A 57,671-nucleotide genomic window follows, 5' to 3' on the forward strand; every position below is an offset into this window, starting at 1 on the left:
CCCCCCCCCCCCCTTGCGTCCGGGCGCCTCACAAAGGGACAATTGCCCCATCCTCATCTTTCGTTAGAAAGGACCTCTATGCTCATCAGCGAAGCGATCCAGCGCATCAAGGACTACTGCGGCGGCTACGACATGATGGGCGACCGCCCCATCGACGAGGCCACCACGCGCGACAAGGTGCTCTACGGCAACGTTGACCAAGAATGCACGGGTATCGTTACCTGCATCTGGGCAACGACCGACGTCATCCGGCAGGCGCAGGAGCTCGGCGCCAACCTCATCATCCCGCACGAGGCGCTTTTCTGGAACCACGGGGACCATCAGGACGTGGTGGCGGAAAACGCCACATTCCAAGCAAAGCGCAACCTTTTGAACACCTGGGGCGGCGCGGTGTGGCGCTGCCACGACTACATTCACTCCGGCGCGCCGCTGGACGCAGACGGAGCGCTCGCAGACGGCATCTTCTACGGCTTTGCCTGGAAGATGGGCTGGCTCGAGGCGCGCACGGGCGACATCGCGCACAGCATGGACTTTGAGATTCCCGAGACGACCGGCCAGGAGCTCGCCCACGACATTGTGGAGAGGCTCGGCCTTGCGGGCGTGCGCCTGGTGGGCGACCCCAACGCACGCGTGCGGCGCGTGCAGATTCCCATGCACGTCATGGGCGGCCCGCAAGACACGGCGCTCGCCAACGCCACAGACGCCGAGGGCGGGCCTGACTGCCTGCTCGGCATGGAGTTTATCGATTTCACGACCTGTGAGTACATCCGCGACGCCGCCCAGCTCGGGCGCAATAAGTGCGCCATCGTGCTCGGCCACTTCAACCTAGAGGAGCCGGGTATGGAGCACATGGCAACGTGGATCCCTGATGCACTCGGCGCCGACGCCCCGCAGGTGAGCTACGTGTCCGACGGCGATACGTACCACTATGTGACCCCCGCGGAGAAGTAACCGCTCCAGCCTCGCGAAGCCCTGCCAATTCACGCCAGTTCCTCCGCCCCGAGGCGGCGCACCGTACACAACCGCACGGCGCGCCGCCTCGTTTGGTAGTCCGCAATAAAATCGGCGATAATACAGACTATGAAAACGCTGGGGATTCATATCACGGGCATCGTGCAGGGCGTGGGCTTTAGGCCGTTCGTCTACCGCGAGGCGGTCGTGCGCGGTCTTTCGGGCTGGGTGCTCAACGCCGGCGACGGCGTGCATATCGAGGCGCAGGGTGCAGAAGACGCCCTGCGCTCGTTTGTTCACGCGATGCGCTCGGCTGCACCAGCGGCGGCGCGCGTTGAGCAGATCGCTGTCGAGGAGCGCGAAGGACCCTCCGCCGCATTGGTGGCCGGGGCCTTTCGCATCATCGCCTCCGATGCCGCGACCGAGCACACCACGCTCGTCTCGCCCGACATCGCCACCTGCCCCGACTGCCTGCGCGAGCTCTTTGACCCCGCCGACCGGCGCTACCACTACCCCTTCATCAACTGCACCAACTGCGGACCGCGCTACACCATCATCAGGCAGCTCCCCTACGATCGCGCGCAGACGTCGATGGCGGATTTCCCCCTGTGCCCGGCGTGCGCCGCCGAATACGCCGACCCGCTCGACCGGCGCTTCCACGCGCAGCCCAACGCCTGCTTTGCCTGCGGGCCGCACCTCACGTGGCGCTCGCACGGCGATGCTGAGACGCTTATAGGAATCGACCTGGCCGCCAGCGACGACATCATCGAGCGGTGCGCCGAGCGTATCGCCCAAGGCGGCATCGTTGCCATCAAGGGGCTCGGCGGCTTCCATCTCGCGTGCAACGCCGCCGACGAGCGCGCCGTTGCGGAGCTGCGCCGCCGCAAGCGCCGCAGCAACAAGCCGCTTGCCATCATGGTGCGCGACCTTGCGGCCGCCGAGGCGCTCTGCCATGTTGATGGCACCGAGCGCGAGCTGCTCATCGGCACCATCCGCCCCATCGTACTGCTGCGGCGGCGCACAGAGGCCGCGCCGAGCAGCGCACCATGCAACACGGCCACGCTCTGTCCGCAGGTGGCAGGCGACCTTCCCGAACTTGGCGTCATGCTCCCCTACACACCGCTCCAGCACCTTCTGCTCGCCGCCTGCGCGGACCGCGGCGTCCGCTCGCTCGTCATGACGAGCGGCAACGTGAGCGAAGAGCCCATCGAGACCGACGACGCGCTCGCATGGCACCACCTGGTCGAGGGCGGTCTTGCCGACGCACTCCTCGGCAACGACCGCGCCATCCTCTCCCGCTTTGACGACTCCGTGGTGCGCGTGGTGGACGGATCGATTCAGATGGTACGCCGCGCCCGCGGCTACGCCCCGCGGCCCATCGAGCTGCCACCGGTAACGACGGCCCACGGAGCTGATGATGCGGGCACCACAATCCGCAACGCAGCCGGCACCCCTCACGCGCCGCACGACAGGGCGCCCCTTCCCGCCATCCTCTCCTGCGGGCCCGAACAGAAGGCGACGCTCGCCCTCACACGCGAACATGCAGACGGAACGGCCGAGTGCCTCGTCTCGCAGCATATCGGCGACCTTGAGAACGCCGAGACCTTTGACGCCTGGCAGGCGTGCCGCGCGCGCATGCAGGGGCTCTTTGACATCGCGCCGGCGGCGCTTGCCTGCGACCGTCACCCCGGCTATCTCTCCGGCCAGTGGGCGCGCGCCGAAGCGGAGACACACGGCCTGCCGCTGATTGAGGTCCAGCACCACCACGCCCACATCGCAAGCGTCATCGCCGAGGCGGCGGCGCGCGGCGAGGTTGCACCCGATGCGCACGTCATAGGCATCGCGCTCGATGGAACGGGCGCGGGCGACGACGGCACCGTTTGGGGCGGGGAGATTCTCGTCGCAAACCTTACCGGCTTCACGCGCGTCGCGCACCTGCGAACGTGGCGCCTCCCCGGCGGCGGCGCCGCGGTGCGCGACGCCCGACGCTGCGCCTACGGCCTGCTTGACGCCTACGGGCTGCTCGACCATCCCGGCGCGCAACCCCTGCTCGTCACCATGACCGAGCAAGAGCGCTCGGTCACGTCGACCATGGTGGAGCGCGGCATCAACAGCCCGCTCACGAGCAGCATGGGGCGCCTCCTCGATGCGGTCGCCACCCTACTCGGCATCTGCACGCGAGCGACCTACGAGGGCGAGCCCGCCATCGAGCTCGAGGCTGCCGCGTCGCGCTGGGCCGCACGCAACGGCTTCACTTCAGCAACGCAGGTGGCACCCCAAGTGTCCACGCGCGGCGTCGGCACGCTCGGCGACGGCGCAGCGGAGGACCCCGCACCGGACACTTCTGCCCCGCAGATCATCGACTTCTCAAATCTGCTTGCCGCGCTGCTCGACGGCATCGAGCGTGGCGACGACCCGGGCATGCTCGCTCGCACGGCCCACGATGCCGTTGCGCGCACCATAGCGCGTGCTGCCGCGACCATCGCCCAGCGCGAAGGGCTCTCGCACGTCGCGCTCTCGGGCGGCTGCTTCATGAACCGCCTGCTGCTCACGCTCATCAAGCGCAACCTCGAGGCGAACGGTCTCACCGTCCTCGCCCCGCGCGAGACCCCCGTCAACGACGGCTGCATCGCCTACGGCCAGGCCGCCATCGCCCGAGCCCTCCTCGCCCGGTAACGCCGGCCTGCCTGCCAGCGCCCGGCCGTGTACACGGTTGCTCAAACGCTACCGGCGCGGTACCATCCATCCCAGTCCAACCGCGGCACCAAAGCCGCATGCAGAAGCGTCCGCTGCGCTTCAAAAAGGAGGAGCTATGTGCCTCGCCGTTCCCGGCAAGATTCTCGAGATGCGCGATGATGCGCAGGCGACCGTCGACATGATGGGCGCCACGCGCAGCGTCTCGGTACGCCTCACGCCCGACGCCAAGGTCGGCGACTTTGTGCTCGTGCATGCCGGCTTTGCCATCGAGGTCATCGACGCCGAGCAGGCGCGCGAGACCATCGAGGTCCTGCGTGACCTCGAGGAGCTTGAGGCCGAGGAGCTCGCCGGCACGGGCGCCATGACCGCCGCTGCGCCCGCCGGCGCGGAGGCCTAGGCGATGGATGCCCTCGACCCCTCCGCCTTTCGCGACCCGCACCTCGTCCGCGCGCTTCTCGACCATATCCGCGAGACCTTGGGCGACCGCGAGATCAACCTTATGGAGGTCTGCGGCACCCACACCGTGAGCATCGGGCGCTACGGCTTCCGCTCCATCCTGCCCGCGGGGCTGCATCTGCTCTCCGGCCCGGGGTGCCCGGTCTGCGTGACCGCCAACGCCGACATCGACCGCGCCGTCGCGCTCGCGCGAGTGCCGGGCGCCATCATCGCCACCTTCGGCGATATGATCCGCGTGCCCGGCTCCACCTCTTCGCTCGCCGACGAGAAGGCCGCCGGCGCGGACGTACGCGTGGTCTACTCGCCGCTCGACGCCGTGGAGCTTGCGGCGGCAAACCCCGAGCGCGAGGTCATCTTCATGGGTGTGGGCTTTGAGACCACCGCGCCCGCCATCGCGGCGTGCATCCTCGAAGCGGCCGCCCGCGAGCTTGCCAACTTCTCCGTCTTTAGCGTGCACAAGACCACGCCGGCGGCGCTCCTCGCCATCGCGAGCGACCCCGAGACCGCCATCGACGGCTTCATCCTCCCCGGCCACGTCTCCACCATCACGGGGCTCGCCCCGTATCGCTTTTTGGTGAACGAGTTCTCCATCCCAGGCGTTGTCACCGGGTTCGAGCCGGTCGACGTGCTCGAGGGCATCGCCCGGCTCGTCGAGCTCGTCGTCGCCGGGGCCCCCGCCATCGAGAACGCCTACCGGCGCGGCGTCGCCGACGAGGGCAACGCGGTCGCGCGGCGTCTGGTCGAGCAGGTATTCGAACCCTGCGACGCCCCGTGGCGCGGCCTCGGGTGCCTGCCGCACTCCGGCCTCGCCATCCGCGACGCCTTCGCCCGCTTTGACGCCGCACGGCGCTTCCCCGTCGACGTCGAGCCCACACGGGAGCCCGCCGGCTGCCGTTGCGGCGATGTGCTCCGCGGCGTCATCGCGCCCAACGCGTGCCCGCTCTTTGGACGCGCGTGCACGCCGGAAAACCCCGTCGGCCCCTGTATGGTCTCGAGCGAGGGCAGCTGCGCGGCGTATTATAGATTCCGCGACTAGCGCTTGGCGGCAAGCCCCTCCCCTGCGACGGCGATGTCCTCGCCGGGGGCGCGGGGCAAAACCGCCTGCAGGCAACAGGCCAACGCAATGAGAGGAGTGCTCATGCTCAAGTCAAAAGGCCCCTTGGTCTGGATCATCTTGTCGGCCATCATCCTCATCATCGCCCTCGTGCTCTACCTCACCACGGGCAGCACGGAGTGGAGCGGGCACTGGGAGTTTACGTTCTAGCCCGCCCTCGGCAAGCACACGATGCGGCGCACGCCGCAAGAAAGGGGAAGCGCGTGAGCGAATCCGCCGAAACGGTCCTGCTCGGCCACGGGTCGGGCGGGCAGATGATGAAGCGCATTATCGACGACGTCTTCTACGAGGCCTTTGGCACCCCCGAGCTCCTCGCCGGCAACGACGCCGGCGTCGCGGCGCTGGCGCCCACGGGCCGCGTCGCGCTGTCGACCGATAGCTTTGTGGTGACCCCGCACTTCTTCCCCGGCGGCGACATCGGCCGCCTCGCTGTGTGCGGCACCGTCAACGACGTCGCCACCTCCGGGGCGCGCGTGCGCTACCTTTCCTGCGGCTTCATTTTGGAGGAGGGCTTCCCGCTTGCCGACCTGCGGCGCATCTGCGCGAGCATGGCGGAGGCCGCGCGCGAGGCCGGGGTCTCCATCATCACGGGCGACACCAAGGTCGTGGAGCGCGGCGGCGCCGACGGCTTGTACATCAACACCGCCGGCGTGGGCGAGGTACCCCCAGGCGTCGAGCTCTCCGGCGCCGCATGCCGCCCCGGCGACGTGATCCTTTTGTCCGGCACGCTCGGCGACCACGGCATCGCCATCATGAGCCAGCGCGAGGGCCTGGGCTTTGGCACCACCATCCAAAGCGACGCCGCACCCTTAAACCACCTCATCTCTGCCGTCCTTGCGGCGGCGCCGCACACGCGTTGCTTCCGCGACCCCACGCGCGGCGGCCTGGCGAGCACCCTGAACGAGTTCGCCCAAGCGAGCAACGTCTCCATCGAGATCGATGAGGAGGCCGTCCCCGTGGCGGATGCCGTGCGCGGCGCGTGTGAGATGCTCGGCTACGACGTCTTTCAGGTGGCAAACGAGGGCAAGATGGTGGCCGTCGTACCGGCCGAAGAGGCCGACGCCGCCCTTGCCGCCATGCGCGACGCGCCCTATGGCGCCCGCGCCGCCCGCATCGGCCGCGTGAGCGAGCCGCACGAGGGCGCCCACGCCCAGGTGCGCGTTCGCACCGCCTGGGGCTCGACCCGCGTACTCGACATGCTCGTGGGCGAGCAGCTCCCCCGCATCTGCTAAGACGAACCCGGCACCCGCCGGGGAAGGGACCTTGGACCCGCGTCTCCGCGCGCGCCGCCCGCATATTCCCGTGTGCGAAGATGCCACTTTCAATCCGTCTCGGGACCGCGAAAGTGGCATCTTCGCACACGGGAACAAACGGGCCCGGCAAAAGGCCGCGCAATGCACCCGAGAAGAAGGCCAGCCACCGATTGCAACCAAAGGATCGCCATGCCGTACACTACCGTTATATTCGATCTCGACGGAACGCTGCTCGATACGCTCGACGACCTCGCCGCCGCCGGCAACCACGCGTGCGCCGCGCACGGTTGGCCCACGTTCACGCGCGACCAGTACCGCTACAAGGTGGGCAACGGGCAGCCCAAGCTCATCGAGCGCCTCATCCCCGCCGAGTTCGCTGGTGACGGGCGGGTATTTGAGGAAACCATTCACGCGTTTCGCGCCTATTACGATGCGCACAAAGAGGACCACACGGCGCCCTACCCCGGCGTGCCCGAGCTGCTCGACACGCTCCGCGGCGCCGGCATCCGCCTCGCCGTGCTCACCAACAAAGACCACCCCGCCGCCGCACCGCTCGTGGCGCGCTATTTTGGCGAGCGCTTCGACCTCGTGCAGGGTCGCATCGACGCGTTTCCGCCCAAACCGGCGGCACCCATCACGCGGTACGTGCTCGATCAGCTCGACGCCGACCCGTCCCGCACGCTCTACGTAGGCGACAGCAACGTAGATGTCGCAACCGGGCACAATGCGGGACTCGCCGCAGCGGGTGTCGCCTGGGGCTTTCGGGGGCGCGCCGAGCTCGAGCAGGCAGGTGCCGAGTATGTGGTCGACACCCCGGCGGAGCTCGCCGCGCTTATCTTGTAGCGCGCGGCTACGCGCTCAGGCGCCAGCTGGCAAAAGCGCAGATCAGGCCGATGGCAAGCACCGCGAGGGCACCCGATATGTCCACGAGCACGCCGCCGACGCCGCGGCGCTCGCGCCACTCGGTGAGCTCGCCGTGCGTCTTGCCCCACATGCGCCACAAGATGAGGGCAAAGCCCGCAAGACCCACCACGTTCTGCAGGAAGGCCTCGGCGCAGAGAAGGCCGATGAGGTTGCCCACGGCATAACCGCCGTCGCCGTCAGCGTAATGGCGGTATGCGAAGCGCAAGATCCACGCCGCCAGCGGCTGCGCCATGGCAGCGATGAAGCTCACCACAAACCCGGGGTCGGCGCGCATGGCCTCCTCGAGACCCGTGCCGGAAAACGAGGAGTACCCCAAGAGGGCGAACGGGAAGATGACGAGCACGACCTGCACCGTGGTGACGATGCGCTTCGTCAGGCGCTCGCGCGGCGTGTCGAGGTTGCGCGCACTCCGCTTAGCGGCCAGCGCGCGTTCCGACCGGGCGGCCTCGCGCGCCTCAAGCTCTTCGGGCGTGCGCTCGCGGCGGGCGGCAGCCTTCTGCGCCGGCGTCATCTTCTTCTTGCTCATGGCAACCCCTTTGGCTCCTAACTTGTTCGTACATGTTGAGTATACCGTAAAACTGCAGGTTACTCGCGAGATTTTTCAGGCTTCCGGCGAGAGGCTCTCACGCACCGGAGCCACGGCGACGCCATCATAGTTCCGGCAGGTCGAAGAGCCCGCAAAAAAAGCCCCGGCAGTCCTGGAGGCAGGTTCCGGCGGCCGCGTCGCGCCTCCCGGCGCGGCACGGCCGAAAACCCACACCCCCAGAACCAGCCGGGGCCCAGGAGGGGCGTCGGGCACCCCTCCCTACGCGCTTCTGGCGACCCAGCGCTTAGTGCAGCTCGGGCCAGTAGCCCTTGTTGGCCTCGATGAGGTCATCGAGGATGAGCTTGGCGACCTTGGCGGAGGGCACCGTCTTGGAGAGGGTGAGGGCCTGCCACAGCTTCTGGTAGCTCCCCTCGACCCACGCCTGTACGACGAGCTTCTCGACGGAGACCTGCTGCTCCATCATGCCCTTCTGGAACTGCGGGATCGTGCCCTGGCAGATGCGCTCGTAGCCGTTCTTGCCCACGATGCAGGGCACCTCGACCATGGCGGTCGGGTCGAAGTTGAACACCGCGCCCTCGTTGGGGACGATGAGCAGGAAGCGCTCCATGGTGTTCTCGGCGAGCGCGCAGGCGAGGTCCACGATGTAGGTGGCGTGCGCGTCGGCCTCAAAGCCGCAGCCCTTCGCGGTGCCGGCGTCGATGATGCGCTGGCACTCACCGAAGACCTTCTTCTCGCGACCGTCCATGACCTCGTTGGCACGGGTGTACTCGGGGTTGGAGGTCTCGACCACGTAGTCGGGATAGAGGTAGTACTTGAGATAGGTGTTGGGGATGGTATCCGGATCGACGGCGTACACGTCCTTCGCCTTCTCAAACGTATGGATCCAGCTCTCCTCCACGTGCTGGGCGTGCTCGCCCGTAAGCTCGATGCCGTCCATGTAGCCGTTCTTGGCCATGTGGCGCTTGATCTCCGGCATGAGGTCGTTGCCGTCCTTGTCAAAGATCTTGCTCCACCAGCCGAAGTGGTTGAGGCCGTAGTAGCTGTACTGCAGCTCGCGACGGTCGCGCACGCCGCACATGTAGGCCATCTTGTCCATCAGGTCGACGGGCATGTCGCAGATGTTGATGATCTTGCTGTTGGGGCGGAGCACCCGGCAGGCCTCGGCGACGATGGCGGCCGGGTTGGAGTAGTTGAGCATCCAAGCGTCGGGCGAGTACTTCTCCATGTAGTCGAGGATCTCGATGACGCCGCCGATGGAGCGCATGCCGTAGGCGATGCCGCCGGGGCCGCAGGTCTCCTGGCCGAGGACGCCGTACTTCAGCGGGATCTTCTCGTCCTTCTCGCGCATGGCGTAGAGGCCCACGCGGATGTGGGCGAGCACGAAGTCGGTGCCGGTGAAGGCGGTCTCGGGATCGGTGGTGTAGCTGAACTCGATCTCCGGCGCGTTCTCGCGGAAGTAGATCTCGCAGGCGCGGGCCACGATCTCCTGGCGCTCGGCAAAGTTGTCGTAGAACGTGATCTTGTTCACGGGGAAGCGGTCGCGCTCCTCCAGCAGCATGAGGGCGATGCCGGGGGTGAAGGTGGAACCACCACCCGCGATCGTCACAGCGTACGAAGCCTTACCCATGGTTTCCTCCTAACACGGTGCCGCACCTTGCAGGCCCGCTGCGACCTGCGGCATGGCCGCAGCGGGATGGTACCTAGCGATCGGCGCGCTCAGCTGAGGCCGGGGCTCGCGCCAGAGGCTCCGGCAGGCGACTTACTTGAGCAGCTGCTCAAAGGCGTCGCGAACCTTGGGAACCGACAGGCCGACGATGACCTGCATGTTCTTGCCGTTCTTGGCGATGCCGTGCGCACCGATGGCGCGGAAGTTAGCATCGTCGGCAACGAGCGTCTCGTCCTTGACGTTCACGCGCAGACGCGTGGCGCAGTTGGTGACGTCGACGACGTTCTCGGTGCCACCCAGAAGATCGAGGATGTTCTGCGCAAAGATCGCGCGCTCCTCAGCCTTGCTGCCTGCGACCTCCTTGGAGGCGGCGGCGCCACCCTGGGCGGCCTTGTAGTCGGCCTTTGACTTGAGGGAGACCTCGACGTCATCGTCCTCGCGACCAGGGGTCTTGAAGTCGAACTTCAGGATGAGGAAGCGGAAGACCACGACCCAGATGGCGCTGAACACAAGACCGATGCCGATGGAGAGCAGGTACTGGCCGGCATACACGGTGCCGAGCGGCAGGAAGTCCCACGAAGCCATGGAAATGAGGCCGCCGTCGAAGATACCCACCGTGCCCACGAGGTTCTGCACCATGCAGAGCGTGGCGCCGAGAATCGAGTGGACGACAAAGAGCTGAGGCGCGATGAACAGGAACGTGAAGTCGAGGGGCTCGGTGATGCCGCAGAGCATGGCAGTGAGACCGACCGGGATGAGGAGGGTCTTGGTCTCCTTGCGGCGCTCGGGCTTAGCCGTGAGGTAGAAGGCGATGCAGACGCCGAGCGAACCGAAGACCTTCGTCCAGCCGGGGCAGGTGTAGGCAGCCCACGGAGCAACCTCGGCGAGCGGCTCGCCAGAAGCGGCGAGCGTCGGCAGGATGGTGGCCCACTGCGGGTAGATGCCGCCGGAGACGGCCGCATCCGCATAGTAGAACGGCGAGTAGATGAAGTGATGGAGGCCGGTGGGGATGAGGATGCGCTCGAGGAACGCGAAGACCCATACGCCCGCGGCGCCCGTGGACAGGATGAAGCCCTGGAAGAGCTGGATACCGTGCTGGATCGGCGGCCACACCGCGCACGCGATGATGGCGCAGGGCAGCATCACGAAGAACGACACGGCGTACACGAAGACCGATCCGCCGAAGACGCCGAGCCAATCGGGCAGCTCGGTGTCGAAGAACTTGTTGTGAAGCATCACGGAGATGCCGGAGATGATGAGCGCGCCCATCATGCCCATGTCGAGCGTCTTGATGCTCGCGATGGTGGCGAGTCCGGTGCCGCTGGCCGCCTCGACGGAGAAGTCCACGCCAAAGACGCCGCCCCACTGCGACAGGATGGTGTTAACGAAGTAGTTGAACGTGAGGTATGCCGCGAGCGCCTCCATGCAGGCGCGGGCCTGCTGATGCGTGGCGAGCGCGATGGGCAGTGACACGCAGAACAGAAGCGGCATCTGGTTGAAGAGCGTCCAGCCGCCCTGCAGCAGCACGTTCCAGCAGTCGTACCAGGGGTTGCCGGCAGTCGCCATGGCACCGAAGATCGCCTCGGTGGTAAAGAGCGTGCCCAGGCCGACCACGATGCCCGAGAAGGCAAAGAGAATGGCCGGGGTGTACATCGCACCACCGAACTTTTGGATTTTCTGCATCATGACAGAGAACCTCCCTTTCTCCCCGCGAGGACACCAACCGAAGCGCCCCCGCGCGGTGCAGGTCTGAATCCATAAGCAGAAGGCGCGACGCGCCGGCTCGCGCACCTCCCCCTCGGGCGCCATAATACTCCCTACTTGTCTAGACAATCTTATACCTGTCTAGACAAGCGATAAACGGTAGGAATTCACCGGTAAACGGTCGGACCTGTCCCCATCTACTTGGACACAGAACGGCTTCTTGCCTTTCTACCTGAGTTTTTATGCAAGTTAGCTCATATCTCGTAAGATGCACGGGACGCGGTCGCATCTAGATTCCACTCAACGACTTTCGTTGTTCTATCAAAGTTTGTATCTCATCTTGACTAGACAAGTTGAATTGCTTACTCTGTAGCTACTGCAATGCCCGACACCTCGATCGAGGCGCGGCACCCGAGTGCGGAGGGATCCCATGAAAAGCGCGATGTTCTACGGCAAGCACGATCTGCGCATCGAGGAGGCGCCCCGCCCCGCCGTCGGGGCGCACGACGTCCTCATCCAGGTCAAGGCGTGCGGCGTCTGCGGCACCGACGTCCACATCTACGAGGGCGACAAGGGCGCAGCCGACGTGACGCCGCCCACGATTCTGGGACACGAGTTCTCCGGCGTCGTGGCCGAGGTCGGCGCCGATGTCACCGCGTTCGCCCCCGGCGACCGCGTCTGCATCGACCCCAACCACCCCTGCGGCTGCTGCGAGCCCTGCCGCGACGGCATCAACCATTACTGCGAGCATATGACGGGCTACGGCACGACGGTCGACGGCGGCTTTGCCGAGTTCTGCGCGGTCGACGCGCAGCAGGTCTACAAGCTGGGCGACAACACGACGTTTGAGCAGGGCGCCATGACCGAACCGGTCGCCTGCTGCCTGCACGGCATCGACATGTGCAACATCCACCCCGGCAGCTCCGTCGTGGTTATCGGCGGAGGCATGATCGGCCTGCTCATGCTCCAGCTCGCCCGCATCTCCGGCGCCACCAAGGTGGCCCTCCTCGAGCCCGTCGCCGGAAAGCGCGCGGTGGCTGAGAAGTTGGGGGCAGACCTCACCGTCGACTCAATCAACGAGGACCCCGCCGCAAAGCTCGCCGAGGCGGGCTTTGGCAACATCGACGTCGTTATCGAGTGCGTCGGCAAGCCCGTCACCATCGAGCAGGCCATCCGGCTCGCCGGCCACAAGGCGACCGTCATGATGTTCGGCCTCACCAAACCGGACGAGACCATCACCGTCAAGCCCTTCGAGATCTTCCAGAAGGAGCTCGTCCTCACCTCGTCGTATATCAACCCCTACACGCAGCGCCGCGCGCTCGAGCTCATCGACTCGGGTCGCCTCGATGTTTCGAGCATGGTGCACGCCGTGGCAAGTCTGGAGGAGCTGCCCGATATCCTCGGCAAACCAGAACTGCGCGCCTTGGGCAAGTACATCATCTCGCCGGAGAAGTAGCGTCCGGCATCGCACAGGCGGCGCGGAGCCATCTCCCCGGTCATGCTCCGCGCCGCATCCGCCTTAAGCGCAGATCGCTATCTGGCATCCCCATCTGCCGTGCCCCGCCTCCGCGCGGGGCACCCCTTTATTGACGGGCCGCGAGCGACTCACTACCCTGTCACTTGTCTATACTTTTCACCCTCAGAAACGGACGTGACACCCGCTATGTCTAAATCCGTCTATCAAGATATCTATGCCGACATGCAGCAGGCCATCGAACACGGCGACTACCCCTATCAGTCGTATCTGCCCTCCGAGAACGAACTCAAGGAGCTCTACGGCTGCTCGCGCACGACGGTGCGCCGCGCGCTCGCGGCGCTTGCCGCCGAGGGGTACGTTCAGCCGCAGCAGGGGCGCGGTGTGCGCGTCATTCGCGATGTCACCAAGCAACCGCCCCGCGGCATGGACGGCCTCGAGACGTTCAAGGAGATCGCCGCGCGGCGCGGCTTTACCCTCGTCACCCGCGTGAGCGTATTCGAGATGCTAACCGCCGACGAGGCGCTCTCCTCCGTCACCGGGTTTCCCGTGGGCAGCGACCTCACGCGCGTGAAGCGCATCCGCTACGCCGACGGCGTGGGCGTCGGCAGCGACGACAGCTACTACCTGAGCTCGACCGTACCGGGCCTCACGCCGCAGATCGCCGAGGACTCCATCTACCGCTATCTGGAGGAGGACCTCAACATCAAAATCGGCTCAGGCACGCGCGACATCACCATCGAGGGCCCCACCAAAGACGACCTGCTGTGGCTCGATGTCGGCGACTTTGGCGCCGTCGCCGTCGTACGCGGCAAGACCTACCGCATCGACGGCACCCTCATGGAGTACACCGAGACCAAGCAGGTACCCTCCTTTTTCGCGGTGCACGAGACGGTCTTCCGCTCGAGCGCGCCGCGCGGTTAGGCCCGCTTCGCCGCCGGTCCGGTCTCGGGCAGCGGCAGACGATGCTCGCCCGGATGCTCGTTATCGCGGAACTTCCCCGTCATAGCCTCGACCTTGAGGCGGTAGACGGTCGTTGCCGGCACCGTCTTGGGGTTAAAGGGAAAATCGTCCTCGTGGTAGTGGCGCATAAGGATCTTGAGGCCTGCGACCTTCTGGTCGTCGGGCACGATCTCGATCGTGCCGCGGCCGATAACGCTGCGGTACCCCATGGTGCAACTCATGCGCTCGTCGTAGAAGATGAAGCGGTGGTCGCAGTCGACCTCAAACGACGCGCGGGGGTCTTGGGCGATGAGATCGAGCTTCTCGCCGCGGCGCGCGCTGTGAAAGTAGAGGTAGACCTCGTCGCCCTCTACGTCGACGCCAAAGTTGAGCGGCACGATATAGGGGACGCCCGCTGCCGGGTCGTTGAGCGCGATCCGGCAGACGTCGCAGTCGCGCAGGATGGCGAGCTGCTGCTCCCGATCGGTGATTTCGCGGTCCGCACGAATCATGGTTCGGCCTCCTTCTGGGATGATGGACAGTGGGGCACCGTCTCATACGCCGTCTATCATAGCAGGCGCCGGTCCGGACACCTCTAGCAGAGGGCGGGCGAACGCGCCGTGCGCGCCCGCCCGCCGATAGCGTAAGGATGGTGGCAGCTAGCCCCTTTTGGGGTCAGAACGCACCTGCTTAGTGCAGCTCAGGCCAGTAGCCCTTGTTGGCCTCGATGAGGTCGTCCAGGATGAGCTTGGCGACCTTGGCGGAGGGCACCGTCGCGGAGAGGCTGAGCGCCTGCCAGAGCTTCTGGTAGCTCCCCTCGACCCACGCCTGGACGACGAGCTTCTCGACGGAGACCTGCTGCTCGAGCATGCCCTTCTGCCACTGCGGAACCTGGCCCTGGCAGATCTTCTCGTAGCCGTTCTTGCCCACGATGCAGGGCACCTCGACCATGGCGGTCGGGTCGAAGTTCGACACGGCGCCGTCGTTGGGGACGATGAGCAGGAAGCGCTCCATGGTGTTCTCGGCGAGCGCGCAGGCGAGGTCCACGATGTAGGTGGCGTGCGCGTCGGCCTCGAAGCCGCAGCCCTCGGCGGTGCCCTTCTCAATCACCTCGCGGCACGCACCGAAGACGCGCTTCTCGCGGCCGTCCATAACCTCGTTGGCACGGGTGTACTCGGGGTTGGAGGTCTCCACCACGTAATCCGGGAAGACATAGTACTTGAGGTACGTGTTGGGGATGGTGTCGGGGTCAAGCGCGTAGACGTCCTTCGCCTTGCCGAAGGTGTGGATCCAGGACTCGTCGATGTGCTGCTCCTGGCCGGGCTCGTGGCTGATGCCATCGAGGTAACCGTTCTTGGCCATGTGGCGCTTGATCTCCGGCATGAGGTCGTTGCCGTCCTTGTCAAAGATCTTGGTGAACCAACCGTAGTGGTTGAGGCCGTAGTAGCTGTACTGGAGCTCGCGACGGTCCTTGATGCCGCACATCACGGCCATCTTGTCCATCAGGTCGATCGGCATGTCGCAGATGTTGATGATCTTGGAGTTGGGACGCAGCACGCGGCAGGCCTCGGCGACGATGGCGGCCGGGTTGGAGTAGTTGAGCATCCACGCGTCGGGGCTCCACTTCTCCATGTAGTCAAGGATCTCGATGACGCCGCCGATGGAGCGCATGCCGTAGGCGATGCCGCCAGGCCCGCAGGTCTCCTGGCCGAGGACGCCGTACTTCAGCGGGATCTTCTCGTCCTTCTCGCGCATGGCGTACTTACCGACGCGGATGTGGGCGAGCACGAAGTCGATGCCGGTGAAGGCGGTCTCCGGGTCCGTGGTGTAGCTGAACTCGATCTCCGGCGCGTTCTCGCGGAAGTAGATCTCGCAGGCGCGGGCCACGATCTCCTGGCGCTCAGCGTCGTTGTCGTAGAACGTGATCTTGTTCACGGGGAAGCGGTCGTGCTCCTCGAGGAGCATGAGGGCGATACCCGGGGTGAACGTCGATCCGCCGCCTGCGATGGTTACCGCATAGGACTTCTCTGCCATGGTGGATCCTCCTTAGAATCCCGGTCGCGGGGCTTGTGGCTGCGCGCGCACCGCTGCGACCACGGACGGTGCGGCGCGTATATGACACGGGCGGGGGTTGAGAGAGGGTGTACCCCTACCCGAGAATCGGCGCGAGGGCGCGGGCGCCGAGCTCGCGCCCTCACGAAAGGGGACAGATACTACATGAGTTTCTCGAACTCGTCACGGACCTTGGCGACCTTGAGGCCGATGATGATCTGGACGGACTTGCCGCGCTTCATGCAGCCGCTCGTGCCGATGGACTTGAAGTCGGCGTCGTCGGCGACCTTCGTTTCGTCCTTGACGTTCAGGCGCAGGCGAGTCACGCAGTTCGTCACGTCCACGATGTTGTCGGGGCCACCGACGAGCTCCATGCAGGCAGCGGCGGTAACGGCGTAGGGGTTCTCAGCCTCGGCGGCGTCGAGCGCAACCGCGCCGTCGCCCTGCTTGGCCGCACGGTACTCGGCCTTGCTGCGGAACTTGATCTCCTCGTCATCCTCGCGACCAGGGGTCTTGAAGTCGAACTTCAGGATGAGGAAGCGGAACACCACGAACCAGATGAAGGTGAAGACCAGGCCGACACCAAGACCCATGACGTAGGTCATCCAGTGGTTCGCCCACAGCGGGATGAGGTTCAGGCTGGCGATCTCGATGAGGCCACCGGCGAAGACACCCACAACTCCAACAGCGTTCATAGCAACCGCGAGCGTCGCTGCGAGGGCAGCGTGCACGATGAAGAGCGGAGGCGCGATGAAGAGGAACGTGAACTCGATGGGCTCCGTCACGCCGCAGAAGATGGCGGTCAGCGTGATGGGGATGAGCAGGCCAAGCAGCTCCTGGCGCTTCTCGGGCTTAGCTGTGAAGTAGAAGGCGAGCGCGATACCCGGGCAACCGAACATCTTGGACCAGGTGGTGCAGGTGAAGGCCGCGTACGGGGCAAGCTCGGTGAGGGGCTTGGTGGAAGCGGCGATCTCGGGCAGCTGCGTGGCGAAGGCCGCGTAGATGCCGCCGTTCACCACGGCGTTGTCATAGTAGAACGGGCTGTAGAGCAGGTGGTGCAGGCCGAACGGGATGAGGGCGCGCTCGAGGAACGCGAAGATCCACACACCGGGCAGGCCAACGGTCGAGACGAACACCTGGAAGGCGCGGATGCCGTCCTGGACGTGCGGCCAGACGAGGCAGGCGAGAAGCGCGGTCGGCAGCATGACGAAGAACGCGATCATGTAGACGAAGGTCGAGCCCGAGAACACGCCGAGCCACTCGGGCAGCTCCGTGTCGTAGAGCTTGTTGTGGAGCGCGATTACGATGCCGGAGATGGCAAGGGCGCCGATCATGCCCATGTCGAGCGTCTTGATGCTCGCGACCATGGCAAGGCCCGAGGTGCCACCGGTCTCGGCGCTGAAGTCTACGCCAAAGACGCCGCCCCACTGGGAGAGCATGGTGGACACGAAGTAATTGAAGGTGAGATAGGCGACGAGCACTTCCATGCAGCAACGGGCGTTCTGCTTATTGGCGAGGCCAATAGGAAGCGACACGGCGAACAGCAGCGGAAGCTGGTTGAAGACGGTCCAGCCGCCTTGCAGGATGACGTTCCACACGCCGTACCAGAGCGTGTCGGGCGCCGCGAGCGGGCCAAAGATTACCTCAGTGGTAAACAGCGTGCCGAGGCCGATGACCACGCCGGCGAATGCAAACAGCAGCACGGGCGTGAACATGGCTCCGCCGAATTTTTGGATTTTCTGCATCATGGCAGGTAATCCCCTTTCCCCGGTATGCACGACCCAGGCGATGCGTCGTGCATGCAAGCAGATTCTTGCACAAACGCACCGGCTGCGACGTGGCGCCCCGCGGACAGCAGCTTGTCCGTACAAGTTATGATGCCATAATGCCTGTCTTGTACGTACAAGTCAATCTTGTTCGTACATGTTTTTCACATCTCCGGCAAACGGCAGGTTTTCTCCGGCGAACGGCTTTCTACGGCTCCGCAGGGAATCCCGTGCGGGGGCAGCACGCCGAAGCAGCGTGCAAGACGAACGTTTCATCGCGGTTTACGCACCGCACACGTCATTTGACACCGCCCCGCCGTTGCTCCACACTCACTATAAGTTGTACGTACAGGAGGACCCCATGCCTAAAGCCGTCTTTATGGACATCTATCACGACCTGCGCGAGAACATCGAAGATGGCACGTATGGCTACCAGTCGTTCCTGCCCTCCGAGGCGGAGCTCACCCAGCTCTTCAACTGCTCGCGCAGCTCGATCCGCCGCGCGCTCGGCATGCTCGCCCAAGACGGATACGTGCAGGCGCAACAGGGCAAGGGCGTGCGCGTCATACGCAATCCCACCATCACCAACCCCGCGGGCTACAACGGCCTCGAGACCTTCAACGAGCTCGCGCGGCGCCGCGGCTTTGTAGGCGGCACGCAGGTCCTCGTCTGCGAGGAGCTCACCGCCGGCGACGCGCTCGCCGCGCAGACGGGCTTTGAGGTCGGCAGCCGCCTTGCCCACATCTTGAGGGCCCGCACGGCGGACGGCCGCGCCATCTCCACCGACGAGAGCTATTACCTCGCCAGCGAGGTGCCCGGCCTCACGCCCGAGATTGTGAAGAAGTCCGTGTACGAGTATCTCGAAGGGGTGCTCGGCATCAAAATCGCCACCAGCCGCCGCATCATCACCATCGAGGCAGCCACCGAAGCCGATGAGCGCAACATCGACCTCGACGGATTCAACGCGGTGGGTGTCATGCGGTCGCACACCTTTGACGCCGACGGCATCATGATCGAGTACACCGAATCGCGCCAGCGGCCCGGCTTCTTCTCCTACAACGAAACCGCTGTGCGCCCCGTGCGCTAACGGGGCCGCCGGAAAGGGCACGAGGACGAACCGACGCATCCGGAGCCTGCGCCCGCACGCTGGGGACAGGCGGGCGACGCGCCCGCACCGCGCAGCCGCCCGGTATAATAGCCCCACCCGCCCGTGCGGGCCAAGGCAACCGAGGAGCACATGATGGACCCCTTTGACATCGTCCTTATCGCCGCCATCGCCCTCGTGTGGGGGACGGTGCTGTCGAGCATCTGGTACACGCGGCAGGCCGCGCGCAGGGCGCGCGAGGAGCAGGGCCTCCGCGAGCAGGCGGCGCGCGAGCTTGAGGCACAGCGCGCCGAGATCGCCCAGCTGCGCGAGGGACTCGGCCTCTTGATGCAGCGCGCCACCACCGAGGCGGCGCTCGGCCAGCAGCGCTACGACGCCCTCGCGCACGCCGTCGCATCCTCGGGCGAGCGCGCCGACGGCGCCCGCCGCGAGACGACCCAGCAGCTCGACGAGAACCGTCGCGCCCTCGATACGCGGCTCGCGCAGATGACCGAGGCCGTTACCGGCCAGCTCACCGCCGTGCGCGGCAGTCTCGACCGGCAACTCGCCGACATTCGCACCGACACCAACACGCAGCTCGACCGGATGCGCACCACCGTGGACGAAAAGCTGCAAAAGACCCTGAACGACCGCATCACGCAGTCCTTCGCGTTAGTGAACGAGAGTCTCGACAAGGTGGGGCGCGGCCTGGGGGAGATGCAGAGCATCGCGGCCGACGTGGGCGGCCTCAAGCGCGTGCTCGCCGGCGTCAAGACACGCGGCATCTTGGGCGAGGTGCAGCTCGGCGCGATTCTTGCCGAGATGCTCGCCCCCGGGCAGTACGACCGCGACGTGGCGACCGTGCCGGGCAGTGCCAACCGCGTCGAGTTTGCCGTTAAGCTCCCCGGCGACGCGGGGGCGCCCGTCTACCTGCCCATCGATGCGAAGTTTCCCGCCGATACCTACGAGCGCCTGCGCTCGGCACTCGACGCCGGCGACGCGTCCGCCGCCGAGGCCGCCTGGAAGCAGCTCGAGCGGCGCCTCAAGGACGAGGCGAAAGACATCCGCGACAAGTACCTCGCTCCCCCGTCGACCACCACCTTCGGCATCCTCTTCCTCCCCTTCGAGGGGCTCTATGCCGAGGTCGCCGGTCGCCCCGGCCTGCTCGAGGAGCTGCAGCGCACCTATCGCGTCAACGTTGCGGGCCCGAGCACCATGGCGGCGCTCTTGAACAGCCTGCAGATGGGCTTCCAGACGGTGGCGATCCAGCAGCGGGCGAGCGAGATCCAGACGGTGCTCGCCGCCGTCAAGACGGAGTTCGGCACCTATCAGACCATGCTCCGCCAAGCGCAGAAGCAGCTCGGAACCGTGTCCCGCACCGTCGACACCCTCGTGGGGACGCGCTCGCGCGCCATGGAGCGCAAGCTGCGGAGCATCACCGAGCTCGACGACCCCACCGAGGCGGCGCGCATCTTAGGGGTTGCGGACGACGAACCCGCGGACGGCGCACCCGCCAGCAAGGAGAACTGACATGCCACGTGAGACCAATGCCGCAAAGCGCGCCCGCGCCATCGAGGTCTGCGAGCGCCTCAACCGCCGCTACGGACCGGTTGAGTGCTTTCTCGACCATGCCAGCCCCTTCCGGCTCGTCATCGCGGTCCTGCTCTCGGCGCAGACGACCGACGCACAGGTAAACAAGGTCACCCCGGAGCTGTTCCGACGCTGGCCCACGCCCGAGGCGCTCGCCCAGGCGACACCCGCAGAGGTGGGCGAGGTCATCCATTCCCTCGGTTTCTACAAGACCAAGGCGCGCCATGCCGTCGAGTGCGCCCAGATGCTCGTCGCCGATTACGGTGGCGAGGTGCCGGCAGACATGAAGGAGCTCGTGAAGCTGCCCGGCGTGGGGCGCAAGACGGCCAACATCGTCTTGAACGTCGGCTACGGCATCGTGGAGGGCATCGCGGTCGACACCCACGTCAATCGCATCGCCCATCGCTTGATGCTCTCACCCAAGACCCACGCCAAAGAACCGCTCAAAACCGAGCAGGACCTCCTTAAGATCTTGCCGCGCGAATATTGGAGCCAGGTCAACCACCAGTGGATCAGCTTTGGCCGCGAGATTTGCGACGCGCGCTCGCCCCGCTGCGACGTGTGCCCGCTGGCCGACCTCTGCCCGAGCGTCCGCGTGTAACGTCCCCGTCGCGTGCGATGCCCTGCGGACAGCGCCCGCAGGGCATCCTTCGCCCTACTTCCCAAAAGTGTCGAGCCATTCTGTCACCTGCGCCCCCAGCACGGCCACGTGCTCCTGCACGCGTGCGGCGAGGTCTGCCAGAAGCCCACCCAGCTCATCGGGAGAGGCTCCGTTATAGATGCAGGTAAGAAGGTAGCTCGCCACAAACAGGAACACGAGGGCGACGGGGACGAGAAGGATGATGGCAAGGGTGCGCAGCACGACCGCGAGCTTGCGCCGCCGCGTGCGCCGTCTGTCGTAGGCAAGCGCCTCTTGGTACTGCTCTTGCTCGAGAGAATACGAGCGGTCCGGGCGCGCCTGCGCGGACGCCTGTGATGCCGCGGATTTCGCGGCGCCGGATCGCACCGAACGGCGCGCGCCATCCACCTGCCGTCCCGCAGGGCCCGCCGGCGCTGATGCCTCGTTTTGCGCAACGCCGCCCGTCAATCCACCGGGCGCACCCTCAACCACAGGTTGACGGGGCGGTACAAACAACGGCTCGAGCGGCCCTCCCGCAGCGGCCGCCCGGCGCTGAGCGCGCATCTCGTCCGTCTCGATAAACAGGTCCATGACACAACCTCCTCATCAAGAGGAGTGCGGAGACGGAACCCTCAGCATGGACCCCTGAGGGCGCGTTGTCAAGAACCGGTCGGGCGGCGGACGATGGCTGCCGTGCGCGCACCGGCGCGCCGACGGCCCGATACCAATAAGGTCCCGCCCGGAACCTCGGTACCTGCCGCCGACGCTTGCGCGCGGGGTGAAACCGAGACCGGACGGGACCTCCTCAGCCAGTCGGTACTCAGACCTTAGTAGTTAACGACCTGCTCCTCGAAGTAGCTCTGCGGATGAGCGCAGACGGGGCACAGCTGCGGGGCGGTAGGGCCGACGTGCAGATGCCCGCAGTTCAGGCACTTCCACACCTTCACGCCCTCGCGATCGAAGACCTCGCCCTTCTCGACGCGCTCGGCGAGCTTGAGATAGCGCTCCTCGTGCGCCTTCTCGACGGCACCGACGCCACGGAACTTGGCGGCGATCTCCTTGAAGCCCTCCTCGTCGGCGGTCTTGGCGAACTCATCGTACATGGTGGTCCACTCGTAGTTCTCGCCCGCCGCGGCGTCCTTCAGGTTGTCGAGCGTGCCCGGAACCGCACCGCCGTGCAGGTACTTGAACCAGAGCTTCGCGTGCTCGGACTCGTTGAGCGCGGTCTCCATGAAGATGTTCTGGATCTGAACGTAGCCGTCCTTCTTGGCCTGCGAGGCATAGTAGCGATACTTGGTGTGCGCCTGCGACTCGCCGGCAAACGCGGTCTCGAGGTTCTTCTTTGTCTGGGAGTTCTCAAAGTCCATGGGTATCCCTTTCCCTTCTATGAGAACGATACGTCACGCGCAGGCGATGCGCGTATAGCAATGTATACCCAATAACCCCGCCCCACCTCTTATGATTTACGGTCCATAATTGCTACGTAGTTAGCCTCATTTAACGGATGGCCCCGAGAAACGCGCTCACGCACCCGGCATCGCCGGAGCGGATGCACCGGCGCGAAAGGTACCGGGCTCACGCGCCGTGTGCGAACGACATACGCTAGGCGATGGACCAGCGGCCATCTTGCGCGACGCAGAAACCCTCTTGGGCGAGCTTGGCAAGCAGCTCCTCCGCGAGCCCGCGCTCGACGGGACCGCGCCCCGCCTTGGCCTCAAACGCATCGAGCTCCGCCGTCACCTCGGCGGCGGTAAGCCCGCACGCGCCGTCCTCGCGCGCCGCAAGCAGCAGGCGCACCACCTCGGCGCGCTTCTGACGACGCGAGCCCTCAAACGGCTTCTGGCGCACGTGACCGGCGGAACGACGCGACGGGTTGGGGATGGTCTTCTTAAGATACGCGCCGTAATCGAGCAGCGCGTAGTACCAGTTGCGCGGCGTATCGTCAGCATCAAGCGGTGTGGCGAAGGGTGCGACATCATGTGCGGCACCTGGGGCGAGAGGCGCCCCCGCAGAATCCGGAGCGCTTGCCCCGCCATCCTCCCCCGCGGGCGCCGCGGGGCACGTCGCCTCGATAAGCGGAACGAGCTCGCGATCCGGAACGCCCGGCACATCGGGAAAGAAGTGATGCAAAAACACGGTGCGCACGTTGGTCTCGAGATAGACGCCCGGCAGGTCGAAGGCGAAGGCGCGAATCCCCTGCGCCGTTGCGGGCCCGATGCCCGGCAACGAGATGAGATCGGCCGTCGCGGACGGAAACACGCCGTCGAAGCGCTCCATCACCTGGCGCGCCGCCTCGTGCAGGGCGAGCGCGCGGCGGTTGTACCCCATGCCCTGCCACTGGGCGAGCACGTCGGCCACCGGCGCCTCGGAAAGCGCCGCGAGCGACGGGAAGCGCTCGAGCCAGCGCGGCAGGTGCACCTCTACGCGCGGCACCTGCGTCTGCTGGAGCATGACCTCAGAAAGCCAGATGATGTAGGGATCGCGCGTGCGCCGCCACATGAGGTCGCGATAGCGGGCAGTGCCCTCGGCACGCATCAGCTGACGAAACGACGAGACCTCCATCGCAGGCCCTAGCGCGTACCCTCGAGGTTCCAATGGGGGCCGCACCCCGCATATGCGCAAAAGGCATCGCGTTCGGCAAACTGCGCGTCCACCGCGGGGAACCGCCGATGATGGACGACATCGTCAAGCGTGACCGAATCGAGATAGTTGGCCACAAGCTCGGTTAGGCCAGTCCAGAGCGGATGATAGCAGCAGGTGTCCATGCGCTCGCAGCATCCGTCGGGCGCGGTGCAATCGTTGAAGTAGAGGGGGCCCTGCACCGCCTCGACCACCTGGCGAACGGTCACGTCGGCGGGATCGACCTTAAGGCGCATGCCGCCGTGGACGCCGCGCAGGCTCTCGATAATGCCGGCCTGCACCAAACCGTGCTGGATGGAGCGCGCGAAAGAATAGGGGACGCTAACCCGATCGGCTGCCGTGCGGACCGACAGGAGCGTACCCTCGTTCTCCACCAAGATGGAAAGGATGCGCAGCGCATAGTCCGTCTTTCTGGAAATATCCATGTCGCCCCCTCACACCGCCGCGCCCAAACGGTGGGCGCGACATCGCGCGCCCGTGTGAGCAGGCGCCTCGATAACCAAATTGATACGCGCTAGGTACTATACCATCGGGCGGCACGGGGCACGCATTCTGCATGGATTGTCCGCGGGGCGCATGCCCTGTCGCGGGGGGGGTCTGGGAAGCGCGTCGCAATAGCAAAAGACCCTGCCCGAAGGCAGGGTCTCAAGCAGTCAATGGCGGGAAGTACGGGGCTCGAACCCGCGACCTCCGACGTGACAGGCCGGCGCTCTAACCAAACTGAGCTAACTCCCCTCAGCAAATGCTGCGAGAGCTAGTATACACAGAAGCTGTTTGCGGGCGCAAGTACTTTTTTGAAAAACTTTTTGAGTCCGCGAACAGGCAGGCCGTGAGCCGTGGACGGCGCCCACAGGGCAGCCCCCTGCCGCCATCGACCAAGTCATCAGCGTTCCCTAAATCGACTCTTGCCGGACGCTCTCGAACTCCCCGGCACCTCAACGCCCCAACCGCACATTGCCGGGTTCATTGCCGCGCGTTTTGCCCGGGCCGCCGTGCATTTCTCGCGGCAATGAACCCGGCAATGAACCCGCGAATGTACGGTCGGCAGAACCGCAGGTGGCGGGCCGTACATTTCCCCTCGCAATGTACTCCCGGGTCCGTTTTCTCCTCTGCAGCGCATTTCCGGGTGCATTGCGCGCGATATTGCACCGAGGGGACGGCAAAAAGCCTTGCAATGTACACCGTACAGTTCGCGGTAATGTAGCACACGTGCTTGGTGGTGAGGCCGCGGGTAAGCGGCCGGCGCGCCCGCTAAGGGCGGGCGACGGGATGGCGAATCGCGAGACGGAGCGCTTACGCACAGGCGCAGCGCCACAAAGAGCGATACAAGGGGCGCAAGATAATCCCCTTGCGCCCGTATCCCCTAACGCCCTTATGCCCAGGCGCTCTCGAGCTTGATGATCTTGACGGACTGAACGGCGCCCTCGGCCACGTACATACGTGCCATGGTGGGCGTCGCCGAATCGCGCGGGCTGGTGGCAGAACCCGGGTTGATAACGAGGCACCGCCCCTGCTCGGCGATGCGCGCCCGATGCGTGTGGCCGCACACGCCCACGTCGATCGCGCCCACGGGCAGATCCTCGCGATAATGCGAGACGGCAAACGTCAGGCCCTCGTACTCAAACGTGTTGAGGCGCTTGAGCGCGGGCTCGTACTTGTAATAGTACGTATCGTTGTTGCCCAGCACGGCACGGATGGGAGCAATGGTCTGAAGCATCTCCCAATCCGCCTCGGACGTGATGTCGCCTGCATGAATGATAAGGTCGGCTCCCTCGAGCGACGCCAAAAGGGAGCGCGAGAGCCTCCCGTGCGTGTCGGAGATGATATCGATGCGCTTCATATCGCGTACATCCTTTACTCGGCTATCCGAGCTGGGAGTGTAGCATATCTCCTGGATGGTGACAGATTCCCCATGAGTGTCCCCGATGCCCAGCCAGCGGCGTATCGCGGCACCGAGCCCCATGGCGGTCTACAGGCTGAGCGCCTTTTTGAGCGGCACGACGCGCCGACGCGAGACGGGCACGCGCTCGTCGGTCCCCGTGATACCGAGCTGAATGGCACCCGAGGGCACCGTCTCGACGTCCTCGACGCAGGCGAGGTTGACGATATAGCGGCGATGCACGCGGAAGAACCCGAAGTCACCGAGCTTCGCCTCGAACTGGGCGAGCGATGTGGTCGAGAGGAAGCGGTCGTCGTCGGTAAAGATGCAGGAGTAGTCATCCTTCGCCATGATATAGCGAATCTGGTCGACGGGGATGAGCACCTTGCGGCCGCCCTTTTCCACCGGGATGCGCTCGATGCTCGATTTGGACTCGGGCTGCGGCTTCACATGACCGGCAACTTTGGCGAGGGCGTGCTCGAGGCGGTCCTCCTCCACGGGCTTCAGCAGATAGTCCACGGCGTCGACGTCAAACGCCTCGACGGCATGATCGCTGTAGGCGGTGACGAAGACGATGGCCGGCGGGTTCTTAAGCTTATGGAGGGCCTCGGCAAGCTGCAGACCGGAGGCGCTGGGCATAGAAATATCAAGAAAGACTACGTCAACGCGGTTCTCCATCAGCTTCTCAATGGCAGAGCGCACGCTCGAAGCCTCGATAATGGAGCTCGTCTTTCCCGTCTGCTCTAGCAGAAAACGCAACTCGGAACGGGCGGGGGCCTCATCATCGACAATCATGGCACGGAGCATTGACACGATCCCTTTCGACCTTTCTACCGACTGCCCCGGAGCATAAGCCCCGCGGGGCGCGCCCGCACGCAGCGGGCTTCCCATCGATACGTCCGCACCGACACGGACGTTTAGTTATTTTACCCTATCATCCCGCGCAAAGATGCTGTCGACCAAATCGAGATGCAATGTAACCGTCGTGCCCTCGCCGGGAGTCGAGGCGACGCGCGCAAATGAGTGCGGGCCGTAAAAACGATGGATGCGCTCGGAGATGTTGCGCATGGCAACGCCGGCGCCCCCGCCCTGCGGCGCCTGGGCGTCGGGCTTGGGCAGCGACGCGTCGAACAGGCGCGCCGCCGTCTCGTCATCCATACCCACGCCGTCATCTGCCACCTCGATGGAGAGGGCCTCGTCGCCGCTCGCGCGCACGCGCACCGCTATGTGAAGCGCCCCCTCGTCCGAGAGCGCGTGACGGACGGCGTTCTCCACGAGCGGTTGAATGATGAAGGCGGGCACCGGGGTATCGGCCACGTCATCATCCACCTCAAACGTCGCCTGAATGCGGTCCTCGCCAAAACGGGCCTGCTCGAACGTGAGGTACCGCTTGGTCTGCGCGACCTCGCGCGTGACGGGGATGAGCGAGCCTGAGTTGTCGAGCGTGGCACGGTAAAACGATGAGAACTCGCGCAGCAGCTCCCGGGCGCGCACGGGGTCGGTGCGCGTAAAGGAGGCGATGGTGTTGAGCGTGTTGAAGAGGAAGTGCGGGTTAATCTGCGCCTGCAGCGCGCGGACCTCGGCGCGGGCGGTGAGCTCCTTTTGGATCTCGAGCTCGTGGATGGCGAGCTGGGTGGAGAGAAGCTCCGAGAAGCCCGTCACGAGGGCATATTGCGTACGGTTGACGGCGCGCGGCGCGTTGAAATAGAACTTGAGGGCGCCGATGGTGCGCTCGCCCACCTTGAGGGGCGCGATGATGCCCGCGCGGATCAGCCGGGTGCGGCCGTTCTCCCCCGCGACCTCGAGCGGATGCATGAACGACTGGACGATGCCGTGCTTGATAACATAGCGCGTCGCCTTGGTGTGTATGGGCGAGCCGGCGGGGAAATCGTCGGCGAAATCGCCAACGCAGGCGAGCACGCGCTCGGTGTCGGTGATGGCGATGGTGCTCGCGCGCGTCTGCGGGATGAGGCGCTCGCAGATGGCCGACGCGCTCTCGGCGGTAAGACCGTCCTGCAGGGCCTCGAGCATCTCGGACGCCACCGAGAGCGTCTCCTCGGTATAGCGGGAGCGCAGCGTATCGGGATTGCGGCACAGGCGCGCGAACAGCACGAGGAACACGACGAACGCCACCGTGGCGACACCGGTGAGCGTGAACTCAACGTGCGTGGTAAACAGATAGAGCAGGATGACGGCGATGATGCACGCGCACACCACCGTACCCGCCCAGAGCGCGAAGTCGGTTGCACGCCGCCCCCGTGTCGTCGATGCCATCGGTTAATCCTCCATAAGCGCCGCAAGCTCGCGGTTGCTCCACAGTCCATCGACGATTGTAGGCCAGAATCGCCAGAAACGCAGGTACGCATCTTGGTGATCGCGGGCATACCGCTCCGCCTCGGCGCGGCCGCGGCGCAAGATGCTCAGGTAACCGAGGTGCTCGCGCGTTACGAGCATGCGGATGAGGGCGGTCTTGCGCACGCGCTCGTCAAGCTCGCCCGAGATCCACGGCCCTGGATAGGGCATGAGCGAGGCGGGGGTCACGGCGACGAGCTCGTTTTGATGGCTCGCGTGGACGAGCTTGGCGCGCTCGTAGTACCAGCGGTAGACGTCCTGCATAAAGCGCGGGGCCATCTCGCGCGACTCCGGCGGCAGGTGGCGCACGCTCCACTGATTGTCGAACCACATATCGAGACCAACCAGGCGCAGGTTAAACAGGTAGTCCAAGTCCTCGCCGCGGGTGATGAAGGGGTCGAAGGGCACCTGCGCGAAGGCGCGGGATGTGAGGGCGAGGCAGCCGCCACACACGTAGTTCGAGCGCGAGATGCGCGTGCTCGCGAGGGCGCGCTTCATCCATGCGTTGAACTCAGGGCGCTTGGTCCACCAGCGGTTGGCAAGGCCGGCGCGCGAGGTGTCGGCCAGAGGCGAGCCGGCGCGGTCGTAGAAGTAGCCCGTCTTGGCGAGGATGGGGAGCCCCTGACGCGTCTCGTGGCCGAGGGCGTAGAGGGCGCGGCGCATAAAGTCGGCACCGGTCACGACCTCATCATCGTCCAGGTAGATAACGGTGTCGCACCCCAGGATGCACGCGACGGCAAGTCCCATGTTGCGAATGGCGCCATAGCCGCGCAGGGACACGCACTCGCCCGTGCCCGCGGGCGCCAGCTCGCCCACGCGGTCGGCGATGCGCGCCGCCTCCACATTGGTGACGACGGTGACGGCCAGGCGGGGGTGCGCCCGGACGATCTCGTGCACGCGGCGGCTCACCTCGACGGTGGCCGAAAGCGGGCACACCACCAGAAGGATGATGCGGGGCAGGTCGCGCACCTTCTCGAGCGAGGCCAGGCAGCGCTCGAGCTCGGGCTGCGACGCACCCAGCTCGGTCGCATGGTCATACGCACCGGGAGCGTCGAGCGCATCGCTTGCGCTCGCCCAGTACGTCGGGATAATGATCGTGGCCCGCTGTGCCATCGTCTTCACGCTCCCACCCCAAGGCAGCGGCACCCGCGCTTGGCGCCGCGACCTACTTGGTCCCCGCATCGTCGCTTTAGGCAGGCGGATGCACAAAGGCGGGAGGCAAGCAGCGTTTGCCTAGCCTAGCAGCCGGAGCCGTGGGCACCCGTTGCGCCGGCGGACGCCGAGGCCGTGCCCGCGGCCTTTGCCTCGAAGGGCGAAAGGGCGCGAAAGTACGGGGCGCGCGCCAGAGAACGGGCGAGGGGGTACCCCAACACATACATGATAACCGCTTCGCCCGCAGCGGTCGCCACAAGACCAAAGAGGTACATGGGGAGATAGGCGCCGTCGAGCGAGATGGACGTGAAGGGGATGGTGTAGAAACCCGTGGCCGTGAGCAGCAGCGGCAGGTAGGCCGGCACGATGACCGCGTTGGCGATCACGGGGCCCAAAAGCGCCAGCGCCGGGTGGCGGCGGAGCTTCCAGGTAACGAGTGCGCCCGCGCATGTCGCCGCGGAGCCAAACACTACGTCAAGAAGTCCGAGCGCACCCGTGCCGGAAAGCGCGATATTGGCGACGTTGGCCAAAGCGCAGCCGAGCGTGAGGCCCGGCACCGCCGCCGGCGTGAAAAGCGCGAGCGCGCAGAGGGCCTCGGAGACGCGGAACTGCACGGGGCCCCACGCAAGGTTGCCCAAAAAGAGCATGGTCATGAGGGTGCACGCTGCGTAGACGGCAGCGATCATGCCCGTTTGGGCGATGTCATGTGATTTCACGTTGGATCACCTTCTGATGGTTGGAGGGCTTTACTGATGCCCCTCGGCCCTCCCCCATCGATTAGGCGAGCGCGTCTTCGCCCGGCGCCAAACCCCGCGCCTTAGGCGACACCCTTGATGCGGACGAGCCTCATGAGCATGACAAAGCCCACGACCAGCAAGATCCCGATGGAAAGCACTCCTAAAGAAGGATCGCCCGTGAGCGATGTCACCACCGATACTAGCAGAGTTCCCATAACGGATGCGTAGCGCCCAAAGATATCGAAGAATCCGTAGTATTCGTTGGCGCGCTCCTTAGGGATGAGCTTGCCAAAGTAGCTGCGCGAGAGGGCCTGGATACCGCCCTGGAACATGCCGACCAAAATGGCCAGAATCCAGAACTCGACAGCGGACTTTAGGAAGAACGCCGCAAAGAGCACGATCGCCACGTAGGCCGCCACCGCGATGATGATCATCTTGAGCGTGCCCTGCGTCTTGGCAAGGCGCCCGTAGATGATGGCCGAGGGGAAGGCGACAAACTGGGTGACGAGCAGCGCCAAGATGAGCTGTGTGGAGTCGATGCCGAGGGCGGTGCCGTACGTCGTCGCCATGGAGATGACGGTGTGGACGCCGTCGATATAGAAGAAGAAAGCGATCATGAAGATGAGGAGCGCGCGGTCGCCCGCGATGCGGCGCATGGTCGCAAAAAGCCCCGTGATGGTGCGCTTGACCTCGGAGGCAAAGGTCTCGCCCGGGGCGAGCTCCTTCGCATAGCGCTGGCGGTACGTGCGCACCAGCGGGATGGTGAAGAGCAGCCACCACACGCCCGTGATGACAAACGAGAGCCGCGTGCAGAGGAGCATGTCGAGCCCGAGCACGGCGGGGCCGCCCATGATGAGCGCGATGCAGACGATGAACGGCACGCAGGAGCCCACGTAGCCCCACGCGTAACCCGAGCTCGAGACGGCGTCCATGCGCTCGTCAGTCGTGACGTCGGGCAGCATCGCATCATAAAACGTCATAGACGAGTTGAGGCCGATGGTGCAGAGCACGTAGATGACCAGAAACGGCATGGCCGCCATGGGAAGCGCCTGCGCGAAGCAGAGCACCAGGCCCGTGAGGAAGAAGCCGAGGAAGAACTTGATCTTGTTGCCCGCAAAGTCGGCGAGCGACCCCAAGACGGGCATGAGAAGGGCAACCACGAGCGAGGCGATGGTCTGGGCATTGGCCCACGCGGTCACCAGCTCGGCGGAGTTGGCCGCCGTATTGATGGCATCGAAATAGATGGGAACCACCGAGGTGTTCAGCAAGACGAGGGCCGAGTTGCCCACGTCATACATTACCCAGTTGCGCTCCAGTGCCGTGTATTTCATGCGCGCCGCGCCTCCTCAACCCCAACCAATCAGATGGCACTATGGTACGGCAGGCGGCGCGGCAGCGCACGTCACGAAACGGTAAAGCTTGCGAGAGCGTCTACTCCTCGCGCTCAAACTCCTCATGCGCCTCGAGCACGCGGCCCGAGTAGTTGATATGACGCGTGATCTCGGTCGTGTCGACCCCCATGACAAAGCGCGAGGCCTCGTCTGCATAGGTATCGAGCGCCCGCTCGAACACCTCGGGGAAGCTCTCGTAGGAGACGACGCGCGTAAAGGGGTCCTCCCAGCGACGATGGTCGAGATTGCCCGCACCGGCCGGCGGCTCGGTGGTGACGCGGTGGGCAAGCGAGGCTATGAGCGAGTAATCTTTTACCAGGCCCTCGGCCGTACCCAGCACAAAGGAGAGGGGCGACCCCGCCGGCTCGATCACGCGGTAGGCGAGCTTCATATCTGCCACCGCGCCGCCGTACTCAGCGGCGCTCACGTGCATGTCGTACACGCTCGTCGCCACGAAGCTCATGAGCGCGCCGGCGACCTTGTTGATGCGCGCGGTGGTGATGAGCTCGCTCTCGGGCGGATAGGCCGCCGTGGTGGCGCCGTCACGTTTGAGCTGCAGCATGAGCACGTCGAGATCGCTCTCGATAATACCGTGGACCTGCGAGCCCGCGTTCTCGAGCGAGGGGTCGAGCTCTTGGATGCCCCACTGCTGCGCGTAGACAAAGGGATGCGCCGCGCGGTCGAGCACGTAGTGCGAGAGCAGGCCGAGCGCGAAAGCGCGGCCCACGCCCGCGTCGTGGCGTTGCAGGTGCTCCACACCCTCGCGCAGGGCGGCGAACTGCCGGCTTATGCGGCAGCGGTGCAGACGGCGGCCGAACTCCATCGAGCCCTTGACGTTGAGCGAGCGAACATGGAAGAAGTACGGATCGGGGCCCTGGTTGGCGATCAGAAAGGCGGCGCGCTCATCCTCGGAGGTGATGACGCCCGAGGGCAGGCGGTCGATGCTCTCCTCACCAAACAGGTGATGCGTTACGAGTGCGGGCATAGGGCGCTCCTATCGAGAGGCCGGGCGCGGCGCGGCGGCCGACGTCGGCAAATTGTGTACTGCCCTCCATTATGCCCAGAATCCCCTGAGAAGCCGGCATGTTTTTGGCGCGCGCTGCTACACTCTGGGTAACAGAAAGGTTGCCCTATGCCTGCAAACCGTCCACATCGTGCCTTTGACGGCGGCGCGCCTACGCCGCGCCCTACGCGCTGGCGCGCGCCGTACGGCTCTGCAGGCGATACCGGCAGGCGGTCTCCCCACGTAGCCCTCGCCTCACATCGCATGCGCGCCGTCTCGTCGGTAGAGGACCGGCCGGCGCGCCGCCCCACTACCGATGATGCGTATCACGAGCGCCCAAGCACCCCCGCCTCCCGCCGCGGCACACGGCGCGGTGCGCCCGCGTCTGCCGCAAACCGTCGGCGCCCAAGGCTGCAGCCGCAAGCCGCCGCCGGCCGCCTCTCTTGGCCCGTCGTCGCCGTCACCGTAGCGATTGTGGTGGTGGTCGGCGCGGGGGTCATCGCCGGCGTGCAGGCCATGGGCGCATGGCTTTTCCCGCCTGCGGAGCCCGAAACCGTGGCGCCCGCCGCAGACGAGAACACCGGCCAGAGCGCCGACGATACGGAGGACTCGACTACCGAAGACGAGGAAGCCGCCGCGACAGGGCCCGCCTCCACCCCGCGGAGCGCATGGCGGCAGGGCACGATCCCCGTCCTCTATCAGACCGACCCCGCCTGGGCCGATGAGCCCTACGCGGGCGGCACGATGGCCAAAAACGGCTGCGGCGTCACCTGCCTCGCGATGGTCTACATCGCGCTCACGGGCGACACCTCGCTCGGCCCGGTCGAAATGGCCGCCTATAGCGAGGAGAACGGATACGTGGAAGACAGCAGCACCTCGTGGCGCTTCATGCAAGACGGCGCCGCCTCGCTCGGCCTTACGGTGCGCACCCTGCCGAACGTGGCGGCAGACATCACGTCTGAGCTCGAGGCGGGCCACCCCATCATCGTCAACGTCGCGCCCGGCACGTTTACCGAGGTGGGCCACTATCTCGTCCTCACCGGCGTCGATACCGACGGGCGGGTGCGGATGCACAACCCTAACGCGCCGGAGGACAACGAGGTCTCGTGGGACCTCTCCGTCATCATGAACGACGCGCGCAACTACTGGGCGTACTCCGCATAACGGGCCGGAGGAGCGCCCCTCGCCTGCCGCGCGAAAGCCGCGTTAGAACGGCATGACCCCTTGGTAGAGCACGAGCCAGCACACGAGAAGCGACGCCGCCCACGCGACGGCAAAAGTGATGAGGGCGCCCCGGCAAAGGCCTCGGTCTGTGTCCACAAAAAAGCGCGTTCCCGCAAGCGCCGCGGCGATAAGCAGCGGCAGCGCGACCATGACGGTGATGTTGACGGGTGCGCCCGCGAGCGATGCGCGGTTGCAATCGTCCGCCCCATAGAGCACGACCTCGGAGAACGGCACCGAAGGCGCGCCCTGACCGCCCGCCGCCATGTCCATCGCCCGGATGTTGGCGACCACGCGCACGTTGTGGTCGTGGGCAATGAGGGCGGGCTCGCCGAGCTGGAGCGTCGGGGCGTGGTAGCGCTTGCCATCCGCATAGACGCGCGACGCATCTGGCTCGTGCCACACGGTCTGGCCGCGGCTTGCCACAAACCCGAGCCACGAGGGGTCGACGCCCGCTTTGTCGCAGATGCGTCCGACAGCATCGGAGAAGAGCTGGCCGAGCTCCATGTTAAGCGAGCTCAGCAGGCGCGCATCCGCTCCACCCGCCACCATGCCATCTACCTGCCCTTTTTTATGTCTCTCAAATCGTTGCGCGCGCAAGCCTCATCCTGCGGCTGACACCGAGCGAGAAGGCGCCCCTTCCTTGTTCAAACATGCGCGTTGCTTTATCTTCTGAAACATCGGACGCGCCCGCGCACCCCGCCGTTGCGCCGACACCCCGATGGCCCACCGGCGAAAACGAGATTGCGATTGGATGCACCATGCTTGATCTCTCTTCACCGCCGTCGAAGGTCCCGGGGAACATCTCTGGACCACATGGGACGCAAACCTCGCCCCCGTCCTCGCCTGGTTGCTCTCGTAACACAACGCAGCACAAACCTAGGCCTCAGCCTCAGGCTCCCCGCACTCTGTAAGTAGGCGTCGGCATCCTTCGCCAGACCCAGAATCTTCCCGTGTGCGAGAACGCCACTTTCAGGCCTCTTGGAAGGGGCGAAAGTGGCATGCGCGCACACGGGAACGATTGTAGGCCGCCGGCCATGCGCATTTTCGTCTTGTCGCCTTGCGCTTGCAGAAACAGAAAGGCCCCGGAGGGGTCTTCCGTGCAAGTTAGGTACTTGTGCGGAAGCCCTCCGGGGCCTCTAATCAGGCGCTATCGCCTGCTAGACGCAACGGCGTCTTGCCCTTAGACCTCTGCGTAGACGTCCTTGAGCTTGAGCAGGTGCTGGTAGCGCGCCATGGCCGCATCCTCGTTGGCCTTGAAGAGCGCGTCGACCTGCTCCTGCGGGAGCACACGGCTGAGCGAGGCGTAGCGGGCCTCGTTCATCAGGAACTCCTGGTAACCGCCCTTCGGCTCCTTGGAGTCGAGGGTGAACTTCTTGCCCACCTCGGCAGCCGGGTTGAAGCGGAAGAGGTTCCAGTACCCGCAGTCCACGGCCTTCTTCATCTCGGCCTGGCAGTTCTGCATGCCGCCCTTCTTGATGGAGTGCATCTCGCAGGGAGCGTAGCCGATGATGATGGACGGGCCGTCGTAGGCCTCGGCCTCCTGGATGGCCTTGAGCGTCTGCGCCGGGTTGGCACCCATGGCGACCTGGGCGACGTACACGTAGCCGTAGCTCATAGCGATCTCGGAGAGGCTCTTCTTCTTGGTGTGCTTGCCGGCAGCGGCGAACTGGGCCACCTGGCCGAGGTTCGAGGCCTTGGAGGCCTGGCCGCCGGTGTTGGAGTACACCTCGGTGTCGAAGACGAAGACGTTGACGTCATGGCCGGAAGCGAGGACGTGGTCCAGGCCGCCGAAGCCGATGTCGTACGCCCAGCCGTCGCCGCCGAAGATCCAGAAGGACTTCTTGGTGAGGAAGGACTTGTCGGCGAGGATCGCCTTGGCAGCGTCGCAGCCGCAGGCCTCGAGGGCCTCGATGTAGGCGGCAGCGGCGGTCTTGCTGGCGTCGGCGTCCTTGCGGGCGTCGATCCAGGCCTGACCGGCGGTCTTCACGGCCTCGGGCGTACCCTCGGCAGCGATGAGGGCCTCGGTCTCGGCGACGAGCTTGTCCTGAACGGCCTCGTAACCGAGAGCCATGCCCAGACCGTGCTCGGCGTTGTCCTCAAACAGCGAGTTGTTCCACGCCGGGCCGTGGCCGTTCTTGTCGACCGTGTAGGGCGAGCGGGCCGCGGGGTTGCCCCAAATGGAGGAGCAGCCGGTGGCGTTGGAGATGAACATGCGGTCGCCGCAGACCTGCGTGACGAGGCGCGCGTACGCGGTCTCGGCGCAGCCGGCGCAGGAGCCGGAGAACTCAAGTAGCGGCTGCTTGAACTGGCTGCCCTTGAGGTTCGAGGTCTCGAGGACCGGCTTGGGCTCGACGTTCTCGACGCAGTAGTCGAAGACGGCCTGCTCGGCAGCCTCCTGCTCCTGCGGGACCATCGTCAGGGCACCCTTCGGGCAGACCTTGGCGCAGTTGGTGCAGCCCATGCAGTCGAGCGGGCTGATGGCCATGGTGAACTTGAGACCGGTGTCCTTGGGGATCTTGATGTCGAGCGTGCGGAGGTTCTCCGGTGCGGCAGCGATCTCGTCCTCGGTGAGGCCGAACGGACGGATGGTCGCATGCGGGCAGACATAGGAGCACTGGTTGCACTGGATGCACTTGGTCTCGTCCCAGTGCGGCACCATAACGGCGACGCCGCGCTTCTCGTAGGCGGAAGCGCCCTGCTCGAACTGACCGTCCTCGTGGCCCTTGAACGCAGACACGGGGAGCTCGTCGCCCTCCATGCGGTTGATGGGCTCCATGATCTCGGTGACCTGCTTGATGAGCTCGGGGCGACCCTTGAGCTCAGCGGCGGGAGCGTCGTCGGCAGCGTCGGCCCACTCAGCCGGGACCTCGTGCTTCTCAAACGCGGTGGCGCCGGCGTCGATGGCCTTCCAGTTGGCCTCGACAACGTCCTGGCCCTTCTTGGCGTAGGACTTCTCGGCGGCGGCCTTCATGTACTTGATGGCGTCCTCCTGCGGAAGCACGCCGGCAAGGGTGAAGAACGCGGACTGGAGGATGGTGTTGGTGCGCTTGCCCATACCCACCTGGACCGCCAGGTCGATGGCGTTGATGGTGTAGAGCTGGATGTTGTTCTTGGCGATGTAGCGCTTCTCAGCCGCGGAGAGGTGCTCGGCGAGCTCGTCGAAGCTCCACTGGCAGTTGATCATGAGCGTACCGCCGGGCTTGACACCCTGAGCGATCTTGAAGTGCTTCGTGATGTAGCTCGGGTTGTGGCACGCCACGAAGTCGGCCTTGGTGACGTAGTACGGGCTCTTGATGGGGTTGTCGCCAAAGCGCAGGTGCGAGATGGTGACGCCGCCGGTCTTCTTGGAGTCGTACTGGAAGTAGGCCTGGACGTACTTGTCGGTGTGGTCGCCGATGATCTTGATCGAGTTCTTGTTGGCACCGACGGTACCGTCGCCGCCAAGACCCCAGAACTTGCACTCGATGGTGCCCGCAGCAGCGGTGTTGGGGGCATCCGGATCCATGGGCAGCGACAGGTTGGTGACGTCGTCCACAATGCCGATGGTGAACTCGCGCTTGGGCGCGTCGGACTTGAGCTCCTCGTAGACCGAGAACGCAGCCGCGGGCGGCTCGTCCTTGGAGCCGAGGCCGTAACGGCCGCCGGTCACGATGATGTCGGTCTTGCCCGCCTCGTAGAGGGAGGAGACGACGTCCTCGTAGAGCGGCTCGCCGAGGGAGCCGGCCTCCTTGGTGCGGTCGAGGACGGCGATCTTCTTGACCGTCTCGGGGAGAGCGGCGATGAAGTGCTCGAGCGACCAGGGGCGATACAGACGGACCTTGACGAGGCCGACCTTCTCGCCGTGAGCGTTGAGGTAGTCGATGACCTCCTCGAGGGTGTCCACGAAAGAGCCCATGCAGACGACCACGCGGTCGGCGTCGGGAGCGCCGTAGTAGTCGAACAGGTGATAGTTGGTGCCGAGCTTGGCGTTCACCTGGTTCATGTAGTCCTCAACGACCGCCGGCAGCTCGTTGTAGGCGGTGTTGCAGGCCTCGCGGTGCTGGAAGAAGACGTCGCCGTCCTCGTGGGTACCGCGGTTGTTGGGATGCTCGGGGTTGAGCGCGTGATCGCGGAAGGCCTGGACAGCGTCCATGTCGCACATCTCGGCGAGGTCGGCGTAGTCCCACGTGGCGACCTTCTGGATCTCATGCGAGGTGCGGAAGCCGTCGAAGAAGTTCAGGAACGGCACGCGGCCCTTGATGGCGGCGAGGTGCGCCACGGCCGAGAGGTCCATGACCTCCTGGACGTTGGTCTCGGCGAGCATGGCGAAGCCGGTCTGGCGGCAGGCCATGACGTCGGAGTGATCACCGAAGATGTTGAGCGCGTGGGAAGCGACGGTACGCGCGGAGACGTGGAACACGCCCGGCAGGTGCTCGCCAGCGATCTTGTACATGTTCGGGATCATGAGCAGAAGACCCTGAGACGCCGTGTAGGTGGTGGTCAGCGCACCCGCGCAGAGCGAGCCGTGGACGGTGCCCGCGGCGCCTGCCTCGGACTCCATCTCGATGACGTTCACCTTCGTGCCAAAGATGTTCTTCTTGCCCTGCGCTGCCCACTGGTCGACATGGTCGGCCATAGGGCTGGACGGCGTAATCGGGTAGATACCCGCAACCTCGGTGAACGCATACGATACGTATGCGGCCGCCTCGTTGCCGTCCATGGACTTGAACGAACGCGCCATATACCCCTCTCCTCTCGTGTAGGTATACAGTCCCCCGGCATGCGTCCTTGCATGCCGGACAATCAACGGCGCTTGCGGGGTTTCTGCAGGTCAACAACCCAAACGGGAAGGTGGCAGCACGACGTCGGCGAAATCGTCAGGCGCGGCCTGGCAGCAGAAATCCGCATGCAGGGTTATTGTACCGCGACGGCGCCGGAATAATTCGCTCGCGTCGCAACGTTTTGGACGAGCGGGGCCCGGCCACGGAACAGCCGCGAATCGTTCGCCGCGGCAAACAGGGAGCGCGCGCTTGGCCACGCAAGGATTCGCGGGTGCCCGCCGCCCCATATCCTGCCCACTACCATAAAGCGGGCTTTGCCCCGCCACCCAAAATGTTGCTCAACAAAATCCCGTGACACTGCGTTATGACATGAAGCGAGAACCGAATGGCTCCCCCATTTTGGGCGAGCCCGGACAAGCAAAGCCCCCGCGAGAGCGGCGACACAGGGAATACGAGGCATACGATGGGAATCCCCGCACCGTATCGCGGTTCCATAACGCGAGAGCAATGGCTCATCAACGAAACGCGTACGGTTGCGCGCCTCATCTGCGACGAGGGGCTCATCACCCCCCAACGGCTTGTTGAACGCGTGATCCTCACCAACCCGTTCCAATATCCAACCGAACGCGAGCAGAAGTCGATCACGCGCGCCTGCTTTCGACGTCTCCAAGCGCTTTCAGAAGATGCCGACCTCCGCGCCCGCCTCATCGACCTTGTCGCACACGGTACCGCCGATCAGCTCAGGCAGACCAACCTCTACGCCATGATGCGCGACAACCGCATCGTATGGGATTTCATGACCTGCGTGGTGGCGCACAAGTTCGCGTCTCTTGACCCCGCGCTCCGCAAGCACGAGATCGTCTCCTTCCTTGAGGGGCTGCGCGCTCAAGACGTCCGCGCGGCGCGCTGGAGCGAGGCGACCATGAATAAGATCCGGCAGGTGCTGACGTGCTGTCTGGAGCAATGCGGAATCTACGACCGCAAAACCGAACTGCTCACCGTCCCGCTACTGGACTTTGAACTCGAGTGCGCCATGCGTACGAACGGCGATGACGACGCGCTCGCAGCATTCGGCGTCGCGCGTTAGGAGGAGTTATGACCGCGTCGGAATCCCCCAGCCTCGAAATGAGCTTCGAGCTCATCCGCTCCCGCTTAAACGATCCGGACTTCCTCAGAAGCCACGGCATCAGCAACGAGGTCCCCTTCTATATCTTTGCCTATGACGCCGCATGCGAGATCGAGGTGCGCGAACGTACGACGGCACTCGTTGAGGCATCGCGTGATGGCGCGCTCGATGCGCGCATCGTGCCGATCGACCTCTGGGACGTCTTCTGCGATATCTGCGCGTACTACGACATCTTCGACGATCTCGAGCATCTCGAGGAGGCCCGCGGAACCGCCCAGCTGCTCGCCCACATCCAAGAGGTGGCGATGCCCGAGGACTATATCCGCACCATACAAGATCGCTACACCCGCGACTTCGGCGCAATGCAACCGGGACGCGACGTGTTGCTCATCACGGGAATCGGAAGGGTCTACCCCTTCGCGCGAGCCCACGACATCTTGGAAAACGCCCAGCCGGTGTTCGACAAGATCCCCGTCGTCATGTTCTACCCCGGGCTCTACGACCAGCAATCGCTGCGTCTGTTCGGCTCCATCGCCGATGGCAACTACTACCGCGCTTTCACGCTGCTCTAGGCACCATCAACCCAGAAAGGAACCGCCATGCGCATCCAGGACATGTTCGAGCGCGACATCGACCGCGACATCAACGGCGTCATCAAGATCGACCAGAACGACGAGCAAGTGATGGAGCAGGAGCTCTCGGAATACGTGGTCACCCGCGAGCTACGCAGCCACTTCTCCACCTTCTACGATGCCTATGAGCGCGCCATCGATGAGCCGACCGACAAGATGGGCGTATGGATCTCGGGATTCTTTGGCTCCGGCAAGTCGCACTTTCTGAAGATGCTCTCCTATCTGCTCTCCAACCGCGTCGTCGGCAACAGGCATGCCCTCGACTACATCGAGCCGCGTTTCGAGGACAGCATGCTCGCCGCCAAGGCGCGCCGCGCGGCGAGCATCCCCACCGAGACCATCCTGTTCAACATCGGCAGCAAGAGCTCCGACCGCAACGACGCGTCCGCCGTGATCCGCACGTTCTATCGAGTGTTCTACGAGAATCAGGGGTTCTACGGTGCGAGCCCCAAACTCGCCCGCCTAGAAGCGCTCATCGACGCTGAGGGCAGGACCCAGGCATTCCGCGAGGCCTACGAGCAGGCGAGCGGTCACAACTGGCTCGAGTGGCGCAAGACCTACCTCTCCAAGTCGGCGCCGGTCATCGAGGCGCTGGCGGCATGCGGGTTCCAGACCGCCGAGGAGGCCGAGCGCTGGTACGCGAGCGCCGATGACGACCTCTCCGCCGATACCTTCACCGACGAGGTACGCGACTACGTGGAGCGCCGCGCCGCCGAGCACGGCGGGCAGTTCCGCCTGCTGTTCATGGTCGACGAGGTGAGCCAGTACGTAGGCGACAGCACCGACCGCATGAACGATCTGCAAAACATCGTCGAGGGCTTAGGCACCAAGTGCGCGGGGCGCGTATGGGTGGTCGTCACGGGTCAGGAGGCCATCGACGAGATCACCACGGTGGCAGGCAGCGACTTTTCCAAGATCCAAGGTCGCTTCAACACGCGCCTCTCGCTCTCAAGCTCCGACGCCAACGAGGTCATCAAGCGCCGCATCCTGGCCAAGACCACCGATGCCGACCAGCTGCTGCAACTGGGTTACACCGAGAACGCCGTGGTGTTGAACAACCTGTTCACCTTTGGTGACGCCAAGGCCGATCTCATCGGCTACCGCAACGCAGTGGACTTTGCGCAGACCTTCCCCTTCGTGAACTACCAGTTCACACTCCTGCAGAATGTCATGAACGCCCTGCGCAACCAGGGGCACTCGGGCAAGCACCTCTCGAGCGGCGAGCGCTCGATGCTCTCGGGGTTCCAGGAGGCCGCACAGGCCGTCGAAGACCGTGACGAGCACGCCCTGGTGCCGTTCTGGCGCTTCTACGACGCCACCGAGACCTTCCTGGAGCATTACCACCGCCAGGTCATCAACCGCGCTGCACGCCAAGCCGAAACAGGGCAGGGCCTGGAGCCGTACGACGTGTGCACCCTCAAGCTCTTGTTCCTCATCCGCTGGGTGGACCGCGACATCGCAGCAACCATCGACAACATCGTGACCCTCATGACTGACGATGTGCGCGAGAACCGTCTGGAGCTGCGCGAGCAGGTGCAGGCCTCGCTCGACCGCCTGCTCAAGGAGAACTTCATCACGCGCAACGGTGCCATCTACCAGTTCCTGACCGATGACGAGCAGGAGATCGCCAACCAGATCGCCAAGACGCCGGTCGAGGTGGCAAGAGTCACTGCCAAAGCAGCCGATATCATGTTCAAGGACATCTTCGACACGCCCAAGCTCACCCTAGGCAAAAACCAATTCCCCATCGAGGAGCACCTCGACCAGACATGCGTCAACAATCCCGGCGGATTGGTGTTACGCGTACTCGCCGGCATGGACGGCGCCGAGGCGCCCGCGCACGAGGAGCTCGTGATGCAGTCCGCACGCGGCGAGGCGATTGTGGTGCCCTGTCCCGATGTCGACTACTACAGCCAGCTCATGGAGGCAGCGCGCATCGAGCGGTTTGTCAGCACGGTGGTCCTCACCAACCTCCCCGAGAGCCAGCGCAGCATCATCCGCGCCAAGCAGAGCGAGAAAACCCGCCTAGAAAAAGAGGCCCGGTCCCTCATGGAGGAGGCTATCAGGCGCGGCTCCTTCTACGTGCAAGGCTCCCTGGTCACCCCCGCCAAGTCGGCATCTGCCAAAAAGCTCGTCGATACCTGCCTGGAGCGCCTGGTCGATGTGGTGTACCCCAAACTCACCTACATCGACAAGAACTATAACGACGATGCCGAAATCAAGCGTATCCTCAACGGCGCAGAGCAGGCACTGCCCGGTCAACAGCCCAACGCCCGTGCCATCGAGGAGCTGGAACGCAAGCTCAAGGTCGAAGCGCAGCGCCACAACACCGTGACCATGGGCGATATCCAGCGCCTATACCAAAGCGAGCCCTACGGCTGGCGCGAGGTCGACATAGCCGCCGTGGTCGCCGAGCTTTTGGCGAGCCACCGCGCCAAGCTCAGCTACGCGGGCAAGACAGTCAGCCCCGCCGACGCAAAGACAACCAGCTACCTGCGCGCCCGCACCATGATTGACAAGGTCGAACTCGAGATGCGCCGCACGAGCACCGACGCCGAGCGGGCGCGCACGCGCGAGGTGGTCGAAGAGCTCTGCGGGGCGCACGACCTCCCTGTCGATGAGGACGGCTTGGCGCGCCGCGCGCGCGAGGAGCTCACCGATCGGCAGGATGAGCTGCAGCGCCTGCTGGACGACGCGTACCGCCGCAATCCCGCCTACCCCGGGCACGGCCTCGTTGTCGATGCCGTCGACGCCCTGAAAGAGATCCTCGCCGGGAGCGACGATCCCGCCGAGTTCATGGCGCGCATCGCCCGCGACCGCGAGCAGCTGCTTGACCTCGCCGAGGATCTGGAGGATATCGACCACTTCTTCCCCGACCAGCAGCGCGTCTTCGACCGCGGCGTCGAAACCTTGCACGCCATGAAGAGCGAGCGCGAGTACCTCGACGCCGAGACGCTTGAGGCGCTCGACCGCATCGCGCAGATCGTCGGCGAGCCCAGGCCCTATCGCTCGATCTCCCAGCTGCCCGAGGCGATCCAGCAGGTGCGCGACGCCCACGAGCGGCTGCTCAAGGCGGCGCGCAGCGACCTCGAGGAGAGCGTCGGGGTCATCTTCGACGATGTGAGCGTCTACGCGCAGCAGCAGGGCGTCACGCTGTCCAGCATCGAGCAGACGCGCATCGCCCGCCGCGACGTCGCGCGCGGCTCGGACTCGTTGATGGAGCTCGAGGCGCTGCGCTCGCGCCTCAACCAGGACCAGCGGCGCCTCTACGAGGAGATCGAGAACGAGCACGACCGTCTCGCAAAGCCCGCCCCCGCGCCGCGCACCGCGGCGGCGCCCGCGGGCACCGCTCAAGCAGCGACGTCCCCCGCGCCCGCTGCGACCGCATCCACCACCGCCCCCGCCTCGCACCGCGCGCCGGCGCCGAAGATCAAGACGGTGAGCCGCATGCAGGTCTTCAAGCCGCGCCGCCTGAGCAGCGCCGAGGAGATCGAGACCTACCTCGCGCAGGCGCGCGAGCAGCTGGTCGCCGCCCTCGCCGACGCCGACGCCGTCAGGCTGGATTAAGGAGCTGCCATGGACACCAAGGCTCTGGAGAAGTTCTGTCCCTGGGCGCGCAACAAGCTGATCGGCGCCGTCAAGGATCGATGCGCCCTGTACGGCCTGACCGATGCCGGACGCGCTGCGGCGCCGCGCAGTTCCCGCGTGTTCAACGGGCGCGTCTTGAGCGATGAGGAGATGCGCCAGCGCGACAATCTGATGACCCGTATAGAGGAGATGGGCTTCGAGGCGTTCGTCGAGCAGGTTGCGTACTCGTGGTTCAACCGCTTCGCGGGCATCCGCTACATGGAGCTGCGCGGCTATCTTCCCAGCCGCGTGCGCATGCTCTCGGCAGCCGATGGATCGTTTGATCCCGAATGCCTGCGCGCCGCGGGCGAGCTCGACCTGCCGGGCCTCGATCGCGATCGCGCACTCGACCTCGCCGCAAGGGGGAAAGATGACGCGCTGTTCCCGCTGATTCTCATCGCCCAATGCGACCAACTCGCCGAGGCACTGCCCGCCGTGTTCGACCACGTGGACGACGCCGACGCCCTCCTGCTGCCGGACGGCCTGCTCAACCGTGATGAGAACAGCGTGCTCTACCACCTTGTGACCGATATTCCTGAGAAGACTATGAAAAGGGTCGAGGCACTGGGTTGGATGTACCAGTTCTACAACAGCGAGCTTAAGCGTGACTACCTCGACAGCGGACGCAAAGCCGCGGCTGAGGATATCGCACCTGCCACCCAGCTCTTTACGCCCGACTGGATCGTGCGCTACATGGTCGACAACTCACTGGGTCGCCTGTGGATGCTCAACTTCCCTGAGAGCCGCCTCATCGAGCGCGCGAATGCCGAAGACCCCGACGAGCGGCTCATGGAGCACTACATCCAACCAGACAAGGAGCATGAGGACTTCATCCACATCACGGGACCCGAGGACATCGCCTTCTGCGACCCGGCATGCGGCTCGGGACACATCTTGGTCTATGCGTTCAAGATGCTCGCCGCCATGTATGAGGAGCGTGGCTACCCAGCGCGCGAAATCCCCCAGCTCATCTTGACCCGCAACCTCTCGGGCATGGAAATCGATCCGCGTGCGGCGCAGATCGCCCAGCTCGCGCTCGCCATGTGCGCCAGGGAGATGGACCGGCGCTTCTTGGAGCGCAGCGTGGTGGCCGATGTGCGCGTGCTGGAGAGCGTGACGTTTGATGAGGATGAGCTGCCTGAAACGAGTCTGCTGGTTCAGCATAAAAAGGGCGACCTGCTTGAATCGCTGGCGCATCTGAGCGAGATCGGCAGCCTGCTCACCGTTGATGAAGAAGGGCTCGCCTGCGTGCGTGGCGATGCAGAGACTTGCACCCGCGCCGCCGAGCACGACCTGTTGCTCACCGGCGCCGCCAAGAAGCTCGCCAAGGCTCGCGCGGCATGCGAGACCCTCTCCCGCCGCTTCGATGTAGTAGTCGCCAACCCGCCGTACATGGGAAGCAGCCGCTTCAATCCCTTCATGAGCAAATGGATGAAGAAGCGCTATCCGAACGTCAAAAGTGACCTGTTTGCTGCTTTCATCGTTCGCACCATGGATTATGCAGACGACCACGGTGAAGTGGGCATCATGTCACCTTTCGTGTGGATGTTCATCGGTAGCTACGAGAAGCTGCGCAACAAGATCATCGACGAAAAGACACTCACCAGCCTCATCCAGCTCGAATACTCTGGATTCGCCAGTGCAACCGTTCCGATCTGCACCTTCACGTTCCATAACACGCATATCGATGGCTATATGGGTGGCTACATCCGCCTTTCCGATTTCGTCGGCGCGTCCGTTCAGGCACCGAAAGCGCTCGAAGCCATCCAAAACCCCGACTGCGGCTACTTCTACCGAGCCGACGCCACCACCTTCCACGACATCCCCGGCTCCCCGATCGCCTATTGGGCGAGCAAGGCAGTGCATAAGGCCTTTCTTGACAATCCTAGACTTGGCGATCTGGCCGATTTGAAAATGGGTCTATCAACCGGGGATAACGATAAATTTTATCGTCGCTGGTGGGAAGTCGCCGATAACAGAATCACGCGCGGATGCAAATCTTTCGAGCAGGCTGGTAATGAAAGCGAAAAATGGTTCCCATGCAACCGTGGCGGAAAGTATCGGAAATGGTGGGGCAATATCACCTCTGTCATCGATTGGCAGAATCACGGAGAAGGCATCCTGACTTTCAGAAAAAACGGCCGCCTTGCGTCGCGTCCTCAAAATCTAACTTGGAGCTTTAAACCAGGCTGTTCATGGAACCTTATCACTTCAGGCGAAACGTCGATGCGCCTAATACCAAGCGGCATGATGTTCGATCAAGCGGGGTGCATGGCGTTTCCAAAAGAATCTCGTATAACTTCAGCGGAATTGTTGTCGCTAATCAATTCGAGCGTTGGAAATTACTTTCTCAAATTAATCAATCCAACGCTCAACTGCTCGCCAGGAATCATGAACCTAGTCCCGATTAACTTAAGCGCAGACAGTACAGACATTAATGAACTCGAACTGGAAGCGATTGCGCTTTCTCGTAATGATTGGAATTCCCAAGAGATCTCCTGGGATTTCAAGCGCAATCCACTTCTCTAGGAGTGAATCCTATGGCAAAGAAAGCCGCGTCGAAGTACAACGAGAATTACGCTCACGAATGCGCATCCGAATTAGTTTCTCGTGCCGACCTTAGAGCATCGTTTGCAGAAGCTAATTATTCACTCGAGGAGCTTAAGGCGATCATTGACTTCTATATCACCAATTCGCCAATAAAGAATACCAAAGATGCGAACGGTTCTGGAAGATGGCTTGGGGAATATGGATGGATCGGCGCATCTGATCTGCGTTCCCTTGAGAGCAAGCTACTCAGAGCTTCAGGCATAACATCGTTCATCATACTTAAGAGCAGCAAAGCAAATGAAACGATCAAGGCGATGAAGCTAGGTGATGAAATCTGTGTCGAGCATCCACGTGTGGTCTTGACGCAAGAATGCAGGACGACTGTTAATGAAGACGGGTCCATCTCCAACACAACCAGAGAGTCACGCATGGCTTGCTTATTCCGCCATATACGGAATGCAATTGCGCACGGTCAAAGCTATGTTCTTCCCAACAACAATCTCATCCTTGATGATAAAAATGATTTTGGCAAAACAGCCAGCATGCTCATTCCCTCAAAAACGATCGTTGATTGGATTCGGATTGTAGACAAAGAGGGCTCTTTCTATCCAGAGCTAAGGAATGACCGCAACTCCGACATAGGCCCTATCGTTTCTGCAACTTTCCGCAGCGCTAGCTAATCACAACATTATTAGGAGTGTAAATGCCATCATGACTACCTCATTACTAATCGGAGCCGGAGCAGAAGTTGCCCCTCCCTACAAAATCCCAAACGGCCAAGACTTTGTTTGGGCAACTTGCTATACATACAACAAGAGCCTCTGTATTGCTCTAGAAAAGTATTACGAGCCGATATTGACCAATGCGCCAGAAGCGACCAACCTGCCTCGAAACTATCAAAACCTGTTCTTGTATGAATCGAATAACGCTTCTTTCAAAGAGTTAATCAACGGAATACTTATTGATTTGGATGGAGCTTCACTACTTGAAAGTTTGGTTGGTCACCATTGCTCTATCTCATCGGGTGAAAAGGATGGGAAATCGAATCTCTCCGATAAAGATTACGCGTTGTTGTTCGACATGCTTATTAGGCAAGGTGGAGAGGACACTGAATCTGTTATCAGACTCAAAGATCACCTTCTCGAGAGCCTCCCTGTAGATGCATACTTCGGAATTATCGAAAAATATTTTTCCAGTCTTCTTAATCCGCGAAAGCGGAATAGATCATTTTGGAAATTGGTCAACTACTATTGGAGCGCTTACTTTGCAGTGGCCGAGCCGTTGATCCGGTCGGCATACAGAGCGGACAAACGCTTGAAAATGCAGGGTCTCTATAGCTTTACGCTTAACAACTTAGCCGAAGTAACTCATGCAATATTCCAAAGCAACTTTATCCAAGGCTTTCAAAACGAGGATGAAGGATACTACGCTCAGATGGGCGGTCTATTTGACTATGCCATGACAACAAACTACACGCCGTTTTGCAGCACGCTCAATCTAAAGTATCCGCACGGAAAATGCATCCATCTCGCTGGATCGCTATCACAATTTGAATCTATCGCCGAGCTGCGCGTTTATGACTTGACGGAAGAAAAGGCGCCCACTGATGCGTTTCTTATACCTTTTATCATGACGCAAGTACCCATTAAGCCAATAATCGACTTCAGACAGATTGAAGAATACGCCTGCGCCGCCGAGGCGATACGTAATTCATCCACCCTTGTTGTATTGGGTTATTCACTTTCGCCAAACGATGCCCACATTTGCTCTCTAGTTCAAGAGCACTTATATAGGGACACCAACAGCCGGCTCATTTATTTAGATTATTGCAGCGAATCAGACAAGTCGGGCACGACATGCGAAGACGTTCTCCATCGAATTCGAGCTCGTAATGCCTGTATAAAACAAATTGAGGTAGTTCCCTTTGGTAAAACCTGCAAGCTCAAGCCCAAAGACCTGCGCTCATACCTCCAAAATAAACTGCAGGGCTAACAACCATGAGCATGGTCAATATTATCTCCAATCACCTATTCAGTGAGTGGGCGACAGCAAAATCGAAGTTTATAGCGGCGCATGCTACAATTCGGCAAGCGGCTGCCTGCGATTGGAGTCCCAGGCAGCGCCGCTTGATTTGGGTGGGGGCTGCCTACCGCTTGGCGGTGGCGGCCCTTCTTCCTCCTCTCACGTATGTAGCCTTGAGCCTTGGATACGAGCTTGATTGCCTCGTTCAGGAGCTTGATAACCAAGGCTACCAAACTCAAGAATCTATACAACCAGTCCATGGGCAGTTCACCTCCTCTCAAGGGAGGCAGCGCTGCCGGCTCACAGGGCTTACACCGCTGACCTATCAGTATTATAGCAGGTTAGACGCTATAATACAAACATATGTTCGATATTGTTCTAGAGCGCAGCCATCTTTCGAACATAGACCTCCCGCGTCTCGATGCCTTACGCCATATACAAAAATGCCGGAAAAGGTCATTCGGCAACAGTATGGCGAGGCGCCATCGAACGCTTCGCGAAAAGTGATAGCCGTGTTTTCAAAACTTGCTCGAGCATTTCCCGTGCAGGCGCACCCGATCTACCTCAGTCCTCGAATCAGGCATGCAGCCACATCCAAAACGAGCGGTCTCTTCACACAAGACATGCGGAGAGATCGCTTCCCTCTCGTTTCATTGCAGCCAACCGTTATGAACAGCAGTCGAAGGGGCATCTGCCATGGCTAAGCGGATATCAAAAATCGAAGTAGACAGAGCGCTCAGGACGGCAAGCGATGTCGTGGACGACATCGACGGCATCATCGAAGCCCTAGCCGATGCCGATGCTCGCTTGGACGAGGAGTGCAAGGCGCTGGTGGATGCGTTCACACGCAATTGTCTTATGGGCATCAAGCTCAATCCCGTCTCCCCAGGCGTCTATCGAACGATAACGACCGACGGCCCTCGGTACAACATGACGAACCTATTCGAGTTGATTCATGCCGATTCTGACTGGGTTATTCAAACCGCAAGCAAGCGTGAGAAAAACATGCGCCTGTGTATCCAAGCGGCGCTCGATGCCGGAAACGTCAATACGAAAAGCAACGAGTTCAAAAACGCCGTGCGAGCCGCTCATTATTACCTTGAAACCCAAGATGCTGCAGATCGCAGCCCTGCATCGTGGAAGCAAATCAAGAATGAGATTATAGCCGCATCAGAGACAGCGGAGATTGCCAGCCACCCGATCAAATGGCTCTTCGCGCCGAAAGACCGTAAGGATGACGCACAAGAAGCGTTGAGCAAACTCAATGGAAGCCGGCTTGCCCGTATCGAACAGACTGTCAATCAGATTATTCAGCAGCTGTCCACGCCGGAAACCAAGTTGAGCGATGCTCTCAAGGCATACCGCGCCAATCCCCAAATGTATGAGGAGTGCATAGAGGCAGTAGCCCACATAAAGCTGAACAGAGAGAAGACCCGTCCATTCACGTCTATTGAGGCACGCGAAACGATTAAGGCGTTCAAGACCCTGCTTGAAGATTGCGATGCGATCCACGCGGATCAATCACAGCTACGCACGAATGTTGAGGTCGCGGTCTTGCAGTATCGCATGCAGCAGGTTGAGAAATCGCTATCGGAACTACCCCTGGAAGAGATCGGCCGGGGCAAGACCGGTGTGCGCGTAAAAGTGCTTATAAACGCAGGATATAAAACGCTCAAAGATCTCTACAGAAACAGAAACCAGCTCAAATATACGAAGGGCATCGGAGAGGCAACCGCGAGTCGGGTGGCCAATTACCTCAAAGAGCTCGCTAACAAGATTGCGAGCACCACCCCGGTCAAAATCAATACCGATAAACACACCGTTGCATCAAGCAAGATCCTAAAGACAGCTTTGAAGCTCGTGCGCCTCCGCAGGATTCAAAGCGACGCGGAGCCCATCAAAGGACATCTATGCGAATGCGGGGATCGCGACGTCGCCACACTTACGATTGCGGCAGACGATATCGATTGGTTGTTTGCGACCAACGATGAGATTGACGCGGCGATCCTTGCCAAACAAAATCTCGATGCCCTCATACATTCGGATGACGCTGCATCGATTCACTCCAAACTCGAGGAAATTCGAGATGTTATCGCGAGCGAGGTCAAAGTCAGCGAGGCCTGGAACGAGTTCAAGGCTGACCCCATTCCATTTTTCACCGTAATAGAAGAGGTCGTGCCCGGAGCATTTGGGGCTGATGATAACGCGTACGGGTTGCCGGAGCGCATGGCGAAAGAGATCGAGGGGGAAACGGTCGATCTCGCAGGCCTGAACTGCACGCTTCGCCGTTACCAAGAGTGGGGCGTACGCTACATCATCCATCAGCGCAACGTACTCCTCGGAGACGAGATGGGTCTGGGCAAAACCATACAGGCCATTGCGGCGATGGTCGGGTTGCATAACTGCGGAGAGCGCCATTTCATGGTCATCTGCCCGCTCTCGGTATTGGTGAACTGGTGCCGCGAAGTCGAGAATCATAGCAACCTGCCTCATTACGAGCTGTACGGGTACTACAGCACAGCAATTCTCGAAAAGTGGCAGGAACTGGGCGGCGTTGCGATAACGACGTACGAAACCACCGCCAAGCTCGAGCTCCCAAAAGGATTTACATACGGAATGCTCGTCGTCGACGAGGCCCATTACATTAAGAACCCAAGTGCACAGCGCACGAAGAATACCCTCCGCTTGGCCCAGCGTGCTGAACGAACGCTCTTCATGACGGGAACTGCGTTGGAAAACAAAGTGGACGAGATGGTCGGGCTCATTAACCAGCTCAACCCAACCGTAGCGGAGAAAGCAGAATCCCTTGCTGCCCTCTCGCAGTTCCAAGCATTTCGCGATGCGATTGCCCCTGTTTACTACCGCCGGAAACGGGACGATGTTCTGGCGGAGCTGCCGGAACTCGTCGAGACGATTGAATGGTGCGAGCTCAGCCACGAGGAGCGGGAGAAATACGAACTGACCGTCTTGAGGAAGCACTTCACTGCGGCTCGGCGCGTCTCCTGGGACATGAATGATTTGACGAAATCGTCCAAGGCTCGACGACTGAAGGAGATTATCGAGGAAGCTGGGCGGGAGGAGCGAAAGGTCGTTGTATTCTCGTTTTTCCGGGATACCGTTCAGAAGGCATGCACGGCTGCCGGTGATGCTTGCGTCGGATATATAAACGGGTCAGTACCTTCCTCGGAGCGTCAGGTCATTCTCGATCGGTTTGAAGCCGCCGCCCCAGGCGCGGTATTGGTCTCGCAAATTCAATCAGGCGGAGTCGGCCTCAACATACAGACGGCAAGCATCGTGGTGATCTGCGAGCCTCAATTCAAACCGTCAACCGAAAGCCAAGCAATTTCCCGAGCATACCGAATGGGCCAGACGCGCAGCGTCTTCGTCCATCGCTTGCTTGCGCCCAATACCGTTGATGAACGCATCAAGGCAATCCTCGATCGAAAACAACGCGAGTTCGATGAGTACGCAGACATGTCGAGCGCTGCTCGCCGTGACATGGCGAAGGATGCTTCGATCGATAAGCAGGGATTCCAAAAGATCATGGAAGAGGAATTCGAGCAAATTAAGAAGGCACGCGAGAAACGAGGTTAGCCCCGTTCAACGCTGCAGCCAACAATAGACCAGGCTGCTTAATAAAGCATCAGGAACTACTCCACATAGAAAGGCGGCATAGCATGGCAACCCTCATCCGCGACAAGTACGAGGCGCACAAGGCCGAGGTCAACGCGCGCTTCGACCAACTCAAGGCCAACGAAGAAGAGCTCAATCGCATCTTCGCGGAGATCTACAACATGGTGGGCGAGGTACCCATCGAGGTTGAGGACAAGTACGTCTCGGTCGCACGGATCTTCGACACGGCCGACGAGATCCCCGAGAGCTTCAAGGGCAACAACTACGTCCGCACCATGCGCGACGAGGTTGTCTCGCTCATCTCCTATGCCGTGGGCTGCATGTTTGGTCGCTACTCGCTCGACGTGGACGGCCTGGTGCTCGCCAACCAGGGCGACACTGTGAGCGAATACCTCGCCCGCATGCCCGACCCCGAGCACGTGCGCTTCATGCCCGTAGCCGACAACGTGCTCGCCATCACGGACGGCGCGTATTACAACAACGACATCTGCAACCTGTTCGAACGCTTCCTTGTGGCGGCCTACGGCGCGGAGACCCTCGAAGAAAACCTGCGTTTTGTGGCAGACGCGCTCTCCCCCACCGCCAAGAACACCCCGAAAGACGTTGTCCGTGCGTACTTCCAGAAGGAGCTCTTCGCCGACCACTGTAAGACCTACAAGAAGCGTCCCATCTACTGGTTGCTCGATGCCGGTAAGAAAGGCAGCTTCCGTGCCCTTATCTACCTGCACCGCTACCGGCCCGATCTCATGGCACGAATCCGCACGGACTACGTGCTGCCCCTGCAACAGCGCTATACGAGCATGCTCGACACCATCCAGACCGAGCTGGACGCCGTCGAGGGGCGCCGCCGCGCCGCCCTCGTCAAAGAGCAGAAACGCATCACCGACCAGGCCGCCGAGCTCACGAAGTTCGAGGAGAAGATCCACCGCCTCGCCGACCAGATGATCGCCATCGATCTGGACGACGGCGTAAAGGTCAACTACCCGAAATTCGGCGACGTGCTCGCCAAAATCTAGTAGGGGGCCAAGCAGATGAGAACCACCGACATCAGATCTGAGCTGCAGCGCCTCTTTGACGCGCGCGACCCCGCGCGGGGCGGCGCCCTGGTTATCTGGCATGACCCGGACGGAGAGTTTGCCGAAACGGTCGATGAGCTTGAGCTGCCCAACATCGAGGTCGTACACGAGCGGCCCAACCAACTCCTGGCGCTCAAGCGCGCCCTCAACGAGGACCTCTCCGGCCGGCGCATCCTGCTCTACCGCCAACGCAGCCGCCGCTTAGATGGCGACTGGCTCGCTGATATCGAGGTGCGCTCACCGTCCTTCGCCGCCGACTACGCCTCAATCCAGCTGCGCGAGCTCGGCGCTGCCGACACGGCGGATATGCGCGAGGTGCTCCGCGCGCATAAGGCGTTCTTCGCAAAGAAGACCAACATCAAGAAGATTTCCCGCCTCGCCGAAGGCTACAGCACGCCTGCTCGCCTTGAGGTCGCCGTCATGGCAGCCGCCCTAGGCGCGGAGGAGGCGACCCCCCAAGGGGTGCTGCGCGCTTACCTGACCCTTGCCGAAGCCGAAGGCGGCACCGAGGCACTCGACGTGCTCGCCGCAGTTGGCGCCGCCGACTCGTTCAAGGCAGCGGTGTCGGCTTGGACGGGCTTTACCGGAGACGTGACCGATGCCGTGGCGCTCGCTCAACACGTACTGGTGAGCGCTCTTGCCATGCAGCTGCCCGTCGATACACTCGGGCCTCTTGAGCGCTGCTATTCCGGCGAGCATGCACCGTTTTGCCATACGCTCGTACACGAGTGGACGCAGAGCGAGCAGCGCGAAGGCCTCCTCGCGCTCTGCGGCGCCGTCGAGGACAACTTGGGGTTGGAGCGCATCCTCGCGGACGTCGAGCTCTCCGCACTCTCCCAAGCGGACACGTTCCCCTGCATAGACGCCCTCATACTCCGTCGCCTGTTTGCCTCGCTGGCAGCCGGCACAGATGGCGTCGACGAGGTTCTGGCACTCATCGCGGAGCGGCGCAGCTCGAGGTGGTACGCGAACCTCTCATTTTTCTACGAGGGCGCAGCGGCGGCGGCCAACATGCGGCGCTTTTTCCGCGACCACGAGCACGACTCCGCAGGCGGCGACCCCGCACAGGTATGGCGCGACTACACGCGCACGTGGTACCAAATGGACCGTTGGTATCGCGACCTGCACGGAGCCTTCGCGCGGGCGATCACCCGCGGCGAATACGAGCTGGACGAGGACTTCCGCGACTGCTGCGCCGCGATGGAGGATCTCTATAAGAACTGGTACCTGCGCGGGCTCGCACGCCGGTGGACCCATGCCTGCGCGGGCGACTTCGCACGTTTGGGGTACGCAGACGGCGTCCCGCGCCAGGTCGACTTCAGCATGGCGGAGGTCGAGCCCATGATGCGAACCAACAAGCGCGCCTGGGTCATTGTGTCGGACGCACTGCGATACGAGGTCGCCACCGAGCTCGCTGAGAGCCTGGAGCGAGAGACGCGCGGCGTCTGCGAGCTCGATGCCGTGCAGGCGACCTTCCCCAGCATCACCAAGTGCGGCATGACGGCGCTGCTGCCGGCAAGCTCCTTCACCATGGGAGAAAGACGCGAGGGCGACCGAGCGGCACTCGCCGTATACGCCGACGGCACCGAGGCACCTACATGCGCTGCGCGGGAGACGGCGATCCGCAGACACTACCCCGACGGTGTGGCCGTCCGCTACGACGACTTCATCAACAGCATGGACCGCGCCCAGCGTTTAGCGCGCATCGGCGATGCGCAGGTCGTCTACGTCTACCACAACACGATCGACGCCTACGGCGACAAGCCGGCGACCGAACGCAAGGTGTTCACGGGATGCCGTGAGGCAATCGAGGAGCTGGTCGCCTGCGTCCAGACCATCGTGCGCGACTTCAAGGCTGCACGCATCGTCCTCACGGCAGACCATGGTTTTCTGTACACGGCCGAGGCCCTCGCCGAATCCGAGCACGCCGCCGTATCGGACGTTGACGGCACCGTGATTGAGGCGGGGCGACGCTACGCAATCGCCCGTGAGGGCGCGACATCCGACCCGCTCCTCACTATCGCCCTGCCGACATCGTGCGCGCAGGCAAACGGTGGCAGCAACTCCAGCGCCCTCACAGGCTTCACGCCACGCGAATGCGTCCGCATCCGCATGGCAGGTGGCGGCGAGAACTACGTGCACGGCGGAATTTCGCTGCAGGAGCTATGCGTGCCGGTGCTGCGCTTCACCAACAAGCGCGCAGGCACACGCGGCTACGTAGAAAGCGCGCCAGTGGGCCTGTCGCTCGTCTCGCAGCTGGATGCCATCTCCAACACCCTGTTCACGCTTGAGTTTTTGCAGGACGAGCCCGCCAGCGGCAAGATGCTGCCGGCAACCTACGAGATCTTCGTGGGCGACGCCGCGCGCATACCCGTATCGGACACCGCCCGCATCGTCGCCGACCGCACCGATGCAGACGCCACGGCCCGCGTGTTCCACGTGTCCATGAACCTAAAGCCCGGCGTCCAAACCTCCGAGCACGAGCAGTACCACCTCTTCGTGCGCAACGTCGACACCGGCGCCGTGCAATCCATGCGCGACGTGCGCATCCGCGTCTCCTTTGCCCCCGCCTTCGACTTTGGATGGTGATACCCATGACCGAACCCGTAACCGAGCCCACCGCAACCGCCCCGGTCGCCCCGCCGTACGAGAAAGACGCCCTCGATCGCAAGATCGTGGAGAACTTCCCCGGCAAGATCGTCCGCAAGGACCTGACCGCCCTCATGAAGCGCGGCGCCGGTATCCCCACGTTCGTGCTCGAGTACCTGCTGGGCATGTACTGCGCGACCGACGATCCCGAGGCACTGGAGACCGGCCTCGAGCGCATCCGTAAGATTCTCGCCGAGAACTACGTGCGCACCGAGGAGAGCGAGGTCATCAAGTCACGCATCCGCGAGCTCGGGCAGTACACCATCATTGACAAGGTGAGCGCGTACTTGGACGAGCGGCGCGACATCTACGTGGCCAACCTTTCCAATCTGACGATCGAACCGTTTGTGATGCCCGACGAGTACGTGCGACAGTACACCAAGATGCTCACGGGTGGCATCTGGTGCATCGCGCGCATTCAATATCTGCGGCCCGAAGACATTACCGAGGACCCCCTGTCCGACGTGTTCGGGGAGGATCCCGCGGCAACCATCAAGCCAAAGCCCTCCAAAAACAACAAGGGGCCCGAGAACTCGCCGTTCCACATCGCCAGCCTAACGCCCATCCAGATGCCCAACCTCGACATCGACGAGCTGATCTCCCACCGCGCCAACTTCACCGCCGACGAGTGGATCGCCCTCATCTTGCGTTCCGCCGGATACGAACCCAGCGCTCTCACCCCGCGCGAGCGGCTGCATTTCCTCACACGCATGGTGCCGCTCGTGGAGCTCAACTACAACCTGTGCGAGCTCGGCCCACGCGGCACAGGCAAATCGCATATCTACACCGAGGTCTCGCCCTACTCCTACCTCGTCTCGGGCGGACAGATCACCACCGCCATGCTCTTCGCCAACAACACCGCGCGTACCGGCGGCATCGGACTGGTGGGCCATTGGGACTGCATCGCCTTCGATGAGGTCGCCGGCATGCACTACAAGGACATGAACGCCATCCAGATTATGAAGGGCTACATGGCAAACGGCACGTTTGGCCGCGGGCGGGAGCAGTTCAACGCCGAGGCCTCTATGGTGTTCGAGGGCAACATCAACGACTCGGTTGCCAACGTCCTCAAGACGACGCATCTGTTCGACCCGTTCCCACCGGAGTTCAACAACGACAGCGCGTTTTTTGACCGCATCCACTGCTACCTGCCCGGTTGGGAGATTCCCAAGATGCGCTCCGACCTGCTCACCGGACGCTATGGCCTCATTACCGACTGCCTGTCCGAGTTTTGCCACGAAATGCGGCGACGCGACTTCACGCACTATATCGACCCGTATTTCCGCCTTAACAGCGAGTGCAACCGCCGCGACGAGATAGGTATTCGCAAGACGTTTTCCGGCCTGGCCAAACTCATCTTCCCTGACGGGAAGATGGAAAAGGAGGATGTGCGCATGCTGCTCGAGTACACCATCGAAGGGCGGCGACGCGTGAAGGAGCAGCTCAAGATCATGGCGGGCATCGAGTTCATCGATGTCGCGCTGGGCTACGTGGACGCCGATAACCCGGCGGAGACCACGACCGTGACCGTTCCCGAGCAGGCCAACGACACGCTCATCCCCGACGCCCCGCTGCCGCCGGGCCACGTCTTTGCCATCGGAACGTCCATAGGCGACGAAACCGCCGTCTACAAACTTGAAAACAAAGCGATTGCGGGCGAGATGAAGTTCCGCACCGAGGGCATCGGCTACAACAAGGTGGTCAACGACTCACTGGACGCAGCCTTTCAGCAGTTCCGGCAAAACGCCGCGAGCCTTGCCACCGGGATGCGCATCAACACCAAGGATTACCTGCTTTACTACAACGACACCCAAGGCAAGGGCCTTTCGGCCGAGCTCTCGCTCGCCGAATTTGTTGGCCTGTGCTCCGCAGCGGCGAACCGCCCCGTCATGCCCGGGCTCGTCATCCCCGGCATCCTGCGCATCTCGGGGACGCTCGAGCCCATCCGTAACCTCGAAGACGTCATGCGCGTCGCCAAAAACGCCGGCGCCCATCGAATCCTTCTGCCCATGAGCTCGATTGCCGACCTGCAGAATATCGCTCCAGAGCTCATCGGCTCGGTGACCGCCGAATTCTACGAAACCGGCAACGCGGTGGCAGCCGCACAGAAAGCGCTCGGCATATAGCAAAGCTCGCGCCCTCGCCGCATGCAGGCAGCCGCTCGCGGCGAGGGCGCCGTGGAATCATCTCCCACCGGAGCCCTCAGCAGTACGAGCAGGGCGGCACTCGTTGGGCGTCATCACGACCACGCTTCGTCCAGCACGCCAGGGACGCCCTCGATGGCGGCAAATACCGTTTGGGAGCCCAGCCGCAGCTCGTCACCGGGCGTCAGCGCGCATTCCTCGCCGGGCGCAAGGGGGTGCTCCTCCCCCGTCAAAG

43 protein-coding genes and 1 tRNA gene (1 of these 44 running past the window's edge) are annotated in these 57,671 nt (G+C 63.2%); 23 read left to right on the top strand and 21 right to left on the bottom strand.

Going from position 1 to position 57,671, the window contains the following annotated elements:
- Positions 1 to 78: 78 nt before the first annotated feature.
- From B5F70_RS03080 to B5F70_RS03105, 7 genes are all read left to right on the top strand, one after another.
- Complete coding sequence (locus tag B5F70_RS03080; protein ID WP_087204110.1) at positions 79 to 951, top strand: Nif3-like dinuclear metal center hexameric protein; 873 nt, start codon at positions 79 to 81, stop codon at positions 949 to 951.
- Positions 952 to 1,080: 129 nt separating this feature from the next.
- On the top strand, positions 1,081 to 3,627 hold the full coding sequence (locus B5F70_RS03085; RefSeq protein ID WP_087204111.1) for a carbamoyltransferase HypF: 2,547 nt from the start codon (positions 1,081 to 1,083) through the stop codon (positions 3,625 to 3,627).
- 136 nt (positions 3,628 to 3,763) lie between these two features.
- On the top strand, positions 3,764 to 4,045 hold the full coding sequence (locus B5F70_RS03090; protein WP_087204112.1) for a HypC/HybG/HupF family hydrogenase formation chaperone: 282 nt from the start codon (positions 3,764 to 3,766) through the stop codon (positions 4,043 to 4,045).
- A 3-nt stretch (positions 4,046 to 4,048) separates the two neighbouring features.
- Complete coding sequence (gene hypD / locus B5F70_RS03095; RefSeq protein WP_087204113.1) at positions 4,049 to 5,140, top strand: hydrogenase formation protein HypD; 1,092 nt, start codon at positions 4,049 to 4,051, stop codon at positions 5,138 to 5,140.
- 102 nt (positions 5,141 to 5,242) lie between these two features.
- Positions 5,243 to 5,368, top strand: a complete 126-nt coding sequence (locus tag B5F70_RS10925) for a hypothetical protein (protein WP_256363443.1) — start codon at positions 5,243 to 5,245, stop codon at positions 5,366 to 5,368.
- Between the two features lie 53 nt (positions 5,369 to 5,421).
- Positions 5,422 to 6,450, top strand: coding sequence for a hydrogenase expression/formation protein HypE (gene hypE, locus B5F70_RS03100; RefSeq protein WP_256363444.1), 1,029 nt, complete (start codon positions 5,422 to 5,424; stop codon positions 6,448 to 6,450).
- A 210-nt stretch (positions 6,451 to 6,660) separates the two neighbouring features.
- Positions 6,661 to 7,314, top strand: coding sequence for an HAD family hydrolase (locus tag B5F70_RS03105; protein ID WP_206383487.1), 654 nt, complete (start codon positions 6,661 to 6,663; stop codon positions 7,312 to 7,314).
- 7 nt (positions 7,315 to 7,321) lie between these two features.
- On the opposite strand, the gene B5F70_RS03110 is transcribed toward B5F70_RS03105, so the two are convergent.
- From B5F70_RS03110 to B5F70_RS03120, 3 genes are all read right to left on the bottom strand, one after another.
- Positions 7,322 to 7,921, bottom strand: coding sequence for a hypothetical protein (locus B5F70_RS03110; RefSeq protein WP_087204114.1), 600 nt, complete (start codon positions 7,919 to 7,921; stop codon positions 7,322 to 7,324).
- A gap of 304 nt (positions 7,922 to 8,225) precedes the next feature.
- Positions 8,226 to 9,569, bottom strand: a complete 1,344-nt coding sequence (locus B5F70_RS03115; RefSeq protein WP_087204115.1) for a 6-phospho-alpha-glucosidase — start codon at positions 9,567 to 9,569, stop codon at positions 8,226 to 8,228.
- Positions 9,570 to 9,701: 132 nt separating this feature from the next.
- Positions 9,702 to 11,294 (bottom strand): alpha-glucoside-specific PTS transporter subunit IIBC, encoded by a 1,593-nt coding sequence (locus B5F70_RS03120; RefSeq protein ID WP_087204116.1) that lies wholly within the window; start codon positions 11,292 to 11,294, stop codon positions 9,702 to 9,704.
- A 448-nt stretch (positions 11,295 to 11,742) separates the two neighbouring features.
- Between B5F70_RS03120 and B5F70_RS03125 the strand changes: the two genes are divergently transcribed.
- Positions 11,743 to 12,768 carry a zinc-dependent alcohol dehydrogenase family protein gene (locus tag B5F70_RS03125; RefSeq protein WP_087204117.1) on the top strand — a complete coding sequence of 342 codons (1,026 nt, stop codon included), beginning with the start codon at positions 11,743 to 11,745 and terminating at the stop codon, positions 12,766 to 12,768.
- A 207-nt stretch (positions 12,769 to 12,975) separates the two neighbouring features.
- Positions 12,976 to 13,710 carry a UTRA domain-containing protein gene (locus B5F70_RS03130; RefSeq protein WP_087204118.1) on the top strand — a complete coding sequence of 245 codons (735 nt, stop codon included), beginning with the start codon at positions 12,976 to 12,978 and terminating at the stop codon, positions 13,708 to 13,710.
- Here B5F70_RS03130 and B5F70_RS03135 read toward each other — a convergent pair.
- The 3 genes from B5F70_RS03135 to B5F70_RS03145 form a co-directional block, all read right to left on the bottom strand.
- On the bottom strand, positions 13,707 to 14,240 hold the full coding sequence (locus B5F70_RS03135; protein ID WP_087204119.1) for a pyridoxamine 5'-phosphate oxidase family protein: 534 nt from the start codon (positions 14,238 to 14,240) through the stop codon (positions 13,707 to 13,709). The two genes, B5F70_RS03130 and B5F70_RS03135, sit on opposite strands and share 4 nt — an antisense overlap.
- Positions 14,241 to 14,418: 178 nt before the next feature.
- Positions 14,419 to 15,762 (bottom strand): 6-phospho-alpha-glucosidase, encoded by a 1,344-nt coding sequence (locus B5F70_RS03140; RefSeq protein ID WP_087204120.1) that lies wholly within the window; start codon positions 15,760 to 15,762, stop codon positions 14,419 to 14,421.
- A gap of 179 nt (positions 15,763 to 15,941) precedes the next feature.
- On the bottom strand, positions 15,942 to 17,528 hold the full coding sequence (locus B5F70_RS03145; RefSeq protein ID WP_087204121.1) for an alpha-glucoside-specific PTS transporter subunit IIBC: 1,587 nt from the start codon (positions 17,526 to 17,528) through the stop codon (positions 15,942 to 15,944).
- A 379-nt stretch (positions 17,529 to 17,907) separates the two neighbouring features.
- Between B5F70_RS03145 and B5F70_RS03150 the strand changes: the two genes are divergently transcribed.
- From B5F70_RS03150 to nth, 3 genes are all read left to right on the top strand, one after another.
- Positions 17,908 to 18,633 (top strand): UTRA domain-containing protein, encoded by a 726-nt coding sequence (locus tag B5F70_RS03150; RefSeq protein WP_087204122.1) that lies wholly within the window; start codon positions 17,908 to 17,910, stop codon positions 18,631 to 18,633.
- 153 nt (positions 18,634 to 18,786) lie between these two features.
- The gene (rmuC, locus tag B5F70_RS03155) at positions 18,787 to 20,160 is read left to right on the top strand and encodes a DNA recombination protein RmuC (RefSeq protein WP_241145887.1); all 1,374 of its coding nucleotides are present in this window, start codon (positions 18,787 to 18,789) and stop codon (positions 20,158 to 20,160) included.
- 1 nt (position 20,161) lies between these two features.
- Positions 20,162 to 20,821: an endonuclease III gene (gene nth / locus B5F70_RS03160; protein WP_087204124.1), complete on the top strand. Its 660-nt coding sequence runs from the start codon at positions 20,162 to 20,164 to the stop codon at positions 20,819 to 20,821.
- Between the two features lie 54 nt (positions 20,822 to 20,875).
- Here nth and B5F70_RS03165 read toward each other — a convergent pair whose 3' ends face one another.
- From B5F70_RS03165 to B5F70_RS03220, 12 genes are all read right to left on the bottom strand, one after another.
- Positions 20,876 to 21,430 carry a hypothetical protein gene (locus B5F70_RS03165; RefSeq protein ID WP_087204125.1) on the bottom strand — a complete coding sequence of 185 codons (555 nt, stop codon included), beginning with the start codon at positions 21,428 to 21,430 and terminating at the stop codon, positions 20,876 to 20,878.
- Positions 21,431 to 21,666: 236 nt separating this feature from the next.
- Positions 21,667 to 22,206: a rubrerythrin gene (gene rbr / locus B5F70_RS03170; RefSeq protein ID WP_087204126.1), complete on the bottom strand. Its 540-nt coding sequence runs from the start codon at positions 22,204 to 22,206 to the stop codon at positions 21,667 to 21,669.
- A gap of 235 nt (positions 22,207 to 22,441) precedes the next feature.
- Positions 22,442 to 23,401, bottom strand: coding sequence for an adenine glycosylase (locus B5F70_RS03175; protein WP_087204127.1), 960 nt, complete (start codon positions 23,399 to 23,401; stop codon positions 22,442 to 22,444).
- Between the two features lie 8 nt (positions 23,402 to 23,409).
- The gene (locus B5F70_RS03180) at positions 23,410 to 23,904 is read right to left on the bottom strand and encodes an Rrf2 family transcriptional regulator (protein ID WP_087204128.1); all 495 of its coding nucleotides are present in this window, start codon (positions 23,902 to 23,904) and stop codon (positions 23,410 to 23,412) included.
- A 232-nt stretch (positions 23,905 to 24,136) separates the two neighbouring features.
- Positions 24,137 to 24,214 (bottom strand) — tRNA-Asp (locus B5F70_RS03185).
- Between the two features lie 637 nt (positions 24,215 to 24,851).
- Positions 24,852 to 25,319 (bottom strand): metallophosphoesterase family protein, encoded by a 468-nt coding sequence (locus tag B5F70_RS03190; protein WP_087204129.1) that lies wholly within the window; start codon positions 25,317 to 25,319, stop codon positions 24,852 to 24,854.
- A 129-nt stretch (positions 25,320 to 25,448) separates the two neighbouring features.
- Positions 25,449 to 26,165: a LytTR family DNA-binding domain-containing protein gene (locus B5F70_RS03195; RefSeq protein ID WP_087204130.1), complete on the bottom strand. Its 717-nt coding sequence runs from the start codon at positions 26,163 to 26,165 to the stop codon at positions 25,449 to 25,451.
- A gap of 114 nt (positions 26,166 to 26,279) precedes the next feature.
- On the bottom strand, positions 26,280 to 27,632 hold the full coding sequence (locus tag B5F70_RS03200) for a histidine kinase (RefSeq protein ID WP_087204131.1): 1,353 nt from the start codon (positions 27,630 to 27,632) through the stop codon (positions 26,280 to 26,282).
- 3 nt (positions 27,633 to 27,635) lie between these two features.
- Positions 27,636 to 28,823 carry a glycosyltransferase gene (locus tag B5F70_RS03205; RefSeq protein ID WP_087204132.1) on the bottom strand — a complete coding sequence of 396 codons (1,188 nt, stop codon included), beginning with the start codon at positions 28,821 to 28,823 and terminating at the stop codon, positions 27,636 to 27,638.
- A gap of 125 nt (positions 28,824 to 28,948) precedes the next feature.
- Complete coding sequence (locus B5F70_RS03210) at positions 28,949 to 29,578, bottom strand: QueT transporter family protein (RefSeq protein WP_256363445.1); 630 nt, start codon at positions 29,576 to 29,578, stop codon at positions 28,949 to 28,951.
- A gap of 101 nt (positions 29,579 to 29,679) precedes the next feature.
- The gene (locus tag B5F70_RS03215; RefSeq protein ID WP_087204133.1) at positions 29,680 to 30,930 is read right to left on the bottom strand and encodes an MFS transporter; all 1,251 of its coding nucleotides are present in this window, start codon (positions 30,928 to 30,930) and stop codon (positions 29,680 to 29,682) included.
- A 100-nt stretch (positions 30,931 to 31,030) separates the two neighbouring features.
- The gene (locus B5F70_RS03220; protein ID WP_087204134.1) at positions 31,031 to 31,975 is read right to left on the bottom strand and encodes a zinc dependent phospholipase C family protein; all 945 of its coding nucleotides are present in this window, start codon (positions 31,973 to 31,975) and stop codon (positions 31,031 to 31,033) included.
- Positions 31,976 to 32,122: 147 nt separating this feature from the next.
- Between B5F70_RS03220 and B5F70_RS10730 the strand changes: the two genes are divergently transcribed.
- Positions 32,123 to 33,157, top strand: a complete 1,035-nt coding sequence (locus B5F70_RS10730) for a C39 family peptidase (protein WP_206383488.1) — start codon at positions 32,123 to 32,125, stop codon at positions 33,155 to 33,157.
- Positions 33,158 to 33,199: 42 nt separating this feature from the next.
- On the opposite strand, the gene B5F70_RS03230 is transcribed toward B5F70_RS10730, so the two are convergent.
- Positions 33,200 to 33,766, bottom strand: a complete 567-nt coding sequence (locus B5F70_RS03230; RefSeq protein ID WP_087204135.1) for an anhydro-N-acetylmuramic acid kinase — start codon at positions 33,764 to 33,766, stop codon at positions 33,200 to 33,202.
- Positions 33,767 to 34,397: 631 nt separating this feature from the next.
- A complete protein-coding gene (gene nifJ / locus B5F70_RS03235; RefSeq protein WP_087204136.1) occupies positions 34,398 to 37,937 on the bottom strand; it encodes a pyruvate:ferredoxin (flavodoxin) oxidoreductase in 3,540 nt (1,179 codons plus the stop codon).
- Between the two features lie 503 nt (positions 37,938 to 38,440).
- Here nifJ and B5F70_RS03240 point away from each other — a divergent pair.
- From B5F70_RS03240 to brxL, 10 genes are all read left to right on the top strand, one after another.
- Positions 38,441 to 39,064: a DUF1819 family protein gene (locus B5F70_RS03240; protein ID WP_087204137.1), complete on the top strand. Its 624-nt coding sequence runs from the start codon at positions 38,441 to 38,443 to the stop codon at positions 39,062 to 39,064.
- Positions 39,065 to 39,072: 8 nt separating this feature from the next.
- On the top strand, positions 39,073 to 39,675 hold the full coding sequence (locus B5F70_RS03245) for a DUF1788 domain-containing protein (protein WP_087204138.1): 603 nt from the start codon (positions 39,073 to 39,075) through the stop codon (positions 39,673 to 39,675).
- Between the two features lie 27 nt (positions 39,676 to 39,702).
- Positions 39,703 to 43,302 carry a BREX system P-loop protein BrxC gene (gene brxC, locus B5F70_RS03250; RefSeq protein WP_087204139.1) on the top strand — a complete coding sequence of 1,200 codons (3,600 nt, stop codon included), beginning with the start codon at positions 39,703 to 39,705 and terminating at the stop codon, positions 43,300 to 43,302.
- A gap of 9 nt (positions 43,303 to 43,311) precedes the next feature.
- Positions 43,312 to 45,891: a BREX-1 system adenine-specific DNA-methyltransferase PglX gene (gene pglX / locus B5F70_RS03255; protein ID WP_087204140.1), complete on the top strand. Its 2,580-nt coding sequence runs from the start codon at positions 43,312 to 43,314 to the stop codon at positions 45,889 to 45,891.
- A gap of 11 nt (positions 45,892 to 45,902) precedes the next feature.
- Positions 45,903 to 46,592: a hypothetical protein gene (locus B5F70_RS10470; RefSeq protein ID WP_143753912.1), complete on the top strand. Its 690-nt coding sequence runs from the start codon at positions 45,903 to 45,905 to the stop codon at positions 46,590 to 46,592.
- Positions 46,593 to 46,623: 31 nt separating this feature from the next.
- Positions 46,624 to 47,904, top strand: a complete 1,281-nt coding sequence (locus tag B5F70_RS10475; RefSeq protein ID WP_143753913.1) for a hypothetical protein — start codon at positions 46,624 to 46,626, stop codon at positions 47,902 to 47,904.
- Between the two features lie 726 nt (positions 47,905 to 48,630).
- Complete coding sequence (locus B5F70_RS03260) at positions 48,631 to 51,528, top strand: DEAD/DEAH box helicase (RefSeq protein WP_087204141.1); 2,898 nt, start codon at positions 48,631 to 48,633, stop codon at positions 51,526 to 51,528.
- Positions 51,529 to 51,611: 83 nt separating this feature from the next.
- Positions 51,612 to 52,583 carry a hypothetical protein gene (locus tag B5F70_RS03265; RefSeq protein WP_087204142.1) on the top strand — a complete coding sequence of 324 codons (972 nt, stop codon included), beginning with the start codon at positions 51,612 to 51,614 and terminating at the stop codon, positions 52,581 to 52,583.
- A 15-nt stretch (positions 52,584 to 52,598) separates the two neighbouring features.
- Positions 52,599 to 55,232 (top strand): BREX-1 system phosphatase PglZ type A, encoded by a 2,634-nt coding sequence (gene pglZ, locus B5F70_RS03270; protein WP_087204143.1) that lies wholly within the window; start codon positions 52,599 to 52,601, stop codon positions 55,230 to 55,232.
- 5 nt (positions 55,233 to 55,237) lie between these two features.
- The gene (brxL, locus tag B5F70_RS03275) at positions 55,238 to 57,418 is read left to right on the top strand and encodes a BREX system Lon protease-like protein BrxL (RefSeq protein WP_087204144.1); all 2,181 of its coding nucleotides are present in this window, start codon (positions 55,238 to 55,240) and stop codon (positions 57,416 to 57,418) included.
- Positions 57,419 to 57,531: 113 nt separating this feature from the next.
- On the opposite strand, the gene B5F70_RS03280 is transcribed toward brxL, so the two are convergent.
- A protein-coding gene (locus B5F70_RS03280; RefSeq protein WP_158094919.1) for an FHA domain-containing protein crosses the window boundary here: on the bottom strand, positions 57,532 to 57,671 show its end. 742 nt of this gene lie beyond the right edge of the window; only the last 140 of its 882 coding nucleotides appear in the window; its start codon lies beyond the right edge, outside the window; its stop codon occupies positions 57,532 to 57,534.

The organism is Collinsella sp. An268 (assembly GCF_002159765.1).
Taxonomy (GTDB): Bacteria; Actinomycetota; Coriobacteriia; order Coriobacteriales; family Coriobacteriaceae; genus Coprousia.

Coding starts and splice junctions, on each gene's coding strand:
- B5F70_RS03175 (WP_087204127.1), bottom strand. CDS start 23,401: ATGGAGGTCTCGTCGTTTCGTCAGCTGATGCGTGCCGAGGGCACTGCC.
- B5F70_RS03240 (WP_087204137.1), top strand. CDS start 38,441: ATGGGAATCCCCGCACCGTATCGCGGTTCCATAACGCGAGAGCAATGG.
- B5F70_RS03090 (WP_087204112.1), top strand. CDS start 3,764: ATGTGCCTCGCCGTTCCCGGCAAGATTCTCGAGATGCGCGATGATGCG.
- pglZ (WP_087204143.1), top strand. CDS start 52,599: ATGAGAACCACCGACATCAGATCTGAGCTGCAGCGCCTCTTTGACGCG.
- B5F70_RS03260 (WP_087204141.1), top strand. CDS start 48,631: ATGGCTAAGCGGATATCAAAAATCGAAGTAGACAGAGCGCTCAGGACG.
- B5F70_RS03245 (WP_087204138.1), top strand. CDS start 39,073: ATGACCGCGTCGGAATCCCCCAGCCTCGAAATGAGCTTCGAGCTCATC.
- hypD (WP_087204113.1), top strand. CDS start 4,049: ATGGATGCCCTCGACCCCTCCGCCTTTCGCGACCCGCACCTCGTCCGC.
- B5F70_RS03085 (WP_087204111.1), top strand. CDS start 1,081: ATGAAAACGCTGGGGATTCATATCACGGGCATCGTGCAGGGCGTGGGC.
- rbr (WP_087204126.1), bottom strand. CDS start 22,206: ATGGACTTTGAGAACTCCCAGACAAAGAAGAACCTCGAGACCGCGTTT.
- rmuC (WP_241145887.1), top strand. CDS start 18,787: ATGGACCCCTTTGACATCGTCCTTATCGCCGCCATCGCCCTCGTGTGG.
- B5F70_RS10730 (WP_206383488.1), top strand. CDS start 32,123: ATGCCTGCAAACCGTCCACATCGTGCCTTTGACGGCGGCGCGCCTACG.
- B5F70_RS03150 (WP_087204122.1), top strand. CDS start 17,908: ATGCCTAAAGCCGTCTTTATGGACATCTATCACGACCTGCGCGAGAAC.
- B5F70_RS03220 (WP_087204134.1), bottom strand. CDS start 31,975: ATGCCCGCACTCGTAACGCATCACCTGTTTGGTGAGGAGAGCATCGAC.
- B5F70_RS03130 (WP_087204118.1), top strand. CDS start 12,976: ATGTCTAAATCCGTCTATCAAGATATCTATGCCGACATGCAGCAGGCC.
- B5F70_RS10925 (WP_256363443.1), top strand. CDS start 5,243: ATGCTCAAGTCAAAAGGCCCCTTGGTCTGGATCATCTTGTCGGCCATC.
- pglX (WP_087204140.1), top strand. CDS start 43,312: ATGGACACCAAGGCTCTGGAGAAGTTCTGTCCCTGGGCGCGCAACAAG.
- brxC (WP_087204139.1), top strand. CDS start 39,703: ATGCGCATCCAGGACATGTTCGAGCGCGACATCGACCGCGACATCAAC.
- B5F70_RS03180 (WP_087204128.1), bottom strand. CDS start 23,904: ATGGATATTTCCAGAAAGACGGACTATGCGCTGCGCATCCTTTCCATC.
- B5F70_RS03115 (WP_087204115.1), bottom strand. CDS start 9,569: ATGGGTAAGGCTTCGTACGCTGTGACGATCGCGGGTGGTGGTTCCACC.
- B5F70_RS03230 (WP_087204135.1), bottom strand. CDS start 33,766: ATGGTGGCGGGTGGAGCGGATGCGCGCCTGCTGAGCTCGCTTAACATG.
- B5F70_RS03105 (WP_206383487.1), top strand. CDS start 6,661: ATGCCGTACACTACCGTTATATTCGATCTCGACGGAACGCTGCTCGAT.
- nth (WP_087204124.1), top strand. CDS start 20,162: ATGCCACGTGAGACCAATGCCGCAAAGCGCGCCCGCGCCATCGAGGTC.
- nifJ (WP_087204136.1), bottom strand. CDS start 37,937: ATGGCGCGTTCGTTCAAGTCCATGGACGGCAACGAGGCGGCCGCATAC.
- B5F70_RS03110 (WP_087204114.1), bottom strand. CDS start 7,921: ATGAGCAAGAAGAAGATGACGCCGGCGCAGAAGGCTGCCGCCCGCCGC.
- B5F70_RS03145 (WP_087204121.1), bottom strand. CDS start 17,528: ATGATGCAGAAAATCCAAAAATTCGGCGGAGCCATGTTCACGCCCGTG.
- B5F70_RS03125 (WP_087204117.1), top strand. CDS start 11,743: ATGAAAAGCGCGATGTTCTACGGCAAGCACGATCTGCGCATCGAGGAG.
- B5F70_RS10470 (WP_143753912.1), top strand. CDS start 45,903: ATGGCAAAGAAAGCCGCGTCGAAGTACAACGAGAATTACGCTCACGAA.
- B5F70_RS03265 (WP_087204142.1), top strand. CDS start 51,612: ATGGCAACCCTCATCCGCGACAAGTACGAGGCGCACAAGGCCGAGGTC.
- brxL (WP_087204144.1), top strand. CDS start 55,238: ATGACCGAACCCGTAACCGAGCCCACCGCAACCGCCCCGGTCGCCCCG.
- B5F70_RS03140 (WP_087204120.1), bottom strand. CDS start 15,762: ATGGCAGAGAAGTCCTATGCGGTAACCATCGCAGGCGGCGGATCGACG.
- B5F70_RS03165 (WP_087204125.1), bottom strand. CDS start 21,430: ATGGACCTGTTTATCGAGACGGACGAGATGCGCGCTCAGCGCCGGGCG.
- B5F70_RS03080 (WP_087204110.1), top strand. CDS start 79: ATGCTCATCAGCGAAGCGATCCAGCGCATCAAGGACTACTGCGGCGGC.
- B5F70_RS03135 (WP_087204119.1), bottom strand. CDS start 14,240: ATGATTCGTGCGGACCGCGAAATCACCGATCGGGAGCAGCAGCTCGCC.
- B5F70_RS03205 (WP_087204132.1), bottom strand. CDS start 28,823: ATGGCACAGCGGGCCACGATCATTATCCCGACGTACTGGGCGAGCGCA.
- B5F70_RS03190 (WP_087204129.1), bottom strand. CDS start 25,319: ATGAAGCGCATCGATATCATCTCCGACACGCACGGGAGGCTCTCGCGC.
- B5F70_RS03120 (WP_087204116.1), bottom strand. CDS start 11,294: ATGATGCAGAAAATCCAAAAGTTCGGTGGTGCGATGTACACCCCGGCC.
- B5F70_RS03200 (WP_087204131.1), bottom strand. CDS start 27,632: ATGGCATCGACGACACGGGGGCGGCGTGCAACCGACTTCGCGCTCTGG.
- B5F70_RS03195 (WP_087204130.1), bottom strand. CDS start 26,165: ATGCTCCGTGCCATGATTGTCGATGATGAGGCCCCCGCCCGTTCCGAG.
- B5F70_RS10475 (WP_143753913.1), top strand. CDS start 46,624: ATGACTACCTCATTACTAATCGGAGCCGGAGCAGAAGTTGCCCCTCCC.
- B5F70_RS03215 (WP_087204133.1), bottom strand. CDS start 30,930: ATGAAATACACGGCACTGGAGCGCAACTGGGTAATGTATGACGTGGGC.